The organism is Novosphingobium bradum (genome assembly GCF_042646485.1).
GTDB classification, from domain to species: domain Bacteria; phylum Pseudomonadota; class Alphaproteobacteria; order Sphingomonadales; family Sphingomonadaceae; genus Novosphingobium; species Novosphingobium bradum.
Genome location: NZ_JBHRTQ010000001.1, coordinates 198,193 through 253,668 on the forward strand (window position 1 = coordinate 198,193; position 55,476 = coordinate 253,668).

The 55,476-nt window shown below is 69.2% G+C and carries 53 protein-coding genes and 1 pseudogene (1 of these 54 only partly in view); 24 read left to right on the plus strand and 30 right to left on the minus strand.

The window, feature by feature from the left end; all coding sequences use genetic code 11:
* Positions 1-194 precede the first annotated feature (194 nt).
* The 3 genes from ACFOD9_RS00885 to ACFOD9_RS00895 are packed head-to-tail and all read left to right on the plus strand — an operon-like array spanning position 195 to position 3,603.
* Positions 195-1,760, plus strand: coding sequence for an acyl-CoA synthetase (locus ACFOD9_RS00885; protein WP_379508195.1), 1,566 nt, complete (start codon positions 195-197; stop codon positions 1,758-1,760).
* 19 nt (positions 1,761-1,779) lie between these two features.
* Positions 1,780-2,637, plus strand: coding sequence for a MaoC/PaaZ C-terminal domain-containing protein (locus tag ACFOD9_RS00890; protein ID WP_379508196.1), 858 nt, complete (start codon positions 1,780-1,782; stop codon positions 2,635-2,637).
* A 39-nt stretch (positions 2,638-2,676) separates the two neighbouring features.
* On the plus strand, positions 2,677-3,603 hold the full coding sequence (locus ACFOD9_RS00895; RefSeq protein ID WP_379508197.1) for an SDR family NAD(P)-dependent oxidoreductase: 927 nt from the start codon (positions 2,677-2,679) through the stop codon (positions 3,601-3,603).
* Between the two features lie 160 nt (positions 3,604-3,763).
* On the opposite strand, the gene ACFOD9_RS00900 is transcribed toward ACFOD9_RS00895, so the two are convergent.
* The 5 genes from ACFOD9_RS00900 to ACFOD9_RS00920 form a co-directional block, all read right to left on the minus strand.
* Positions 3,764-5,011 (minus strand): acyl-CoA dehydrogenase family protein, encoded by a 1,248-nt coding sequence (locus ACFOD9_RS00900; RefSeq protein WP_379508198.1) that lies wholly within the window; start codon positions 5,009-5,011, stop codon positions 3,764-3,766.
* 7 nt (positions 5,012-5,018) lie between these two features.
* On the minus strand, positions 5,019-6,161 hold the full coding sequence (locus ACFOD9_RS00905) for an acyl-CoA dehydrogenase family protein (protein ID WP_379508199.1): 1,143 nt from the start codon (positions 6,159-6,161) through the stop codon (positions 5,019-5,021).
* Between the two features lie 114 nt (positions 6,162-6,275).
* Positions 6,276-7,595 (minus strand): MFS transporter, encoded by a 1,320-nt coding sequence (locus tag ACFOD9_RS00910; RefSeq protein WP_379508200.1) that lies wholly within the window; start codon positions 7,593-7,595, stop codon positions 6,276-6,278.
* A gap of 76 nt (positions 7,596-7,671) precedes the next feature.
* Positions 7,672-8,454 carry an enoyl-CoA hydratase/isomerase family protein gene (locus ACFOD9_RS00915; RefSeq protein ID WP_379508201.1) on the minus strand — a complete coding sequence of 261 codons (783 nt, stop codon included), beginning with the start codon at positions 8,452-8,454 and terminating at the stop codon, positions 7,672-7,674.
* On the minus strand, positions 8,451-9,617 hold the full coding sequence (locus ACFOD9_RS00920) for an acyl-CoA dehydrogenase family protein (protein WP_379508202.1): 1,167 nt from the start codon (positions 9,615-9,617) through the stop codon (positions 8,451-8,453). Before ACFOD9_RS00920 ends, ACFOD9_RS00915 begins: the two co-directional genes overlap by 4 nt.
* Before the next feature lie 117 nt (positions 9,618-9,734).
* Between ACFOD9_RS00920 and ACFOD9_RS00925 the strand changes: the two genes are divergently transcribed.
* Genes ACFOD9_RS00925 through ACFOD9_RS00940 form a run of 4 tightly spaced genes read left to right on the plus strand, consistent with a single transcriptional unit; the run spans position 9,735 to position 13,586 of the window.
* Positions 9,735-10,487: an IclR family transcriptional regulator gene (locus tag ACFOD9_RS00925; RefSeq protein WP_379508203.1), complete on the plus strand. Its 753-nt coding sequence runs from the start codon at positions 9,735-9,737 to the stop codon at positions 10,485-10,487.
* Positions 10,484-11,710 (plus strand): CaiB/BaiF CoA transferase family protein, encoded by a 1,227-nt coding sequence (locus tag ACFOD9_RS00930; RefSeq protein ID WP_379508204.1) that lies wholly within the window; start codon positions 10,484-10,486, stop codon positions 11,708-11,710. The genes ACFOD9_RS00925 and ACFOD9_RS00930 overlap by 4 nt, the downstream gene beginning before the upstream one ends.
* Positions 11,707-12,459, plus strand: a complete 753-nt coding sequence (locus tag ACFOD9_RS00935; protein WP_379508205.1) for a thioesterase family protein — start codon at positions 11,707-11,709, stop codon at positions 12,457-12,459. Before ACFOD9_RS00930 ends, ACFOD9_RS00935 begins: the two co-directional genes overlap by 4 nt.
* Before the next feature lie 50 nt (positions 12,460-12,509).
* Positions 12,510-13,586 carry a zinc-binding dehydrogenase gene (locus ACFOD9_RS00940; RefSeq protein ID WP_379508206.1) on the plus strand — a complete coding sequence of 359 codons (1,077 nt, stop codon included), beginning with the start codon at positions 12,510-12,512 and terminating at the stop codon, positions 13,584-13,586.
* A 109-nt stretch (positions 13,587-13,695) separates the two neighbouring features.
* Here the strand turns inward: ACFOD9_RS00940 and ACFOD9_RS00945 are convergent, their stop codons facing one another.
* Positions 13,696-14,904: an amidohydrolase family protein gene (locus tag ACFOD9_RS00945; RefSeq protein WP_379508207.1), complete on the minus strand. Its 1,209-nt coding sequence runs from the start codon at positions 14,902-14,904 to the stop codon at positions 13,696-13,698.
* Between the two features lie 107 nt (positions 14,905-15,011).
* Entirely contained in the window at positions 15,012-16,055 is a 1,044-nt protein-coding gene (locus tag ACFOD9_RS00950; protein ID WP_379508208.1) for an AraC family transcriptional regulator, read from the minus strand.
* A 168-nt stretch (positions 16,056-16,223) separates the two neighbouring features.
* On the opposite strand from ACFOD9_RS00950, the gene ACFOD9_RS00955 reads away from it, so the two are divergent.
* Positions 16,224-17,981 (plus strand): class I adenylate-forming enzyme family protein, encoded by a 1,758-nt coding sequence (locus ACFOD9_RS00955; RefSeq protein ID WP_379508209.1) that lies wholly within the window; start codon positions 16,224-16,226, stop codon positions 17,979-17,981.
* Between the two features lie 26 nt (positions 17,982-18,007).
* The gene (locus tag ACFOD9_RS00960) at positions 18,008-19,117 is read left to right on the plus strand and encodes a hypothetical protein (protein WP_379508210.1); all 1,110 of its coding nucleotides are present in this window, start codon (positions 18,008-18,010) and stop codon (positions 19,115-19,117) included.
* 68 nt (positions 19,118-19,185) lie between these two features.
* Here the strand turns inward: ACFOD9_RS00960 and ACFOD9_RS00965 are convergent, their stop codons facing one another.
* The 5 genes from ACFOD9_RS00965 to ACFOD9_RS00985 all read right to left on the minus strand — a co-directional run bounded on the left by ACFOD9_RS00965 (position 19,186) and on the right by ACFOD9_RS00985 (position 23,164).
* Positions 19,186-19,947 (minus strand): tyrosine-protein phosphatase, encoded by a 762-nt coding sequence (locus tag ACFOD9_RS00965; protein ID WP_379508251.1) that lies wholly within the window; start codon positions 19,945-19,947, stop codon positions 19,186-19,188.
* Between the two features lie 28 nt (positions 19,948-19,975).
* Positions 19,976-20,779 carry an SDR family NAD(P)-dependent oxidoreductase gene (locus ACFOD9_RS00970; protein WP_379508211.1) on the minus strand — a complete coding sequence of 268 codons (804 nt, stop codon included), beginning with the start codon at positions 20,777-20,779 and terminating at the stop codon, positions 19,976-19,978.
* 136 nt (positions 20,780-20,915) lie between these two features.
* A complete protein-coding gene (locus ACFOD9_RS00975; protein ID WP_379508212.1) occupies positions 20,916-21,728 on the minus strand; it encodes an enoyl-CoA hydratase in 813 nt (270 codons plus the stop codon).
* Positions 21,728-22,564: an enoyl-CoA hydratase gene (locus ACFOD9_RS00980; RefSeq protein ID WP_379508213.1), complete on the minus strand. Its 837-nt coding sequence runs from the start codon at positions 22,562-22,564 to the stop codon at positions 21,728-21,730. Before ACFOD9_RS00980 ends, ACFOD9_RS00975 begins: the two co-directional genes overlap by 1 nt.
* A 108-nt stretch (positions 22,565-22,672) precedes the next feature.
* The gene (locus ACFOD9_RS00985) at positions 22,673-23,164 is read right to left on the minus strand and encodes a GbsR/MarR family transcriptional regulator (RefSeq protein WP_379508214.1); all 492 of its coding nucleotides are present in this window, start codon (positions 23,162-23,164) and stop codon (positions 22,673-22,675) included.
* 192 nt (positions 23,165-23,356) lie between these two features.
* On the opposite strand from ACFOD9_RS00985, the gene ACFOD9_RS00990 reads away from it, so the two are divergent.
* Both ACFOD9_RS00990 and ACFOD9_RS00995 read left to right on the plus strand, forming a co-directional pair.
* Positions 23,357-24,610, plus strand: coding sequence for an acyl-CoA dehydrogenase family protein (locus tag ACFOD9_RS00990; RefSeq protein WP_379508215.1), 1,254 nt, complete (start codon positions 23,357-23,359; stop codon positions 24,608-24,610).
* Positions 24,611-24,798: 188 nt separating this feature from the next.
* Positions 24,799-25,986 carry an amidohydrolase family protein gene (locus ACFOD9_RS00995; protein WP_379508216.1) on the plus strand — a complete coding sequence of 396 codons (1,188 nt, stop codon included), beginning with the start codon at positions 24,799-24,801 and terminating at the stop codon, positions 25,984-25,986.
* A 40-nt stretch (positions 25,987-26,026) separates the two neighbouring features.
* Here the strand turns inward: ACFOD9_RS00995 and ACFOD9_RS01000 are convergent, their stop codons facing one another.
* Together ACFOD9_RS01000 and ACFOD9_RS01005 are read right to left on the minus strand one after the other, a co-directional pair.
* Positions 26,027-26,671: a nitroreductase family protein gene (locus tag ACFOD9_RS01000; RefSeq protein ID WP_379508217.1), complete on the minus strand. Its 645-nt coding sequence runs from the start codon at positions 26,669-26,671 to the stop codon at positions 26,027-26,029.
* A gap of 141 nt (positions 26,672-26,812) precedes the next feature.
* On the minus strand, positions 26,813-28,945 hold the full coding sequence (locus tag ACFOD9_RS01005) for a molybdopterin-containing oxidoreductase family protein (protein WP_379508218.1): 2,133 nt from the start codon (positions 28,943-28,945) through the stop codon (positions 26,813-26,815).
* A 151-nt stretch (positions 28,946-29,096) separates the two neighbouring features.
* Between ACFOD9_RS01005 and ACFOD9_RS01010 the strand changes: the two genes are divergently transcribed.
* The 5 genes from ACFOD9_RS01010 (at position 29,097) to ACFOD9_RS01030 (ending at position 32,850) form a co-directional block, all read left to right on the plus strand.
* A complete protein-coding gene (locus ACFOD9_RS01010; RefSeq protein ID WP_379508219.1) occupies positions 29,097-29,843 on the plus strand; it encodes an SDR family NAD(P)-dependent oxidoreductase in 747 nt (248 codons plus the stop codon).
* A 47-nt stretch (positions 29,844-29,890) separates the two neighbouring features.
* Positions 29,891-30,316, plus strand: a complete 426-nt coding sequence (locus ACFOD9_RS01015) for a hypothetical protein (RefSeq protein ID WP_379508220.1) — start codon at positions 29,891-29,893, stop codon at positions 30,314-30,316.
* 44 nt (positions 30,317-30,360) lie between these two features.
* Positions 30,361-30,771, plus strand: a complete 411-nt coding sequence (locus ACFOD9_RS01020; RefSeq protein ID WP_379508221.1) for a nuclear transport factor 2 family protein — start codon at positions 30,361-30,363, stop codon at positions 30,769-30,771.
* Between the two features lie 192 nt (positions 30,772-30,963).
* Complete coding sequence (locus ACFOD9_RS01025; RefSeq protein ID WP_379508252.1) at positions 30,964-32,220, plus strand: cytochrome P450; 1,257 nt, start codon at positions 30,964-30,966, stop codon at positions 32,218-32,220.
* Positions 32,221-32,253: 33 nt separating this feature from the next.
* Positions 32,254-32,850, plus strand: coding sequence for a TetR/AcrR family transcriptional regulator (locus ACFOD9_RS01030; protein ID WP_379508222.1), 597 nt, complete (start codon positions 32,254-32,256; stop codon positions 32,848-32,850).
* A gap of 59 nt (positions 32,851-32,909) precedes the next feature.
* On the opposite strand, the gene ACFOD9_RS01035 is transcribed toward ACFOD9_RS01030, so the two are convergent.
* The 4 genes from ACFOD9_RS01035 to ACFOD9_RS01050 form a co-directional block, all read right to left on the minus strand.
* Complete coding sequence (locus tag ACFOD9_RS01035) at positions 32,910-34,004, minus strand: phosphotransferase (RefSeq protein ID WP_379508223.1); 1,095 nt, start codon at positions 34,002-34,004, stop codon at positions 32,910-32,912.
* 94 nt (positions 34,005-34,098) lie between these two features.
* On the minus strand, positions 34,099-35,097 hold the full coding sequence (locus ACFOD9_RS01040) for a zinc-binding dehydrogenase (RefSeq protein WP_379508224.1): 999 nt from the start codon (positions 35,095-35,097) through the stop codon (positions 34,099-34,101).
* 53 nt (positions 35,098-35,150) lie between these two features.
* The gene (locus ACFOD9_RS01045; RefSeq protein WP_379508225.1) at positions 35,151-35,939 is read right to left on the minus strand and encodes an NAD(P)-dependent oxidoreductase; all 789 of its coding nucleotides are present in this window, start codon (positions 35,937-35,939) and stop codon (positions 35,151-35,153) included.
* Positions 35,940-35,972: 33 nt separating this feature from the next.
* Complete coding sequence (locus tag ACFOD9_RS01050; RefSeq protein WP_379508226.1) at positions 35,973-37,022, minus strand: NAD(P)H-dependent amine dehydrogenase family protein; 1,050 nt, start codon at positions 37,020-37,022, stop codon at positions 35,973-35,975.
* 139 nt (positions 37,023-37,161) lie between these two features.
* Here ACFOD9_RS01050 and ACFOD9_RS01055 point away from each other — a divergent pair, with 139 nt between their 5' ends.
* On the plus strand, positions 37,162-37,560 hold the full coding sequence (locus ACFOD9_RS01055; RefSeq protein WP_379508227.1) for a nuclear transport factor 2 family protein: 399 nt from the start codon (positions 37,162-37,164) through the stop codon (positions 37,558-37,560).
* Positions 37,561-37,602: 42 nt separating this feature from the next.
* Positions 37,603-38,349, plus strand: a complete 747-nt coding sequence (locus ACFOD9_RS01060; RefSeq protein ID WP_379508228.1) for an SDR family NAD(P)-dependent oxidoreductase — start codon at positions 37,603-37,605, stop codon at positions 38,347-38,349.
* Positions 38,350-38,384: 35 nt separating this feature from the next.
* Here the strand turns inward: ACFOD9_RS01060 and ACFOD9_RS01065 are convergent, their stop codons facing one another.
* A complete protein-coding gene (locus ACFOD9_RS01065) occupies positions 38,385-39,053 on the minus strand; it encodes a TetR/AcrR family transcriptional regulator (protein ID WP_379508229.1) in 669 nt (222 codons plus the stop codon).
* Between the two features lie 96 nt (positions 39,054-39,149).
* On the opposite strand from ACFOD9_RS01065, the gene ACFOD9_RS01070 reads away from it, so the two are divergent.
* Positions 39,150-40,451: an acyl-CoA dehydrogenase family protein gene (locus ACFOD9_RS01070; protein WP_379508230.1), complete on the plus strand. Its 1,302-nt coding sequence runs from the start codon at positions 39,150-39,152 to the stop codon at positions 40,449-40,451.
* 170 nt (positions 40,452-40,621) lie between these two features.
* Here the strand turns inward: ACFOD9_RS01070 and ACFOD9_RS01075 are convergent, their stop codons facing one another.
* From ACFOD9_RS01075 to ACFOD9_RS01085, 3 genes are all read right to left on the minus strand, one after another.
* Positions 40,622-42,958: a 3-hydroxyacyl-CoA dehydrogenase/enoyl-CoA hydratase family protein gene (locus ACFOD9_RS01075; RefSeq protein WP_379508231.1), complete on the minus strand. Its 2,337-nt coding sequence runs from the start codon at positions 42,956-42,958 to the stop codon at positions 40,622-40,624.
* Positions 42,955-44,091 (minus strand): thiolase family protein, encoded by a 1,137-nt coding sequence (locus tag ACFOD9_RS01080; RefSeq protein ID WP_379508232.1) that lies wholly within the window; start codon positions 44,089-44,091, stop codon positions 42,955-42,957. Before ACFOD9_RS01080 ends, ACFOD9_RS01075 begins: the two co-directional genes overlap by 4 nt.
* Before the next feature lie 165 nt (positions 44,092-44,256).
* A complete protein-coding gene (locus tag ACFOD9_RS01085) occupies positions 44,257-44,577 on the minus strand; it encodes a hypothetical protein (protein ID WP_379508233.1) in 321 nt (106 codons plus the stop codon).
* Positions 44,578-44,806: 229 nt separating this feature from the next.
* On the opposite strand from ACFOD9_RS01085, the gene ACFOD9_RS01090 reads away from it, so the two are divergent.
* Entirely contained in the window at positions 44,807-45,274 is a 468-nt protein-coding gene (locus ACFOD9_RS01090) for a nuclear transport factor 2 family protein (RefSeq protein ID WP_379508234.1), read from the plus strand.
* Positions 45,275-45,380: 106 nt separating this feature from the next.
* Here the strand turns inward: ACFOD9_RS01090 and ACFOD9_RS01095 are convergent, their stop codons facing one another.
* The 5 genes from ACFOD9_RS01095 to ACFOD9_RS01115 form a co-directional block, all read right to left on the minus strand.
* Complete coding sequence (locus ACFOD9_RS01095; protein ID WP_379508235.1) at positions 45,381-46,160, minus strand: SDR family oxidoreductase; 780 nt, start codon at positions 46,158-46,160, stop codon at positions 45,381-45,383.
* 58 nt (positions 46,161-46,218) lie between these two features.
* Positions 46,219-47,178, minus strand: a complete 960-nt coding sequence (locus ACFOD9_RS01100; protein ID WP_379508236.1) for an NAD-dependent epimerase/dehydratase family protein — start codon at positions 47,176-47,178, stop codon at positions 46,219-46,221.
* A gap of 140 nt (positions 47,179-47,318) precedes the next feature.
* Positions 47,319-47,744, minus strand: a complete 426-nt coding sequence (locus ACFOD9_RS01105; RefSeq protein ID WP_379508237.1) for a lipocalin-like domain-containing protein — start codon at positions 47,742-47,744, stop codon at positions 47,319-47,321.
* 59 nt (positions 47,745-47,803) lie between these two features.
* Positions 47,804-48,715 (minus strand): hypothetical protein, encoded by a 912-nt coding sequence (locus tag ACFOD9_RS01110; protein WP_379508238.1) that lies wholly within the window; start codon positions 48,713-48,715, stop codon positions 47,804-47,806.
* Between the two features lie 155 nt (positions 48,716-48,870).
* Entirely contained in the window at positions 48,871-49,986 is a 1,116-nt protein-coding gene (locus tag ACFOD9_RS01115) for a CaiB/BaiF CoA transferase family protein (protein WP_379508239.1), read from the minus strand.
* A 149-nt stretch (positions 49,987-50,135) separates the two neighbouring features.
* Here ACFOD9_RS01115 and ACFOD9_RS01120 point away from each other — a divergent pair, with 149 nt between their 5' ends.
* Complete coding sequence (locus ACFOD9_RS01120) at positions 50,136-50,561, plus strand: hypothetical protein (RefSeq protein ID WP_379508240.1); 426 nt, start codon at positions 50,136-50,138, stop codon at positions 50,559-50,561.
* A 97-nt stretch (positions 50,562-50,658) separates the two neighbouring features.
* A pseudogene (locus tag ACFOD9_RS01125) lies at positions 50,659-50,948 on the plus strand (GIY-YIG nuclease family protein).
* Positions 50,949-51,010: 62 nt separating this feature from the next.
* On the opposite strand, the gene ACFOD9_RS01130 reads toward ACFOD9_RS01125, so the two are convergent.
* Together ACFOD9_RS01130 and ACFOD9_RS01135 are read right to left on the minus strand one after the other, a co-directional pair.
* The gene (locus tag ACFOD9_RS01130) at positions 51,011-51,514 is read right to left on the minus strand and encodes a nuclear transport factor 2 family protein (protein WP_379508241.1); all 504 of its coding nucleotides are present in this window, start codon (positions 51,512-51,514) and stop codon (positions 51,011-51,013) included.
* Positions 51,515-51,533: 19 nt separating this feature from the next.
* Positions 51,534-52,238: a TetR family transcriptional regulator gene (locus ACFOD9_RS01135; RefSeq protein ID WP_379508242.1), complete on the minus strand. Its 705-nt coding sequence runs from the start codon at positions 52,236-52,238 to the stop codon at positions 51,534-51,536.
* A 210-nt stretch (positions 52,239-52,448) separates the two neighbouring features.
* Here ACFOD9_RS01135 and ACFOD9_RS01140 point away from each other — a divergent pair, with 210 nt between their 5' ends.
* A complete protein-coding gene (locus ACFOD9_RS01140; protein WP_379508243.1) occupies positions 52,449-52,883 on the plus strand; it encodes a Zn-ribbon domain-containing OB-fold protein in 435 nt (144 codons plus the stop codon).
* On the plus strand, positions 52,880-54,013 hold the full coding sequence (locus ACFOD9_RS01145; protein ID WP_379508244.1) for a thiolase C-terminal domain-containing protein: 1,134 nt from the start codon (positions 52,880-52,882) through the stop codon (positions 54,011-54,013). Before ACFOD9_RS01140 ends, ACFOD9_RS01145 begins: the two co-directional genes overlap by 4 nt.
* A 32-nt stretch (positions 54,014-54,045) precedes the next feature.
* Here ACFOD9_RS01145 and ACFOD9_RS01150 read toward each other — a convergent pair whose 3' ends face one another.
* A protein-coding gene (locus ACFOD9_RS01150; RefSeq protein WP_379508245.1) for an acyclic terpene utilization AtuA family protein crosses the window boundary here: on the minus strand, positions 54,046-55,476 show its 3' portion. It continues 384 nt past the right edge of the window; the window shows 1,431 of its 1,815 coding nt (coding positions 385-1,815); its start codon lies beyond the right edge, outside the window — the gene reads right to left on this strand; it ends in the stop codon at positions 54,046-54,048.

Below are 55,476 nucleotides of genomic sequence, written 5' to 3' on the forward strand. Positions count from 1 at the left end.
CGCGGCCTTTTTCGTGCCCGGTGCCGGCGATATCCTGCAAGGTATCGCCGAGTTCAAATTTGATAGTGGATGCCCATCGGCGGGGCGGCTAGCCTTGCGCCCGCCCGGTTGGCCGGCGTCGGCACCCATGCGGCGCGCCAGCCACCTCGAAGGCGCCAGGATCAAGGCGCCGCGCGCGGGCAGGGAGGGCTTTCGTGTACCCCGGATACTTTGCCCAGGTTCAGCCCGACAAGCTCGCCGCGATCATGCCGAGCACCGGCGAGACGCTGACCTACCGCGAGCTGGACCAGCGCTCCAACCAGCTGGCCCGCCTGCTGCGCGCCCATGGCCTGGGCCTGGGCGATCACGTGGCGGCCTATCTCGAGAACAGCCTCGCCTGCTTCGAGGTCTACTGGGCCTGTATGCGTTCGGGCCTCTACCTCACCATGGTCAACCGCCACCTGCCCGCGGCGGAGGCGGCCTATATCGTCCAGGATTGCGGCGCGCGCGCGCTGATCGTCTCGGGCGCGCTCGAAGGCTCGGCCGATCTCGTGGCCCGCTCGCCGGGCTGCGGTGTCGCGCTGGCGGTGGGCGGCCCGGTGGCCGGCTGCGACGACTATCGCGCGCTCGTTTCCGCCCAGTCGCCCGAGCCGCTGGCCGACGAACGCACGGGCCTGCTCATGCTCTATTCCTCGGGCACCACCGGCAAGCCCAAGGGCATCCTGCGCCCCCTGCCCGAAGGCGCGCCGGGCCAGCCCTCGGTCCATCTCACCGCGCGGATGGAACGGATGGGCTTCGCGCCCGACACCGTGTTCCTGTCCACCGCGCCGCTCTATCACGCCGCCCCGCTCGGCTATGCCGCGACGACCCTGCAGGCCGGCGGCACGGTGGTGGTGATGGACCGCTTCGATGCCGAAACGGCGCTGCGGCTGATCGAGGAATACCGCGTCACCCACAGCCAGTGGGTGCCGACCATGTTCATCCGGATGCTCAAGCTGCCGGACGAGGTGCGCGCCCGCTATGACCTGTCGAGCCACCGCTATGCCATCCATGCCGCCGCGCCCTGCCCGATGGAGGTCAAGCGGCAGATGATCGCCTGGTGGGGGCCGATCGTGAACGAATACTATTCGGCCAGCGAAGGGATCGGCGCGGCGCTGATCAGCAGCGCGGAATGGCTGGAGCATCCCGGCTCGGTCGGCCAGGCGATGACCGGCCGGTTCCACATCTGCGCCGAGGACGGGCGTGAGCTGCCGCCGGGCGAGCCGGGCCTGATCTATGGCGAAGTGCCCCCGGGCACCGCCTTTGCCTATCACGGCGATGCCGAACGCACCCGGGGCGCCCACCATCCGGTGGAGGAGAACTGGCTCTCGGTGGGCGATGTCGGCTACCTCGATGCCGATGGCTATCTCTACCTCACCGATCGCAAGGCCTTCACCATCGTCTCGGGCGGGGTCAACATCTACCCCCAGCAGATCGAGGACGTGCTCGCGCTGCACCCGGCCATTGCCGACGTGGCGGTGATCGGGGTGCCCGATGCCGACATGGGCGAGGTGGTCAAGGCCGTGGTCGAACCGGCGCCGGGCCAGGTGCCGTCGCCGGAACTCGCGCAGGCCATCATGGACTTCGTGCGCGAGCGGCTGGGCCGCCAGCTCACCCCGCGTTCGGTCGATTTCGTCGACAGTCTCCCGAGGTTGCCCACCGGCAAGCTCTACAAGCAGAAGCTGCGCGAGCAGTACTGGGGCGCCGCCGCGCCGACCACCAGCCTCGCCGCCCGGCTCTGAATTCGCAAAAGGAAATCCCATGCCCTTCAAGTACGACGATCTCATCTCCAACCGGCTCGAGGACTGGAGCTACACCTACGGCGACAAGGACGTGCTGCTCTACAACCTGGGCATCGGCATGGGCCGGGCCGAGCGCGAGGAGGAGCTGCCCTTCGTGTTCGAGGAGCCGGAACTCAAGGTCGTCCCCAGCTTCGCCGCGCTGATCGCCCAGCAGGGCGCCCGGGTGATCGGCGGCGCCGGGATCACCGTCGCGCGCATCCTCCACGGCGAGGAACGCCTCGCGCTCTACCGCCCGCTGCCCTCTGCCGGCGAGGTGCGGCTCAACAGCTGGATCTCCGAGATCGTCGACAAGGGGCCGGAAAAGGGCGCCCTCATCACCGTGTCGTCCGAAGGCCGCATGGCCGGCGAGGACAGCGCGGCCTTCCGGGTCGATCACCTGATCTTCGCCCGCGCCGATGGCGGCTGCGGCGGCCCGGCCAAGTCCACCTTCGTGCCGCACCAGTTGCCCGAGCGCGAACCCGACATGGTGTATGAAGCCCGCACCCGCACCGACGACGCCCTGCTCTATCGCCTCAACGGCGATCGCAATCCGCTTCATGCCCACCCGGCGGCGGCGAAGCGCGGCGGGTTCGACCGGCCTATCCTCCACGGGATGTGCACCTACGGGATCAGCTGCCGCTCGGTGCTCGATGCGGTCTGCGGGCTTGATCCGACCCGGATGAAGAGCTTCGACGCGCGCTTCACCTCGCCGATTTTCCCCGGGGAAACTTTGCACACCGACATCTGGATCGATGGCGACATCGTTTCCTTCCGCAGCCGCGTCGCCGCGCGCGGGATCGTCGCGCTCAACAACGGGCGTTGCCAGATCGGCGCCTGATTCATCCCATTATCATCATTCGCACAACAGGAGGCCTTCATGGCAGAATCTGACAAGCCCGTCGCCATCGTTACCGGCGCCGCCCGCGGCATCGGCCGCTCCCACGCCCTCGCGCTGGCCCAGGCCGGCTATGCGGTGGTCGTCAACGACCTCGGCGGCGAAGGCAACGGCACCGGCGCCGACCTGACCCCGGCCGAGGAAGTGGTGGCCGAGATCAAGGCCATGGGCGGCACGGCGATCGTCGACGGCTCGGACGTGTCCAACTGGGAAGCGGCCGGCGGGATCGTCCGCAAGGCGATCGACACCTTCGGCCGGCTCGATGCGCTGGTGAACAATGCCGGCGTGCTGCGCGACCGGATGCTGGCCAACATGACCGAGGCGGACTGGGACATCGCGCTCAACGTCAACCTCAAGGGTTCGGCGGCGATGATGCACCATGCCGCGGCCTGGTGGCGCGATCGGTCGAAGGAAACCGGCGCTCCGGTCAACGCCGCGGTGGTCAACACCACTTCCGGTTCGAGTATGTATTACACCCCGGGCCAGACCAATTACAGCGCGGCCAAGGCCGGCGTCACCGCGCTGACCATCATCGCCTCGCGCGAGCTGGCGCGCTACGGCGTGCGGGTCAACGCCATCGCCCCGATCGCCGCCACCCGGCTGACCGCCGGCGTGATGCCGGCCGGCGGCGAGGAGCGCCTGAACCCGGCCAAGGTCTCGCCGCTGGTGGTCTACCTGCTCAGCCCCGAGGCCACGGTGACCGGCCGTGCCTTCCATGTCGGCGCCGATGGCTTCTTCGTCTACGATACCCCGCGTCCGCTGGCCGGGCGCAAGGCCGAAGGCGGCGACTGGACCACGGCCGACATCGCCCGGGTCATGCCCGCGGTGCTCGAAGGCCTGCCCGAACCCGCGACCTCGGCGGCCACGCTGGGCTTCATGAACACGGTCCCGGTCGAACAGCTGGGCTGACCCGAACGGGGCGGACTGACCTCCTCCCCCTTGCGGGGGAGGCTGGGTGGGGGCGTGCGGCGGCGCCGTGACGCGCGGCCTTCGGCCCCGCTCCCCCACCCCCCGGCCCCTCCCCGCCGGGGAGGGGAGCCGGGCGCGGCGTTCCGTCAAGCCGCCGCCTTCAGGGGCGGGGCTTGTTGGTGCGGACCTGGTTGAAGGGCACGTCGCGGCTGGGATCGGCTTCGCGCGGCAGGCCCAGGTGGCGCTCGGAGATCGAATTGAGCTGGGTTTCCAGCGTGCCGCCGCCGATCCGGTGAGTGGCGACGCGGGCCATGCCGACCGAGCGTTCCTCGTGCCCCGGGGTGTCGATCACGCCCAGCGGGCCGACCATGGCCGAAAGCAGGGCGCTGCGCCGGATGTTGCAGCGCGAGGTCATCAGGCTCGACAGCGCGCTGGCCGAAGGGGGCAGCGCCTTGTTGCGGACGCCCTGCGACACGCGCTTGACCGTGATCTTCTGGACCGCGTCGACCACGAAGGCCTCGCCCAGCAGTTGGCGGGCGGCGGGATCATCGAGCACCCCGGCCTCGCGGGCGAGGGTGACGTAATGGGACGACAGCGTGATCTCGGGGCTTTCGACCGCGAGGGCCACGCCTTCGTGCCACCCGCGCGACATTCCGCTGCGTTCGGCCTGGAGCTGGGTGGAGGCCACGGTCCACCCGCCGCCGACCGGGCCGAGCCGGTGCTTATCGGGCACCACGACATCGTCGAGGAATTCCTGGCAGAATTCGACCGTGCCGTTGAGCAGGGTGATCGGATTGATGTCCATGCCGGGCTGGCGCAGGTTCACCAGGAACATGGTGAGCCCGGCGTGCTTGGGCACGGCGGGATCGGTGCGGGCAAGGCAGATGCCATAGTCGGCATGGGTGGCGCCGGTGGTCCACACCTTGGACCCGGTGAGGCGCCATTCGTCGCCGTGCTGTTCCGCGCGGGTCAGGACGCCGGCCAGGTCGGAGCCGCCCGAGGGTTCGGACAGGAGCTGGCACCAGATGTGCTCGCCGCTGTACATTCCGCGCACGACCCACTGCTTCTGCTCTTCCGTGCCGTGGGCCAGCACCGTGGGAATGACCACGTTGAAGCCGATACCGAACTGCCAGGGCAGGCGGTAGGCGGTCGCTTCCTCGTAGAAGATGTCGGCATGGCGCTGCGACAGGCCGAGCCCGCCATATTCGCGCGGCAGGGTGATCGCGGCCAGGCCCGCATCCCACAGCGCGCGCTGGCTGCGCCGGTCGGTTGCCACGGTCTCGTCGTCCCAGACCATCTCGGTCTGGCCGGGGACGCGCGGGGGGAGCTGTTCGGCGAGAACGGCGCGGGCCTTCAGGCGGAAGGCCCGCTGCGCCTCGTCGTCGCGGACGGAGGTGTCCTGCGCCATGGTGGCCTTACAGCCCGGCGAGGCGGCAGAGCCGTTCGTGGTGGACCGGCGGCGCGCCCCACAGCGCCTCGTTGGAGACGGCGCGGCGCAGGTAGAAGTGGATGTCGTGCTCCCAGGTCATGCCGATGCCGCCGTGCAGTTGCAGGCAGTCGCGGATGATCTCGGTGCCCCAGCGGCCGCTCTGGCTCTTGGCGACCGAGACCGCGATCGCGGCATCGGCGGCGCCTTCATGGACCGCGCGGGCGGCGTGGGCGACGGCGGCCTTGGCGCCTTCGAGCTGGGTGGCATGATCGGCGACCCGGTGCTTGAGTGCCTGGAACGAGCCGATCGGCCGGCCGAAGGCCATGCGCTGCTTCATGTAATCGAGGGTGAATTCGAGCGCGCGGTCGGTCACGCCGACGGTTTCGGCGCTTTGCAGGACCAGGGCGAGCTGGAGCTGGCGCTCGACCATGGCGGCGGCTTCACCGGCCGTGCCGAGCAGGGCATCGGCGCCGAGGCGCACGCCGTCGAAGCGGACATCGGCCAGGCGACGGCCGAGATCGAGGGCGTTGCGCGGGGCCAGGGTGATCCCGGCGGTTCCGGCGGGGATGACGAACTGCGAGACGCCGGCCCCATTGTTGTTGGCGCCATCGACCGCGGTGACCAGCAGCAGGTCGGCATCGGCGGCATCCTGGACGAAGCCGGCGGTGCCATTCAGCACGAAGCCATCGCCATCGCGGGTGGCGATCACGCCGCCCGGTTCGATCCCGGCGCGCACGCCCGGGCCGGACAGGCACCAGGCGGCGACCGTTTCACCGGCGGCGAGGCCGGGGAGCAGCGCCTCGCGCTGGGCATCGCTGCCGGCCTGGGCGATGGCGAAGGCGGCAACGCAGGTGGGCAGCAGCGGGCCGGAAAAGACCACGCGGCCGGTTTCTTCCGCGATGATCGCGGCATCGAGCACGCCTTGCGCGCTTTCGGAAAAGCCGCCGAAGGCTTCGGGCACGAACAGCGCGACCCAGCCCTGCTCGGCACATTCGCGCCAGATGGCGCGATCGAGGCCCAACTTGTTGTCGGCGATCTTGCGAAGGGCGGTGACCGGCGAACGGTCTTCCAGAAACCGGCGGGTGGTGTCCTGCAGCATCCGCTGGTCGTCGGTGAGATCGATGTCCATGCTATCCTCGAAAGTGAATTCCGGCCCCGTCCGGGTGTTGGGGCGCGCCTACAACAGATTCCGCCGGGTGCCTAGCTGCCCCAAGGCGCCGGGGGCAAGCCCCGGCGGAGCGGGCTAGGCCGGGACAGGGCCGGAAAAGCCCGGTTCTTCGGCCTGGGCCAGGGGCTTGCGCCAGCGCGGCGGGGTGCCCAGCCGGATCAGCAGCAGCGCCGATATCGCGTTGCCGATCGTGCCGGCCACGATCACCGGGCTGTAGCTGCCGGCCAGGTCATAGGCGAGGCCCGAGAGCACCGGGCCGACCCCGGCGGCGAGCGAGACGAGGCCCGCCATCACCCCGAAGATCTTGCCGTAGTTTCGCAGGCCGCCATAGACCCCGGTGAGGTGGGCGCAGATCTGCAGCTTGGTGCCGCCGCCATAGCCGATGATCACCATCGAACCCACGATCAGCGCCGGCGTGCGGAACTGTTCGAGCAGGAAGACGAAGGCCAGCGCCGAGGTGGCCAGCGTGATCCCGCCGACGAGGCCGGCATCGAAGCGGTCGGTCAGCCAGCCGGTGACCAGCTTGCCGGCGATGGCCGCCAGCCCGCCAAGTCCGGCCAGCCAGGCCGCCGTGGCGCGATCGACGCCGACTTCGGTGAGGATCGGCACCTTGTGGACCAGCATGGCCGTGCTCAGGGTCATGGTGATGAGCGTGGCGAGGCCGATCCGCCACAGCGGCAGGCTGCGGACCGCCTGCGGGATGGACAGGCCATCGAGCGGGGCGGCGAGTTGGGCGGCGGGTGTCGCGGTTGCCGGGGTGGCGCCGCGCGCGGCGGCGGCCCTGGCCTTGCGGGTGCGATCGTGGGCGTCGAAGAACAGCAGCGCGACCAGCACCAGCACCGGCAGCGCCCAGACCAGGCCAAGCAGCAGGTAGGCCATGCGCCAGCCATGGGCGGCGATCAGGTAATGGGCCACGGGCGGGGCGACCGCCGAGGTGAACGAGGAGCCGGCCAGCGAGAGGGCCAGGGCCGAGCCGCGTGCCGCGGTGAAGGTGCCGGCGATGGCCGCCATCCACACTGTGGGACTGATCAGCAGGTTGGCGAGGCCGACCAGGCTCCACAGCAGGAACCATTCGCCCGACGAGCCGTGGGCCGTGCCCAGCAGGGCCAGCGAGGTGCCGGTGAGGACCACGCCGGGCAGGGCGATCCGCCGCGAGCCCCAGCGATCGACCAGCGCGCCGACCAGCGGGGAGAAGGGGACGACGAGCAGGCCGACCACGGTGATCCCCGCCGCGGCGAGGGTGCGGTTCCAGCCGAATTCGGCCTGGATCGGGGCGATGAACAGGCCCATCGAATTGACCGCGATGCTGGGGAGGGAAACCCCGGCGAAAGCGGCCAGGACCAGCGGCCAGTGCGCCCGCCATTCCGCGGCTCGTGCCGAACCAGCCTGCTGCATCCTTCTCTCCCGCTTGCCGGCGCTTCGCGCGCCTGGCTGGTGATCCCGCCCGGCGCCCGCGCGCCGGGGCGGTTCGTCAGCGGCCGGTGAACCGGCCGGGCCGCCGTTCGGCCACCGAGCGTACGCCCTCGGCGAAATCCTCGGTCTTGTTGAGCTGGCTCTGGATGGCGAATTCCATCGCCGTGCGTTCGCGGATTTCCGCGCCCAGATCGCCGCGCAGGGTCTTGCGGATCGCCATGATCGCCAACGGCCCGCCTTCGGCGATCTCGGTGGCAAGGGCGAGTGCGGCGGCACGCAGCTGGTCGGCGGGCACGCAGTCATCGGCCAGGCCCCAGGCCACGGCCTCGTCGCCCTTGATCCGCCGCCCGGTGAGCATCATCAGCGCCGCCTTCTGGTCGCCGATCAGCCTGGGCAGCATCATCGAGATGCCGAAGCCCGGGTGGAAGGCGAGCTTGACGAAGTTGGCGACGAAGCGCGCCTCGGGGCTGACCACGCGGAAATCGGCGGCCAGCACCAGCCCCAGCCCGGCGCCGACCGCGGCGCCCTGGACGGCGGCCACGATCGGCTTCTTCGTGGAATAGATGCGGATCGCCTCGCCATAGAGCGCGGGAATGCCGAGCGAATCCACCGCCGGCCCGTCGCTTTTCGCGGCGAAATCGGCGCCGGCGCAGAAGCTCTTGCCTTCGGCCTGGAGAACGATGGCGCGCACCTGGGGATCGGCGTCGGCCTCGTCGAAGGCATCGGCCAGATCGCGCATGAACTCGACCGAGACGAAATTGTGGGGCGCCCGGTCGATCGTGACAACCGCCACGTTGCCGGCCATCGCCACCCCGACATGATCGCCATAGGCCGCCTTCATGCGCGGGTGCCGAGCAGGTTGCGGGCGATCACCCACTTGTGGATTTCCGTGGCGCCATCGTAGATCCGCGCGTTACGCAGCTTCTGGGCCATCAGCTGGAGCGGCATTTCCTTGGTCATGCCCATGGCGCCGAAGGCCTGCATCACCCGGTCGACCGTTTCGTAGGCCATTTCGCTGGCATACCACTTGATCATCGAGATCTCGTTGCGGACGTCCATGCCCTGATCGAGCTTCCACGCGCAGTGGTAGGTCATCAGGCGGGCGGCCTGGATCTTGGTGGCGGCTTCCGAAATCCAGAACTGGATCGCCTGGCGTTCCGACAGGGGCTTGCCGAAGGTGGTGCGCTGGGGCGCATAGTCGATCAGCATATCGAGCGCGCGCTGGGCCATGCCCACCGACCAGGCCGCGATCTCGCAGCGGCGGGTGCCCAGGCGCGTCTGCATCGGCGCGAAGCCCTGGCCTTCCTTGCCGAGCAGCTTCCAGCCTTCGACCCGGCAATCTTCCAGCACGACCTCATAGGTGGTGTTGCCGGCGATCATCGGGATCTTGCGAAGGACGTTGTAGCCCGGCGTGCCCTTGTCGACCAGGAAGGCCGAGATGCCGCCGCGCGCGCCCTTGGCCGGATCGGTGACCGCCATGACGATGGTGAAATCGGCATCCGGCGCCTTGCTGATCCAGATCTTGCGGCCGTTGAGCACCCAATCGTCGCCATCGCGGACGGCGCGGGTCTTCATCGCGGCGGGATCGGAGCCGGCGCCCGGCTCGGAAATGCCCATGGCCGAGACGGTCTTGCCCGCGACATAGGGGGCCAGGTAGGCCTCGCGCTGCCGCTCGGTCACGGTCTGCATCATCATCCGCAGGTTCGGGCTGTCGGGCGGGAGGATGTACTGGACGACCGAGTGGCCGAGCGCTTCCTGCACGCCGACCATGGCCACGGCCGGCAGATCGAGCCCGCCGACATCTTCGGGCGCATCGAGGCCGTAGAGGCCCAGTTCCTTGGCGCGTTCATTGAGGCGCAGCAGATCGGCCTCGGGCAGGCCCGCCGGGCCGCCGCTGGCTTCGCGCGCGAGCACGATCGGTTCGAGCGGAACCAGCTCGTCCTTGACGAAGCGTTCGACCAGTTCCTTGAGCATCCGGTGCTCGTCGCTGAGCGCGAAATCCATGGCGCAATCCCCAAGACCATTGACCAAAGCCCGTGGGTTAGCCCACTGAGGGTTTCATGCCTATATGTGAATTTTCTTTTCACATATGTGGGCCGCGATGGTGAACCTGGAGTGGGCGTGAGCGAAGGCGTCAAATCGGCGGTGCGAACCCTGGCGATTCTCGACGCCTTTGATCGTGAGCGCCGTCCGCTGGCGCTCAAGGACATCACCGAGATGCTGGGCTATCCCGCATCGAGCGCCAGCGCCATAGTCAAGTCCTTGGTGGACCTGGGTTATCTGGCCTACGACCGGGCCGGGCGGACCTATCTGCCGACCATGCGGGTGGCCCTGCTCGGGCGGTGGGCCGAGGAGGCCTGGTTCGGCAAGGTCCACTTCGCCCACCCGATGGAAGCCCTGCACGAGCAGACCGGCGAGGCGGTGATTCTCGCCGCGCAGAGCGACCTGCACGCGCAGTATCTCCACATCGTCTATTCCGACGAGCCGCTGCAGTTCCGCGCCGAGCCGGGGCTCAAGCGTTCGCTGGTGCGCTCGGGCGTGGGCTGGGCCTTGCTCGCCGCCCAGCCTGACGCCGAGATCCTGCGCCTGCGCGAGCGGATCGATGCCTACGGGATCGACCGGATCGGCGAGGCCGAGCTGATGGACCGCATCCACGAAACCCGCGCGCTCGGTTATGCCTTTTCCCGGCACACCATGTCCGAGGGGGTGGGCCTGATCGCCATGACCCTGCCCCAGGCGCCCTTCGGCCGCCCGCTGGCGCTGGCCGTGGCCGGCTATGTTTCGCGCCTGGAGCGCAACGAATCCGCGATCGTCGCCCAGTTGCGGCGCACGATCGCCCTTTTGTCCGAATCCATCGATGGAGAATGCCCATGACCACACCGGCAACGAATCGACCGGCCACGATTGACTCCCGCCCGACCGGCCCGCTGGCCGGCATCCGCATCCTTGACATGACCAGCGTGGTGAATGGCGCCTATGCCACCTCGCTGCTGGCCGACCAGGGGGCCGAGGTGATCAAGGTGGAAGATCCGGCGCGCGCGGGCGCGGCCGGCGGCGACGTGATGCGCCAGACCGGCATCCAGCCCGAGGGCGTGGAGAACATGGGCGTGATCTTCCTGGGCATCAATCGCAACAAGCGCTCGGTGGTGCTCAACCTGCGTAACCCCGACGATCTCGCCGCGCTCAAGCGGCTGATCGCCACCTGCGATGCCTTCGTCGCCTCGGTGCGCTACGAAGGGCTGAAGCGGCTGGGCCTGTCCTACGAGGACGTGCGCGAGCTGAAGCCCGATATCGTCTATGCCCATGCCGCCGGCTTCGGCGCGGAAGGTCCCTATGCCGGCGATCCGGCTTATGACGACCTGATCCAGGCCGCCACGGGCCTGGCCGACGTGCTGCCGCGCACCAACCCCGGCATGGAGCCGCACCTGTTGCCCACGCTGGCCGCCGACAAGGTCTCGGGCCTGTTCATGTCGCAGGCGCTCACTGCCGCCCTGCTGCACCGCGCCCGCACCGGCGAGGGGCAGTTCGTGGAGGTGCCGATGTTCGAATGCATCACCGCCTTCACCATGGTCGAGCATCTCTACAACCACACCTACGATCCGCCGACCGGCGACTATGGCTATCCGCGCGTGATCAATCCCTACCGCAAGCCGTTCAAGACCAGGGACGGCTACATCGGCCTGCTGCCCTACAACGACACCCAGTGGCGCCAGTTCTTCGAGACCGCCGGCTATGGCCCCGAATTCGCCGAGGACCCGCGCTTCGCCGACTTTGCCGCGCGCAACCAGAACATCCAGGAGCTCTATGCCCTGGTCGAGAAGGCCGCGGCGACCAAGACCACGCAGGAATGGCTCGACCTGCTGCGCCCGATGTCGATCCCGGTGATGAAGATGAACCGGCTGGAAGACCTGGAAAGCGATCCGCACCTTGCCGCGGTGGGGATGTTCCGGCGCTACGAGCATCCGGACGTGGGCGGCTACAATATGCTCAAGCCGCCGGTGAAGTTCTCGCGCACGCCGGCCAACATCTACCGCCACGCGCCCGGCCTTGGCGAACACAACGCCGAGGTCCTGGCCGAAGCGGAGCCGGCCGAATGAGCGAGCGGCCCAGCGCCTTCTACAGCCGCGACGGGGAGCGGTTCGTCCCCACCGGGCTGGGGGTCAGCCCGTGGAATCCCAAGGCCCAGCTTGGCGTGGCCCTGGCGGGCCTGGTCGGGCAGACCATCGATGCCGTGCCCACGATCACCCCGATGATCACCGCGCGCCTGACGATCGACATCCTCGGCGCGATCCCGCTGGAGCCGCTGACGACCGAGGTGCGGGTGCTGCGCGAGGGCAAGCGGATGCAGACGCTGGAAGTGCGCCTGCTGACCGGCGACAAGCCGGTGGTCCACGCCACCACGCTGCGCCTGCGCCAGGGCAGCTCGCCCGAGGCGCCGCCGCCGCTGGCCCATTCGCTGCCCGGCGCGGGCGCCGATGTCGATCCGCAGCCGTGGTTCGATTCGGTGCGGCTGGTGGGCGACTACCACACCCCCGGACCCGGCTCGACCTGGACCCGGTTCACCGCCGAGGTGATCGCGGGCGAGCCGCTTTCCCCGATGGCGCGCATGGCGATGATCGCCGACTATTCGGCCGGCACCGCGCCGCTGCTGCCGCTGCGCGAGTGGACCCTCGCCAACCTTGATATCGCGGTCTACATGACTCGCGAGCCGGTGGGCGACTGGCTGCTGGTCGAGGCCGAAAGCGAAGGCACCGGGACCGGGATCGGCATCAGCCGGGGCCGGATCGGCGATGAGCGGGGGATGTTCGGCACCTCGTTGCAGACGGTCTTTCTCGACCGGCGCTGAACCAGGCCGGCCGGGATCGGAAGTCCGGCCCGGAACACGGGAGAGCGAGGATGAAGGCAGTTGTCCGGCGGGGCGCCGCGCTGATCGAGGCCGATTGCGCCGATCCGGTGCCGGGCATGGGGCAGGTGCTGGTCGCCACCCATGCCTGCGGGATCTGCGGCTCGGACCTCCACGCGCTCAAGGGGCTGGACGAATCGGTCAAGCGCAGTGGCAACGCCAGCAGCGGCACGATCGACCCCAGCCGCGACATGATCATGGGCCACGAGTTCTGCGGCGAGATCCTTGATCACGGGCCGGGCTGCACCCATGGGCTGAAGGCGGGCACGCGGGTGGTTTCGGTGCCCTATGCCTATGGCCCGAACGGGCAGGAGCTGGTGGGCTTTTCCAACCGCTTTCCCGGCGGCTTCGGCGAGAAGATGCTGCTGACCGAGCGGACCCTGCTGGAAGTGCCCAACGGGCTTTCCTCCGAGCACGCCGCGCTCACCGAGCCGATGGCCGTGGGCGCCCATGCCGCGGGCAAGGCCGATCCGGCGACGCGCCCGGTGGCGCTGGTGATCGGCTGCGGGCCGGTGGGGCTGGCGGTGATCGCCTCGCTCAAGGCGCGCGGGATCGGGCCGGTGATCGCGGCCGACTATTCCGCCGCGCGGCGCGAGCTGGCGGCGCGGGTGGGGGCCGACGTGGTGGTCGATCCGGGCACGTCTTCGCCGCATGACCTGTGGGATCGGTTCGACGTTCCCGCCACCCTGGCTGCGGCCACCGAGGCGGAACTGGCCGGGCGCGACACGCGCCGCGCGGTGATCTTCGAATGCGTGGGCGCCAAGGGGCTGATCCAGGGGATTATCGAGCAGGCGCCACCCCATTCGCAACTGGTGCTGGTGGGCACCTGCGCCCACCCCGACACGATCGTGCCGGTGATGGCGCTTCGCAAGCAGCTGCGGTTCGATTTCGTCTATGCCTATACGCCGGACGAATTTGCCGAAACGCTGCACCGGATCGCGGAAGGGCAGATCGATGTCGCGCCCTTCGTGAGCAAGGTGGTGGGCCGTTCGGACCTGGCCGCCGCCTTTGACGAGCTGGCCTCGCCGGGCGCCCTGGTCAAGATCCTGGTCGATCCGCGCCGGGCCTGATCCGGGCCTGATCCGGGCCTGATCCGGGCCTGATCCGGTCTGGGCCTGAGCCACGAAAAAGGGGCGCCGGATCGAATCCGGCGCCCCCTTTGCCTGCCCTGGCGGCAGATCAGCTGGCGGCGGGCGCCTGGCTGAGATCCATGCGGTAGAGCTTTTCCGCGTTCTGGCCGAAGATCTTCGCGGCCGACTGCGGATCGAGCTGTTCCAGCGTGGTCTGGTGGTAGCCGATCGGATCGGGATAGAGGCAGGTCGGGTGCGGCCAGTCGGTCATGAACAAGACGTTCTCGGCGCCGACCCGGCGGACCGCATCGAGGGTGCCTTCGCGCTCGGCCCAGTAGCACACGTAGAAGTGCTTGCGGAACGTGTCGAAGATCGACGCCTCGCGGCCGCCCATGTTCTCGTCCCAGTGGAACTGGAGGTTTTCGAGCATATAGGGCACCCAGCCCAGGCCGCTTTCCACCGAGGTGAACTTGAGTCCGGGGTGGCGCTTGAAGATGTCGGACACCAGCAGGTTGAGCATGGTGATCATGTTCGGCGCGAACAGCATGGCGCCGCTGACCGCATACTTTTCATAGCCGGTGTGGCTCGGCCAGACGTCGGACACTTCCCAGCCATCGGCGCCCTGCGAGAAGCCGACATGGAAGTTGACCGGCAGGCCGCGATCCTCGCACAGCTCCCACAGCGGCGCCCAGTAGTCGGTGGCGAGATCGGGCAGGCCGTGGTGCTGCGGGTTGGCGTGGATGTTGATCCCGCGCAGGCCCATGTCGGAGGCGCGCACCGCTTCGGCCACGGCCTTCTTCACGTCCCACCACGGCAGCATGGCCATCGGGTAGACGCGGTTCTTCGAGATGGCCTGCATCTCGGCCATGGCGTCGTTCTGGATCTGGATCGACATCTCGCGCAGCACTTCATCGACCTGGAGCGCCTTGCCGCCGCCGAAGCCGAGCAGGTTGGTATAGGCGACCTGGGCGGCGATGCCCTCGCGGTCGAGATAGGCGACGCGTTCGTGCACGTCGTAGGCGCCGGGGGTGACGTCTTCGAGCGGGTGGTCGAAGAATTCGAGGCCCGGCAGCTTCGAGCCATCCTTCATGATCGAGGAATAGCCATAGTTCTTGGCCAGCTCGTAATCGCCCATCATCCAGCGCATCACGCCATCGACGACCTTGCGCTGGGGCATCCGGTCCTTGAAGGCGGCCGGCGCGCGCGAGGTCCACAGGTCGGGCCATTCGGTGATGTGGGTGTCGGCATCGACGACCTTGACGCCCTTGAGCAGTTCGCGGGCGGTCTTGCGTTCCTTGAGTTTGACTACGTTTTCCATCGTCCTGCTCCCAGGGTTTGTTGCCATTGGGGGCATGATCGCTCCGCCCGGCCCGGCGCGCCAGTCCAGAATCGGACAACAACGATCAGCGAAACCTGCCAGCGGGCCTATTCGGCATCGTCCCTGGCCTCGCCTTTGCCCTTGGTCTCGCCCAGCACCTGCGAGCGCAGTTCGCGCGGGCTGATCCCCTGGCTGAGGCGCAGCGCGCGCGACAGGGCATTCGGTTCGGCGAAGCCGGCGGCGATCGAGGCCTCGGACTGGGTCACCTGCCGGTCGACCAGCATATGCCGGGCAATCTCCATCCGCACCTCGGCCTTGAGCGCGCGAAAGCCGATGCCTTCCTCGCGCAGCCGCCGCCGCACGGTCTGGCTGCTGACCCCGAATTCGGTGGCCAGTTCCTCGATGGTGAGCGGCGGGTTGCCCTTGGCCATTTCCACGTGGAGGAGGTTGCGGACCAGTTGCTGCCAGGTGCGGCTGACCAGCCCGGGCTTGCCGAAATAGCCGGGGGTGGAGGGCTTCAGCCGGTCCCCCTCGCCGGGGAGGCGGATGATCCGCCGATCAAGCAGGGCGCGGGCGAAGACCAGCCGCCCGGCATCGGACTGGAAGATGCAGTTGCTGCCGAACATGGCGGCATAGTCGGTATAGTCGGCCTCCAGCGGGTGGGCGAATTCGGTGCGTTCCAGCCAGATCTCCGAGCCGATCAGCCATTGCATCAGCTTGTGCCACGAGATCATCGTCCAGTCCGACAGGATCAGGCCGGGATCGCGCGGGCTGGCGGCCTCGCGGAAGGTGATCACGGCGCGCTCGCCCTCTTCCGCGAGATCGAAGGCGATCGCCCTGGTGGCCATCCGCATGAAGCGCAGGCCCATGGTGATCGCCTCGCGCAGGGTCGCGCAGCGGGTGCCCAGCTCGATCAAGAAATTGGAGGCGCCCGGCGCGCAGGGGCCGGCGCCAAGTCCCATGTATTCGTCGTCGGCAAGCTGGCGCAGGTGATCGATGAAATCCAGCACCGTGCGGTTGGTCCACTGGTCGAGCGGGGCCAGGAAGGCGCCCGTGGCCTTGGCCGCGTCGTCAGCCTGGACCGCCCCGGCCACCCCGACTGCTGCGCGCAGCCTGGGCACGAGCCGGGCCAGCAACGGATCGATCGTCATGTGTTCGCTCCACTCCCCCAGGCGGTTCTGCGCGGTTTGCCCTGCCCTGTCAGCATTTTTTGCGCGCAGGCCGGCGGCGATACATCGTCCCGGCGAACAAGCGGGGCGGATTGCTTGCCGCGGGCCGCGCGCCCTGTAGCATCCGGCGCGGGGCAAGAGGAGTGGCCGGTGCACGTCTACCAGAGCAGTTTTCCCGTTCCAGCCGCGCTGGTCGCCCCGGGAACGCCCTACGAGATGGAGATCCGGCGCTTTCGCGGGCACGAGCAGATCATGTTCCGCCACGCGCCCACCACGCTCAACGCGCTGCTGGGCGAGGCCATCGCCAGCCACCGCGCCATGCCCGACGAGCGGATGACCGAGCTGGACGGCGCGGTGACCACCTTTGCCCGGTTCGAGGCCCAGGCCGCCGCGCTGTGCGCCAGCCTGCGCGGCAGGCTGGGCATCGGCCCCGGCGATCATGTCGCCGTGGTCATGGCCAACCGGGCGGAATGGATGATCGCCTTCTTCGCGGTGCTGGCGGCCGGCGGGGTGCCGGTGCTGGTCAACAGCCGCGGCGCGGGCGAGGAGATGCGCCGGGCGATGGACCTGGTGGGCTGCGCCGCCGCGATCTGCGACGGCGAACGGCTTGCGCGGCTGGGCGAGGCGGGCGGGGTGCCCTGTCCGGTGGTCCTGCTCGATGGCACGGCGCAAGGCGCGCTGGATTTTGCCGCGGCGGCCGCGCCCGTGGCCGGGCTGCGGCTCGACTTCGCCCCGCGCCAGCCGGAAGATGCGGCGCTGGTCATGTTCTCGTCGGGCACCACGGGCTTTCCCAAGGGGGTGGTCCACAGCCAGGGCGGCATGGCCCATTCGCTGACCCTGGGGTTCCTGGCGAACGAGGCCTTCGATGCGCTCTATGAAAGCCAGTTCGGGCAGAGCCCCTATGCCGGCCTTGCCACCGACCGGCCGGCCAACGTGCTGTCCAGCCCGCTGTTCCACGTGGCCGGGGTGCTGCCCTATCTTCGCAGCATCGTGAAAGGCCTGCCCACGATCCTGGTGTCGAAGTGGAACGTCGACCAGGTGTTCGACATCCTCGAGCGCGAGGACGTGGTGCGGCTCGGGCTGGTGCCGACCATGGTGTTCGACCTGCTGGCCTCGCCGCGCTCGGCCAGCGGGGTGCTGGGCAAGCTGCGGTTCTTCGCCAGCGGCACGGCGGCGCTTTCGCCCGCCGTGGCCGCCGCCCTGCGCGCGGCCCTGCCCAATTGCCTGATGCTCAACACCTATGGCCAGAGCGAGACGATGGAGCGCGCGGCCTCGTTCGGCGGGCTGGAGTTCGAGCGCAACCTCGGCGCGGTGGGCCGGGTCATGCCCACCCTCGCCATCCGCATCCTGACCGATGCGGGCGAGGATGCCGCGCCGGGCGAGCGGGGCGAGATCGCGGTCTATGGCGCCAGCACGATGAACGGCTACATCAACGATCCCGCCGCCACCGCCGCCACGATCCGCGACGGCTGGGTGCTGAGCGGGGATATCGGCTATTTCGATCCCGCCGGCCTGCTCCACGTGGTCGACCGCAAGAAGAACATGGTCATTTCCGGCGGCGAGAACATCTATTGCGCCGAGGTGGAGCGGGTGCTGGCCGATCATCCGCAAGTGGCCGAGGCGATCGCCTTTGGCGAACCCGATGCGCGGCTGGGCGAGAAACTGGTCGCGGTCTGCGTGGTCAGGCCTGGCGCGACGGTTGATGAGCAGGCGCTCAAGGACCATTGCCGGGCGCACCTGGCGATCTACAAGGTGCCCCGCGCGATCGGCTTCACCCATGCGCCCCTGCCGCGCAATGCCACCGGCAAGGTCGCCAAGGGCGTGTTCCTGGAAGGCTGGCGCGGCGGGGCCGGGCGGGCAGGGCAACCACAAGATCAACCACAAGATCAACCGATGCAGGGGAGCTGAGCATGGCGTGGCGCTGGATATGTCTGATGGTTCTGGGGCTGGCCGCGATGCCGGCCAGTGCGGCAACGGCCCCGGTGGGCACGAGCGGCGCGGCCACGGTTGAGGCCTGCGGCGAGAGCCTGCCCGCGCCCGGCAAGCCGGCCGGGCCGGTCAAGGCGCTGTGCGGGTTCAACCTGCCCGAGGACATGGCCATGACCCCGGACGGGCGCCACGTGCTGGTGGGCGATCTCGGCATGGTGCTCACCCCCACCGGCGTGAAGATGCCTGACCGGCCGACCGACATCGCCGTGCTCGATACCACCACCGACAAGGTCGGCAAGCTGGTGCGGACCTTCGACAAGGGGCCGAACTGGGGCGATCCGGCCTGTCCGGCGCGGGGGCCGGATGACAAGTTCCTGGTCATCGGGCTGAGCGTGGGCCAGCGCGCGCACGGCGTGGTGCAACTGCTCGTGGTCAACCCGATGGGCGGCGAGCACGTCGAATTCTACGAGCTGCAGCGCGCGGGCGGCGGCGGGCTGAGCGCGGCCTGGCGCGGCTGCGTGATGGCTCCGGCCGATGGCACGGTCGATGCGGTCAGCCCCATGCCGGACGGCGGCTTCGTCGCCTCGGTGATCTGCGCCAAGAGCCTGGGCGGCACCGCGCCGTGCACCCGGGCCGGGCTCGCCGGCGGCAACACCGGCTGGCTGCTGGCCTGGTCGCCGGGCGGCGCGGTGCGGCGCCTGGCCAATTCCGACGCGGCGCTCAACAATGGGCTGGTGGCCTCGGCCGATGGCCGCGAGGTCTACATGGTGGCGACCGGGACCAATGCCCTGCGGGTCTATTCGCTGCGCCAGCAGCGCTACGTGCGCGACATTGCGCTGGGCTTCCGGGCCGACAATGCCCACCCCGGCCCGGGCGGCACGGTGCTGACCGGGGGGACCATCGCCGGCAACCTGTGCCTCGGGCTGCGGGCCAAGGGCTGCGTCAACCAGTCGCGCGTGGCCTCGGTCAACCCGCGCAGCGGGCGGGTGACGATCCTGTTCTCGGCCGGCGACGGGCTGCTTTCGGGGACGACCGCCGGGCTGATCGCCGGGCGCAGCCTCTATGTTTCGTCGCTGTCCGATCCGTTCCTGCTGAAGGCGCGGCTGCGGCGGTGATGGCCCAGCCCGCCGGGATTATTGGCTTGCCGTGATTTGCGAGCCAGATGGTTCCATCTGGCTCGCAATCACTCCAGCAGGTGCGCCCGCACCCGGGCCAGCGCCGCGTCGCCGATGTCGAGCCGCCGGGCGAGGTAGCCGCCGATCCCGCCGTAGCGGTCATCCAGCACGGCAAAGGCGGTTTCAAGATAGGCTGGCTCGGCCGCGAGCATCGGGTCCCACACGGTCGGATCGGCCTTGGGGCTGGGCTTGCGCGCCCAGCGGATGCGGGTCTTGTCGAAGGCGTTGGTCAGGAGATAATCGTCGAGGATCGCGGCGCGCGGCGTGCCCAGGGCTTCGAGCAGCAGGGCCGTGGCCACTCCGGTGCGATCCTTGCCCGCCGTGCAATGATAGAGCAGCGGGGTTTCCTGTTCGGCGAGGCTGCGGAAGATCGTGGCGAAGGAGGCCGCGTGGGTTTCGAGAAAGCCCTGGTAGAGGCTGACCATGTAGGCGCGCACATTGGCCGGGCTGTCGAAACTGAAGCGCGCCCGGGCGCTGGCGAGATCACCGGCCTCGGCGGCGGTTGCCTGGAAGCGGTAGTCCCGGCAGCGCAGATCGAGCCAGGGGGCGGGGACCAGTTCGCGCTCCTGCGCGCCGCGCAGGTCCACCACCGTGGTCAGGCCCAGGTCGGCGAGCGAGCGGTGGTGGGCCGGATCGTCGACCGCCGGGATCGCCGCGCGGTAGACCATGCCCCGCCGCAGGCGCCTGGCGCCGCCCTCGGCGGGCAGCCCGCCGAGATCGCGCAGGTTGGCGGCCTGGCCGAGATCGACCGGCTGCGGGCCGGCTCCCATGGTCACCACGCGCCTTCGCCCGCCGTGCCTAGAGGGCGCTGCTGTAGCCGCCGTCGACCGGGTAGACCTGGCCGGTGGTCCACGAGCTGGCGTCCGAGCAGAGCAGCAGGGCGGTGCCGGCGATATCCTCGGGCAGGCCGGTGCGGCGGATGGTGTAATGGGTCATCTGCGCCTTGTAGCGATCGGAGGCGAGATAGGCTTCGAGCTGTTCCGGGTTCATCGGCGGGCGCATCGAGGAGATGGCGATCGAATTGGCGGTGATGCCGAAACGCGCCGTATCGGCCGCGATCCCGCGCATCAGCCCCGCCGCCGCCGCCTTGGCCGCCGCATAGGCCGCCTGGCGCCCTTCGATGGTGCGCCCGGCATCCGACACGATGGTCAGGATGCGGCCATAGCGCTGTTCGACCATGGCCGGCAGGACCGCGTGCGAGCAGTTCATCACGCCGAAGGTGTTGACGTGGAAGAAGCGGCTCCATTCGGCCGGATCGGTTTCCCAGAACAGCGGCATTTCGCGCGGGAACCCGTCAGGCCCGCCATTGCCGGCATTGTTGACCAGGATCGAGATGGTGCCCAGTTCCGCCGTGGCGGCGGCCACGCCCGCGCGCACCTGTTCAAGGTCGCCGACATCGCCGACCATCGGCATGGCCCTGACGCCAAGCGCGCGGATTTCCTCGGCCACGGCCTCGGCGCGGTCGGCGTAGAAATCGTTCACCACCACGCCGCCGGCGCCGCTGCCGGCCAGCGCGAGGGCGATCCCCCGGCCAACGCCCTGGCCCGCGCCCGTGACCATGGCCACCCGGCCCTTGAGGTTGAACAGATCAGCCGAATTCATGCGCGTGTCCTCGTGATGGTGCCCTGCCCGGGCCGTGGTATGCCGGAGCCTGTGGCATGGCCGGCGCGGCGCCACCAGAGGGGCCGCGCCGCGCATCGCCGAGGCGATGCGCGGCGCGCCGGTTGATCCGGTCGGCTCAGTAGCCGCGGAAGTTGGGGCTGCGCTTTTCCATGAAGGCGCGGCCGGCTTCCTTGCCATCGTGGCTGAGGCTCGCCCGCGCGTTGGACAGGCCTTCCTGGGCCATCGTGTCCTCAAGGCTGGCGGTTTCGGCCAGGTTGAGGTTGCGCTTGATCCCGGCATAGGCCAGCCCCGGCCCCCGCGCGAACTTGAGCGCGAGCGCGCGCACTTCTTCGTCCAGCGCATCGTCGGGCACGACCCGGCTGGCCAGGCCCATGGCCAGCGCGCGCTCGGCCGGGATCTTTTCATCGAGCAGCAGCAGCTCGCGGGCGCGGGCCGGGCCAACCAGCTTGGTGAGGAAATAGGCGCCGCCCGGATCGCCGCAGCGCCCGGCGCTGGCGAACGCGGTCTTGAACACCGCGGTTTCCGACGCGATCCGCAGGTCGCAGGCCGCCGCCAGCAGCAGGCCGCTGCCGGCCGCCGGCCCGCGCACGGCGGCGATGGTCGGCTTGGGCATCCGGTGCAGCAGGACCGGGATCTGGGCATCCTCGATCAGGCGGGCGGCAAGCTGTTCCGGCTCCCAGAAGATCGGGTCGTTCATCCACCTGGCGGTGATCGGATCAGGCTCGCCGCCGCCGCCCGACAGGTCGGCCCCGGCGCAGAAGCCCCGGCCCGCGCCGGCCAGGACCACCGCCTTGACGCCCGGATCGCGGGTGCAATCGACCAGCGCCTTGTGGAGGTCGGCGATCAGCGCCTGCGTCAGCGTGTTGAGCCGCTCGGGCCGGTTGAGGGTGAGGGTGCGAACGCCCTCCTCGTCGGTGATCAGCAGCATCAGGCCTTGTCCGCCTTCTGGCTTGCCGCCTTGATCGCGTTGTGATCGACGAGGATCATCGACCCGCTTTGGGCATAGGCCGAGGCATGGCCCATCTGGTGGATGTCGAACACCGACTGGATCGCGGCATACTGGCCGATGATGTCCATCGTGTGGTTGACCGCGCGCTTGGCCATGGCCAGCGCATGGGGGTGCATTTTGGCGATCTGGAGCGCCATGGCACGGGCCTCGGCATCAAGATCGGCGAGCGGGACCACCTTGTTGACCATGCCGCGCTTCTCGGCTTCCAGCGCGCTCACCGGCTGGGCGGTGAACAGCATTTCCTTGGCCTTGCGCGGCCCCAGTTCCCAGGTGTGGCCGTGGTATTCCACGCCGCCGATGCCCATCATCACCACCGGATCGGAAAAGCGCGCATTGTCGGCGGCGATGATGATGTCGCAGGGCCAGACCAGCAGCAGGCCGCCGGCGATGCAGGCGCCCTGGACCGCCGCGATCGACGGCTTGGGAATGTCGCGCCAGCGCCGCGAGAAGCCGAGGTAGTGCTTGGCCTCCCACTTGTAGAGTTCGAGCAGGCCGGTTTCCTTGATGCAGCCGCCGACCTTGGCCAGTTCGGGGGTGCGGGTCTCGGGCGAGCCGGAGGTATCGTGGCCGGCGGAGAAGTGCTTGCCTTCGCCGCGCAGCAGGATGACGCGCACGTTATCGTCGGCGGCGGCATCTTCCCAGGCCTGGTTGAGTTCTTCCAGCAGCGGCTGGTGCTGCGCGTTGGCGCGATCGGGGCGGTTGAGCGTGATCGTGGCGACGCCGTCGGCGACATCGTAGAGAATGTATTCGGGCACCTTCAAATCTCCTGTCTCTCCCGCGAGGGGGGGCGGTTGCTTGTTCCGATTCCGGATCGCCCGGGCCGCGCGGCGCGATGGCCGGCCGGCGCCCGGGTCAGGCCCGGGTCAATCTTGCGCGGCGACGCTGTTCCCGGCGGCTTGCCGTTCATGATGCTCGTAGGCTTCGGCCACCATCTGCTCAAGGCCGATGCAGAAGCCGCCGATCCGCTCCAGCCGGTCGCGCGCCGGACCCTGCGCCACGGCATCGGCCGAATCGCGCAGCAGCCGGCCGACCGCGCCCATCGCGCGCATCTGGTCAAGCTGGCAGGGGGCCATGTCGTGCGAGCGGGTGAAGTAGATGCGCTTGCTGCCGCGTTCGGAGAAGCGGCGGATATTGCCCGATTGCTCAAGGAAGCGCGCGGCGTTCCAGGCGCCGGCCTTGCTCATGTCGAGATCGGCGGCGATGTCTTCGAGGCTTACCGGATCGTCGCACAGCAGGAGATAGGCATAGAGCCGCCCCGCCGTGGCCGGAACGCGCCATGGCGCGAGCAGCGAGGCGAGCTGGTCGATGAACTCGCGCGTGGCGACGTGACCTTCGGGGCGGTTCACAATATTCACTGTGCTGTGTATATAGAGAACTTCGTTATCAGGCAACGTGTCCGTTCCGCGATGGAGCGCCGGCATCGCCCGCGTGCTGCCCGATCGGGCTTGCGGGAAACGGCGATACGATCCATTGGCCCGCTACAGGGGGCCAATCCGTGGAGCGGCCCGGGACAGCAAGGCCGCAAGGGCAAAGGAAGGAAGCAGCGCATGGCGCAGATCGGCACCGAGGACCGCGATACGGCAGAAGAGCGCGCGTTCCGCCTCAAGGCCCGCGAACACCTCAAGGCCCACCTGCCGCCGCGCGTGGCCGACGAGCCGCACATGGACTGGGAAGACAAGGCGCTTGTCGCGCGTGATCGCCAGATCCAGCGCGCGCTGTGGGACGGTGGCCTGGCCGGGATCATGCTGCCCACCGAATATGGCGGGCAGGGGCTGTCGCGCCGCCATTCCGACATCTTCTACGAGGAGGCGCAGCCCTACCGGCTCGCCTGGCACTTCGGCAATGCCTTCAACATCGTCCTGCCGGTGCTGCTGGCCCACGGCACCGAGGACCTGAAGAAGACCTACATCCCCGCCATGCTGCGCGGCGACCATATCTGGTGCCAGCTGCTGTCCGAGCCTTCGGGCGGTTCCGACCTTGCCGGCGTGATCATGCGGGCCGAGCATAAGGACGGCAAATGGGTGCTTAATGGCTCGAAGGTGTGGACCACCGGCGGGATGGACTGCGACATGGGGATGTGCCTCGCGCGGACCGACTGGACCGTGCCCAAGCATTCCGGCCTCACCATGTTCGTGGTCGACATGAAGGCGCCTGGCGTCACCATCACCCCGCTCAAGCTGATCGATGGCGGGCAGGATTTCTGCCAGGAATTCTTCGATGACGTGGCCGTCGCCGACGATCACGTGATCGGCAAGGTCAACGACGGCTGGCACGTTGCCGGCACCCAGCTGGCCTCCGAGCGCGCCGGCATGGCGCGCGGCTGGCACGAAGGCGTGGCCGCCGCGGTCGAGGTCAACGAGATCGGGCTGGACCCGTCCTATGCCGCGCTCGCCCGCGAGCTCGGCGTGGCCGAGGATCCCCGCGCCCGCCAGCTGATCGGCGAGGCCTATGTGATCGACGCGGTCTACAAGCTGACCACGCGCCGGGTGGGCAACGGCATCATGTCGCGCGCCCTGCCGCCCACGGCCGGCGCGGTGTCGAGCCTGATGGCCGCGCGGGTCAATGCCCGCCGCTGCGCGCTGATGTCGGAACTGGCCGGGCCGGCGGGCGTCGCGGTCGAGCAGGGGTCCGATCCGCGGATCGGGATGCTGCGCGTGACCACCCATCGCATCGGCGGCGGGACCACCGAGATGCAGCTCAACTCGGTGTCGGAACGCTATCTCGGCCTGCCGCGCGAGGCCGATGTCAGCCGCGACCTGCCGTTCAACCAGCTGCGCCACAACGCCGCGCGGCCCGGCTGAACGAACACGGCCCCGGCCCGGGCGGCCTGAACCCGCCGCCGGGGCTGGAGGCAGATGGCCCAATGGCCGCTTGATCCCGGGCGGCGAAAGGCCGATCCTTGCACGCGAGGGCGATTCCGGCCGGGCCATGGGTCCGGGCAGCAGGCGCGAGTCCTGCGCGGATCGTCCGTGTCCGAGGAGATTCAGCCATGCCGTCCGTCAACTTCCCGGTCTACGACGCCGACCACCACCTCTATGAGCCGCGCGAGGCTTTCGAGCGCTACCTGCCGGAGCGGTTCAAGCGCGATTTCTACTTCGTGGAGAAGGACGGGCACACCAAGCTCGTGATCAACGGGATGCTCTCGGAATACATCCCGGTGCCGACCTTCGACGTGGTGGCAGCGCCCGGCGCCTGGGAAACCTGGTTCCGCTCGGAGAACACCGAAGGCCTTTCGCGCAAGCAGATGCAGGGCAAGGCGATCCGTCCGCCGCAGACCTGGCGTTCGGGCGAGGGGCGCATCGCCATGCTCGATGAGCAGGGCTTGCAGGGCGCGCTGGTGTTCCCGACCCTGGCCTCGGTGATCGAGGAGCGGATCGGCGCGCGCGGCGACGTTTCGGCCGCGCTGTTCCACTCGCTCAACCAGTGGACCGCCGACGAATGGGGCTTCGCCCGCGAGGAGCGCCTGTTCTCGGTGCCGTTCATCAGCCTGACCAATGTCGACCAGGCCGTGGCCGAGCTGGACTTCGTGCTCCGGAACGACGCGCGCTGCGTCAACATCCGCCCGGCGCCCGTGCCCGACATCCGCGGCAGCCGCTCCTTCGGCTATCCCGAATACGATCCGTTCTGGGCGCGGGTGGAAGAGGCCGGGATCTTCGTGACCATGCACGGCTCGGACAGCGGCTATGACAAGATCACCAACTGGTGGAAGGGCAGCCAGGCCGAGTTCCTGCCGTTCGAGCGCGACAGCTTCGGCGCGGTGGTCGATCTCATCGGCCGGGCGATCTCGGATTCGCTCTCGGCGCTGATCTGCCACGGCGTGTTCGAGCGCTTCCCCAGGCTCAAGGTCGTCTCGGTGGAGAACGGGGCGGAGTGGCTGGAGCCGCTGTTCCACCGCCTCAAGAAGGGCTACGGCCAGATGCCCAAGGCCTTCCACAAGCACCCGATCGACCAGTTCCACGAGAACATCTACGTCGCCCCGTTCTACGAGGACGACATGACCGCGCTGAAGGAGCTGATCCCGGTGGAGCGCATCCTGTTCGGCAGCGACTATCCGCACCCCGAGGGCGTGGCCAACCCGCTCGACTACATGAACGACTTCCCCGGCTATACCGACGACGAGCTGGAGAAGGTGTTCTCCTCCAACCTCAGGAAGCTGCTCGACGGCAAGGCCGCCTGACGACCTGGCCCCGGCACCGCGGGGTGCCGGGGCCATGGCTTCATCGGGCGGTGAAGCCGTTGTAGTCGAGCACCTCAGCCAGGGGTTCGCGCCAGGCCGGCTTGAAATCGGTGCCCTGGGTATAGGCGATCGGGAACAGGCCGACCTGGGTATAGCTCTCGAACGGGATGCCGAGGATCTCGGCGATCTCGCGCTCGCGCCCGAGGCTGACCGTGGTCCAGGCCGAACCCAGCCCGCGTTCGCGCAGCGCGAGGAAGAAGCTCCACACCGCCTGGACGATCGAACCCCACATCACCGCCTGCTGCATCGGCGTCTTGCCCTCGGCGCGGCCCGGCATCAGCGGGATCAGCAGGGCGGGCATATGGTCGATCTTCTCGACCAGGGCGCGGACCGAATCGTGGACCAGGTCGAACCGCTCGACATTGTCGGGGATCGGCTCGCTGCGCGCCGACAAGGGCTGGTCGAACATGGCCTTGTACTGGGCGCCGATCGCGGCGACCTTGGCCGGATCATCGACCACGATCCACCGCCACAGGTTGCGGTTGCCGCCATTGGGCGCCTGGAGCGCGAGGTTGAGGCACTCCTCGATCACCGCGCGTTCGACCGGGCGCGAGATGTCGAGCCGCTTGCGGACCGAACGGGTGGTGGAGAGCAACTGGTCGGCGGTCAGACCCAGCTTGGGCATCTGCGGTATCCTCTGCGATTATGGTTGGGGGTGTTTCGGGCCCGCGCCGCGCCGGTGTCCATGGCCAGGGGCCGGCGCCGGCGAATTCCGCCCGGGCGATGTCAGGCATTGGAGCCGGGCATCGCGGGCCGGGGCGGGGCGTCAGGCGGCGGCGACCGGGGCCGCCAGCGGTTCGATCCGCACCGTGATCCCGTTCATGTGCGCCATGTTGCTGATCGGCTCGAAGCTGCCCGGCCCGGTCGGCACCAGGCGGTTGACGTTGGCCCCGGCGGGCAGGTCGGCCCCCTTCAGGCCCGGCGCGCCGGCGTGGCCGAAGCCGTGGCTCATGGCGACGACCCCGGGGCGCAGGCTCTCATCGAGCCGCACCTCGGCCTCGACCATGCCGTTGGCGTTGGAAACCCGCGCCGGCGCGCCTTCGGCCAGGCCCAGCCGCGCGGCATCCTCGGGATGGATGTGCAGCGGGTTGAGCGCGTTGCGGCCCCGCCCGCCGGTCCGCAGGTTGGTCATCCATGAATTGTGCATCCGCGCCGTCCGCAGCGTGATCAGCTTGAGCGCCTGCGGATCCTCGGCCGCCAGCTCGGCGAAGATCGCCTCGCAGCGCACCAGGGCATCGGCGAACTGCGCCGGGCAGCAATCGACCCGGCCATCGGCATGGCCCATCATCTCGGCATAGAACCGGCCGGGATCGGCCTGGGGGAGCAGGACGGTCTGCGAGGGGCTGGCGCGCAGTTCGTCGCGGGTGATCCCGGCGCGGCCGAGGGCCAGCTCGATCGGCCCGTCATCGCCCGACTGGTCCTCGTCGAGGACATTGGCGAGGCCCACCTCCTGCATGATCCGCGCGACGATCCACCAGTCATGCCGGCGATCGTGGAGCGGCGCGGTGACCGCCTCGGCGAGCTGGATATAGGGCACCGGCTGCTGGTTGAACCCGAAGTGGTTGAGATCCTCGCGTTCGAGCCAGTCGGTCGCGGGGAGCACATAGTCGGCCAGCTCGGCCGTGGCATTGCGGAACAGGTCGATCACCACGATCAGTTCGAGATTGGCGAAGATCTCGCGCAGCCGCGCCTCGCCGCCCACCGAGAGCAGCGGATTGCCGGCCACCACGACCAGCGCGCGGACCGGCGCGGTCTCGCAGGCCATCAGGTCGGGCATGAGATTGCCGGCCAGTTGCCCGAAGATCCGCCGCACCCGGCCCACCGGCGTATCGACCCAGGTCTGGGCCTCGGACGGGGCCGCCATGACCGGCTTTGGCCCCTTGGCGCAATAGTTGCCGCCCTCGCGCCCGAGGTTGCCGGTCACGAAGCTGAGCATATTGGCCAGCCAGTAGGCCAGCGTGCCCTGCCGCCCCTGGTTGACTCCGGTGGCGACATGGACCGCGGCGCGCGGGGCCGCGCGGAAGCCGCGCGCCAGCTCGCGGATGTCGTCCGCCGCGATGCCGACCACCTCGGCCACCCGCTCGGCCGGGTATTGCGCCACGAAGGCGCGCAACTGCTCGACATTGCGGCCATGGGCGGCGATCACCGCTTCATCGAAGCCACCGGCGCGGTCGATCTCGTGGATCATCGCGGCGAGCAGGTAGACGTCGGTATCGGGCTTGATCTGGACCAGTTCGCCCGTGGTCGGGCTGACCGATTCGACCCGGCGCGGATTGATGAACTTCACCGTTCCCCCGCGCCCCACGATGTCCTGCAGCACCTGCATCGGCCAGTGCACCGAAACCAGCGTCCAGTGCGAGACCTTGGGGTTCGCGCCGATGCACAGCAGATAGTCGGTGTGGGCGAAATCGGGGATGGTCCACTGGCCGCTGCCATAGATGGCATAGAGCGCGGCGGCCTTGTTGGTCATGTCCTGGCTGGCCGAGCCGAACACGTTGCGCGTGCCCAGCCGCGCCGGGAACGAGACGGCAACCGGCAGGGCGCGGGTGTTGAACGACTTGGGATTGCCCTGGTAGCTGGCGATCGCATCCGGCCCATGGGCTTCGCGGATCGCGCGCAGGCGGGCGCCGATATCGGCCAGCGCCTCGTCCCAGCCCACCGCCTCGAACCGGCCTTCCGGCTCGCTGCGCGGATTGGTGCGCCGCAGGACCTGGTTTACCCGATCGGGGTGGGTGTGGATTTCGGCGTAGGACAGCCCCTTGTGGCAGGCATAGCCGCGCGAGACCGGGTGTTCGCGGTCCGGCACCAGCCGGGCGATCGCGCCATCATCCCCGATTTCGGCGATCATCGGGCAATTGGGTTCGCAGATCCGGCAGAACGTGTGCTTCTGGACGGTCACCGGTCTCTCCCTTGCGGTTTTGCCGACAGGTAGCACGCGCCGCGCCGCCGCGCCATCGCGCGGTCCCGCGCAGGCCGCAATTGCCTGCCGGGCGATGGTCGTTATAAGCGCCCTGCATAGACCGGGCACTGGCCCTCCAGCGGAGATTTCGATGACGAACGGCGATCTGAGCGGCAAGGTGGCAATCGTTACCGGGGCCGGCGGCGGCATTGGCTCGGTCACGGCCGAACGCCTCGCCCGGGCGGGGGCGAAGGTGCTGCTGACCGATATCAATCCGCAGGCGCTGGACGCGGCCACTTCGCGCCTTGCCGCCGAAGGGCTGGCGGTGCGCCAGTTCGTCGCCGACGTGGCGCAGGAAAGCGATGTTGCCGCCCTGGTGGCCGACGTGATCGGCGCCTGGGGGCAGATCGACGTGGTCCACAACAATGCCGCGATCGTCGACTATCAGGACCGCAGCATTCTCGATCTCTCGGTCGAGGTGTGGGACCGCACGATCGCGATCAACAGCCGCGGGCCGATGCTGCTGTGCAAGCACGTGCTGCCGCACATGATCGCGCGCGGCCAGGGCGGCTCGATCATCAACGCCACCTCCCACGCCTCGGAAAACGGCCAGGCCGAGGCGATGGTCGCCTATGGCTCGTCGAAGGGCGCGCTCAATTCGCTGACCTATTATGTCGCCACGCAGATGGCGCCGCACCGCATCCGCTGCAACGGAATCATGCTGGGCGTGGTGGCCACCGAAGGCCTGCGCCAGCTGCTCGGCGACGAGCGCATGGACTGGCTGTCCGCCAATGCCCAGCTGGGCCGCACCTTCGGCCCGGCCGACGTGGCGCCGATCGTCCACTTCCTGGCTTCCGACGAAGCCGAACTGATCACCGGCAAGATTTTCCGGGTCTGATCGGGCTTGTCCCGGCCCAGCTCTCTTACGCAGAAAGGATTGTTTCCATGTTGAAGCCCCTGACCACGATGCTCATCGGTTCCGTGCAATATACGATCAGCGACACCGAGAAGGATGTTGTCGATGCGATCTACGTGTCGCAGGGCAGCATGGCCGCCAAGCCGGGCAAGATCTGCCGGGGCCGCGCGGTGGGCGATACCTCGAACGGGTTCGCCGGCTCCTATGTCATCCAGTATTTCGATGCCTTCGATGAACTGGCCGGCACCTACAACTGGCACATCGAGGCCGTGGGCGATGCCTACCGCCTGACCTGGCGCACCCACCCCGACGACAGCCGCCTCTCGTCCACCCCGGACGAGCTGCTCTACGAAGGCATCGGCTTCCCCAACAGCGACCGGTCGATCTGCGTGGCCTACTGGTTCACCCAGGGGCTGTCGGAACGGATGATGGCCAGGATGGCCGCCCAGGGTTGATCCCGGCGCGCTGAACACAACGGGTTTTGAGGAAGGATCACACGATGGCCGTTTCCCTGGATGACTGGATCGCGGTGCAGGACCTGCTGGGTCGCTATTGCTGGTATTTCGATGAGGGCATGGGGCCGGAATGGGCCTCGCTCTACACCGAGGACGGCATTTTCGAGGGCACCCGCCCCGAGCCGACGGTCGGCCATGCGGCACTGGCCCAGGCGCCGGTCGGCTCGGCCGCGCACTTCAAGGGCCGCATCCGCCACCAGTTCGGCAATGTCCACTTCGAGGAGCAGACCGACCCCAACCGGCTGGTCGCCAAGTTCTACAACCAGGTGTCCACCTGGGGCATGGACAACGGCAATCAGCTGCTGATGCTGGCGATCTGCACCGCCCAGCTCGTGCGCGAAGGCGCCGGCGCACCCTGGCGCATCGCGCGCAACACGATTCGCGTGCTCAAGTGACGGGCCGCGTGCTCAAGTGACGGGCCGCGTGCCGAAGTGAATGAACCGCGCCGGCGGGGGAAGTGCCTCCGCCGGCCGGGAAAATGCCGTTTCGCCAAACAGTGTTTGCCAAACAATGTTAGAATGCGTTTGCGGTGCCCTGGTAACGCAACGACGGCGCAAGCCCGGCAAGGAGAGTGTCCAGTGACCGTGATGTCCAGCCCGCGCGAAGAGGTGGCCAGCGCCATCCGGGATATTCCGATCGAGCAGCTCAGCCCGGCGCGCGACGCGATGTTCGCGGCCGATACGATCTACCCCGTGTTCGATCGCCTGCGCGCCGAGGATCCCGTTCATTTCGTCGACGATCCGGTCTATGGCCCGTTCTGGTCGATCACCCGCCATGACGATATCGTCGCGGTCGAATCCAATTACGAGGCCTTCTCCTCGGCCAAGGGCACGGCCCTGCTGTCGATCGAATCGCAGGCCAATGCCACCAACCTGGCCCATCGCCACTTCATGGAAATGGACCCGCCCGAGCACGGCCTCCAGCGGCGCACCATTCTGCCGGTCGTCGCCCCGTCGAACCTCGTCCGCCTGAAGCCGCTGATCCGCGAGCGCGCGGCCCAGATCCTCGATTCCCTCCCGATCGGCGAGGAGTTCGACTGGGTCGATCTCGTCTCGAAGGAGCTGACCTCGATGATGCTGGCGACCCTGCTGGACTTTCCGCAGGAAGACCGCCGCAAGCTGACCTTCTGGTCCGACGTGCTGACCAATGCCCCCGGCTTCGGCCCGGTGACCAGCTGGGAGCAGAAGCGGACCGAAATCCAGAAGTTCCACGCCGCGATCCTCGAACTGCGCGAGCTTCGCCGCCAGTCGCCGCCCTCGTTCGACCTGGTGTCGATGCTGGTCCATGGTGAACACACCAAGGATGTGGATGTCGACCAGTACATCATGAACATGAGCCTGCTGCTGATCGGCGGCAATGATACCACCCGCAACACGATCTCCGGCTCTCTCAACGCGCTCAACCTGTTCCCCGAGGAATTCCGCAAGCTGCGGGCCAACCCGGCGCTGATCCCCTCGATGGTGGCCGAATCGATCCGCTGGCAGACCCCGATCGCCCACATGATCCGCACCGCCACGCGCGATACCGAGCTGCGCGGCAAGCTGATCCGCGCCGGCGAGCGCGTGGTGCTGTGGTACGTCTCGGCCAACCGCGACGACCTGGTGATCCCCGATCCCTATTCCTACGTGATCGACCGCGAGAACCCGCGGCCCTACCTCGCCTTCGGCTATGGCATCCACCGCTGCCTCGGCAATGGCCTGGCCACCTTGCAGCTGACCATCATCTGGGAGGAAATCCTCAAGCGCTTCCCGGAAATCCGGGTCACCGGCACCCCGCGCCGCACCCATTCGGTGCGCTTCCGCGGGTTCGAATCGCTGCCGGTCACGATCCCGGCGCGGATCTGATCCGGCGCGCGGTCGATCCGGCGGGGGGCGGGCATGACAGCGGGAGACCGGGCGCCTGAAGGTCGGACGGGGCGGGGCGCCCTGTCCACCCGGCTGATCCGCGAGGCCCGGGCCATGCTGCGCGAGCAGGGCCACCCGCAGTTCAACCTGCGCGAACTGGCCGCCCGGGCGGGGATCACCGCCGGGGCCATGTACTATCACTTCGAGAGCAAGACCGAGCTGCTCGCGGCGCTCGCCGCGGTGGGTTTCCGCGACCTGTCGCACCGGCTGGAGAGCGCGGCCCTGGCCGTTCCGGTCAGCGAGCGGCTGCGGGTCTGGGCGCGCGAATATGCCCGCTTCGCCCAGGCCGAGCCGGCGCTGATGACCCTGATGTTCCTGCCCGAGATCGGCCATGCCGAGGATGTCGTCGCCGCGCGGCAGGGCATGGTGGACCAGCTGCGCCGGGTGGTGGAGGAGATGCTCACCGTCTACCACCGCGACCGCGCCCGGCTGGGCGAGGTCACCTTGGCGATCTGGGCCGCGGCCCACGGCGGCGCCGCGCTGGACTTGGCCACCAGCGCCACCGCGCCGATGATCGAGGAGGTGATCAACGGCCTCGAAGCGGTGTTCAACCCGACCTACGAAAGCTGAAGACAGGCCGTTGCAAGGGCATCGCAACGCCCGTGCAACGGCCCCGCAATGCCCGTGCCTCAGGCCAGCAGGGCCAGGCCGTCGTTGTCGATGCAGTGGTCCGCCGCGCAGGCGGCCATCAGCAGGAACATCTCGTCGCCGCGCGCGGTCTGCTTGACCCGCATGGCCGAGACGATGGCGATGAACAGCATCCGCAGGCCGCCGCTGGCATAGTCGGCGCGCAGTTCGGCCTCGGCATAGTCGGTCACGCCGCCGGCCCGCAGTTCCGCGTGGTAGCGCGCAAGCATTTCGGCTTCGTGTTCGCGGCGGACTTCGGCGGGGAGCGCGCCGGCGAGGAAATAGCCCAGGTCCACCGCCGCCGCGCCGAACCCGATCGATTGCCAATCGAGCACGGTGATCGGGTGGCCGCCGGCCTCGGAGGCGAACATGATGTTGTCGGGGCGGAAATCGCCGTGGATCAGGCAGCGCGGCCGGTTGGAATTGGCGCGGTAGGCGGCGAGGTTGTCGGTCAGCACGGTGCCGGCCTCGATCACCTTGGGGCCGATCCGCCCGGCGTAGCGCTGCTGGAAGCCGCGCCAGAAATCGCGGATCCCCTCTTCCGAGAGCGGAGAGGGCGGCGCCTTGCGGGAATTCACCAGCCAGGCGGTGTCGAGCAGGGTCTCGTCGCCCCAGTGCGAGGCGTGGAGGCGGGCGGCCTGATCGACCACCAGCATGGCCTGGTCGATGGTGACGCCGGCAAGCTGGTCACCCTGGCGGGCGGGGGCAAGGTCTTCGAGGAGGAGGACATATTCGCCGCTGTCCTCGTCCACTTCGGCATAGAAGCACTGCGGCACCGCGATCCGCGCGGAAGCGGCGAGCTGCTGGTAGAAGCGCACCTCGCGCAGGTAGTTGCCGCCGTTGCGGCCCGAGGCGAAGCTGGTGGGATCGGCGGCGGGAAACTTGCCGACCAGCGAGGCCGGCGCGCCGGGGCAGGGGCGGGCATGGGTCAGCGTGAAGCGGATCGAATCGCCGATCTGCCCGGTGCCCACCGGCTTCGCGGCCACCGCCGCGATCTCGGCATCGAAGCCGGCGGCCTGGAGGGCGCGGGTGAACCACGCGGGATCAAGCTGGTCGGGACGGCGGATATCGGGCGCCAGGGCGTTCATCTTGGTCATGCCTTTGCCGATGTCAGACCTGCCCGCCGGGTGCAAGGCCCGAACGGCGCGCGGGCCGGCCGATATCGCCGTGCCGGTCGATCCGGCCCGCCGCTCAGCTTCGGGCCGGATCGACCGCAAGCACCAGCCGGCCCACCAGATCGCCGGCGGCGAGGCGGCGCATTCCTTCATCGAGCCGGTCGAACGGCAGTTCCTCGATCGGCAGGGTGATCGCCCCTTGCGCGATCAGCGCGAGGCAGGCCTCCAGATCCTTGCGGCTGCCGCCCGCCGAGCCTTTCAGCGTGACCTGCCGGTTGACCAGGACATCGGTGGAGATCGTGGCCCGGGTGGCGCCAAGGCCGATCAGGATCGCCCGCCGCCCGCCTTGCGCCGCCACGTTCACCGCGGCTGCGGTGGTTTCCCCGAAGCCGGCGAAATCGAACACCACGTCGGGCTTGAACGCGGCCAGGTCCATCGCCTCGGCATGGACCGAGGTGGCGCCCAGCCGCGCGGCCTGATCGCGCGCGCGGGCGCTGATGTCGGCGCCGTGGACCGTGGCCCCGGCATGGCGCGCGATCTGCACCGCGCTCAGCCCGAGGCCGCCCAGGCCGATGATCCCCACGGTTGTCCCCTCGCGCACCTGGCCTTCGCAGATCACCGCGTGCCAGGCCGTGGTCACCGCGTCGGTGGCGACCGCGCCATGGGCGAAGCCGACCCCATCGGGCAGGCGCACCAGTTCGCGCACCTCGGCGATGCAGCGCTGCTCGAACCCGCCGTTGCGCGACAGGCCCGGCGCGATCCAGTTGCCGCTCACCCCCTCGCCATGGGCGATCAGGGCGATGACCACCCGATCACCCACGGCAAAGCCTTCGACGCCGGGGCCAAGCTCGCGGATCACGCCGGCGACCTCATGGCCCAGCACGATCGGGCGCTGCTTGATCCAGCCGGCGCCCGGCCCCTCGATGATGCCGATGTCGGAATGGCACAGGCCCGCGCGGACCACGTCGATCGCCACCTCGCCCGGGCCGGGCACCGGTTCGGCCACCTCGACCAGTTCGAGCGGCCGGCCGGTCTCGGTGAATATCCAACCCTTGTTGCCCATGGTCTGGTTCATTCCTCGATGGCGGCCAGCGGCCCGGAAGCGGATAAGGTCAGGCCCGAATTAGGTCAGGATGGCCGGAAATAGGCCTCGGTGGCGGCAAAGGCGCTGGTATCGAGCCCGGTGTCGCGGGCGCTGGCCATGGCCGCGGCCACGTCCTTTTCCATGTAGCCGCGCGTGGCGGTGAGCAGGCGGTCAACCGACATATGCTGGAGCAGGGCCGAGGCATAGGAGCCGCCGCTGCAATCCTGGAGGATGCGGGCGCTGCGCGCGACGTCCAGCCCCTGGGCCTCGACCATCCGCATCGCCTCGACCGCGTTCTGGACATTGGCCGCGAACAGCAGGTTGTTGACCAGCTTGAGCATCTGGCCGTGGCCGAGCGGGCCGACATGGTGGAGCTTGTCGGCATAGAGATCGATCAGCGGGCGGGCCTTGGCGATCGCGGCATCCTCGCCGCCGATCATCAGGGCCAGGGTGCCGGCGATGACATTGGCCGGGCCGCCGCTGAAGGTGGCGTCGATCACCGCGACCCCGGCCGGCGCGCGCTCGCCCAGTTCGCGGGCCAGCGCCGGCGAGCCGGTGGTGTGGATGACCACGACCGAGCCGGGCTTCATCGCCGCCAGCGCGCCGCCATCCAGCAGCACTTCGCGCAATTGCGCGTCCTTGAACACGCACAGGCCCAGCAGATCGCAGCCGCCCGCGATCTCGGCATAGGACTGGCTGACCGCCGCGCCGGCGGCAGTGATCGCCTCCAGCCCCTGCCCGCGCCCGTAGACGGTGACCGCATGGCCGGCCTTCAGCGCCTGTTTCGCCATTTCGGTGCCGATGCTGCCCAGGCCAACCCAACCGATATTCATGTGTTTCTCCGCAAGTTCGGGGCAACAGCCCCATCAGCGCACGACGCGCTTGCTCCAGTAGCGCGGCAGGTCGAGCGGGCCAAGCAGGCCGGGCCGCGCGGCGCACAGCGCGGGGACCGCGTTGAGCACCGGCATGGCGGCCAGCAGGCTGCCATCCTGGCCATAACTCAGTTCAACCGAGAAATCGGGATTGCCCTCGATGTCGATGCGATAGGCCAGCCGGGCCTCGCCATGCGGGCGCTTCCACTTGAGCTTTGACCAATCGCGCGAGACGCAATCGACGTGTTCGACCACGACGAAGGGCCGGCCCTTGCTGAGCGCCTGGTATTCGAAGTGGACGAAGGCCGCCGTGCCCGCCTTCACCGTGCCGAAGCCGCATTCGATATCGTAGTCGAGCGCCTGGCGTTCGTAGATGATGCGGGTTTCCTCGATCTCGGTGTCGAGCACCTCGGCCAGCTGGTGGAGCGTTGGCCCCCATTGCACCTCGATGAAGCCGCCCTTGACGAACAGGGGCTCGAAATCGAGCGGCTGGCCGAAGCCGAAATATTCGCGCATCACGTATTCGGCCGAATATTCGCCGAAATAGCCGAGTTCCGCCACGCGCAGGCATTCGATCTGGTCCGCCGCGGCCAGGGCGGCGATGGCGAGGTCGGTCGTCGCCCAGCCCGGATCGATGCCGGTGAAGAAGCAGCTGCTCTGGCCGGTGGCGCAGGCGTCCTCGATCAGCTTGCGCTGGTGGGGCGGGGTCGTGGCCGGGTGGGCGAGGCTGAAGCCGGAAAAGGTGACGACATTGGTGCCGCGTTCAAGGAAGGGCACCAGGTCCATCACCGCCTCGTCCTCGCGGCCGATGGCATTGCCGAAATAGATCAGGCAATCGGCCTTCAGGTCATGCAGTTCGGCCCAGTCGTTGGTGGTGATCACCCCGGCGGGCGCCAGGCCGATGAGTTCGCCCGAATCCCGGCCCGCCTTGTCGGGCGTGCTGACATAGTGGCCGACCAGTTCCAGTTCGGGATTGCGAAGGATCCCGCGCAGGGCGTGCCGGCCGACATTGCCGGTGCCGCAATGGATGACCCGATAGACCATGACCGCTCTCTCCCTCGCGCTTCTTGCCGGATGCGCCTTGCGCTGTTGTAGGCAAGCGGTCCAACACCTCAATTGAAAAGTGAAGCGGGTTCGCGGATGATGCGGGCCAATGATGTGAGCTGGCGGGGAGGGGGATGCGATGGCGGCACGGACTTTGGCGGGGCGGCTGGTCAGCGCCTTCGGGGATCCCGAGGCCATGGCGCGCTTCTATGCCCCCGAGGTGCGCTGGCACATGGAGAGCAAGGGCCAGTGGCCCGATCCGATCGCCGGCAAGGAGGCGGTGATCGCCTTCAACCGCGATGTCTGGACGATCTTCTACGAGCCGGATTGCACGGTCGAGATCCTCGACGAGGTGGAGGATGAGGCGGGCAGCGCGGTGCGCTTTGCCTATCGGGCCTTCGCCAAGGTGCCGAACCAGCCTTACGAGAACGAATATTCGGTGTTCGTCCGCAAGGGGCCGCAGGGCATCACCGACGTGTTCGAGCGGTTCGACACCACGGTGGTCGCCCAGTTCTATGCCGGGGTGCGCCGGGGCTGATCCGGCGCAAAGATATTGCAATTCAAGCAGATGGAGATGGGAATGGATTTCGGACTGGCCGGCAGGGTCGTGCTGATCACCGGGGGAACGCGCGGGCTGGGCCTGGCCATGGCGCGCGGCTTCGCGGGCGAGGGGGCAAGGGTCATCGTCTCCAGCCGCAAGGCCGAGGCCTGTGAGGCGGTGGCCGCCGAACTGCGCGGCCTGGGCGTGGAGGCGGCGGGCATTCCCGCCAATGTCAGCCACTGGGACCAGTGCGACCGCCTGGCAGCGGAGGCCTGGGACCGCTTTGGCCGGATCGACGTGCTGATCAACAATGCCGGGCTGTCGCCGCTGGCGCCGTCGTCGGTCGAAACCAGCGAGGCCTTGTTCGACAAGGTCGTGGCGGTCAACTACAAGGGGCCGTTCCGCCTCACCAGCCTGATCGGGGCGAAGATGGTGGCGGCCGGCGGCGGTTCGATCATCAACATTTCCAGCACCGGCGCGCTCAACCCCCAGCCCAATTCGATCCCCTATTCCGGGGCCAAGGCGGCGCTCAACGCGGCCTCGGTGGCCTTTGCCCGCGAATATGGGCCGAGCGTGCGGGTCAACGTGATCTCGCCCGGCGGCTTCCTGACCGATGTGGCCGCCGAATCCGACTGGAAGGACAATCCCGAGATCACCCGCCGCATCGCGCTCAAGCGGTTTGGCGAGGCCGGCGAAATCGTCGCCGCCGCGCTCTACCTGGCCAGCGACGTATCGAGCTACACCTCGGGCGCGAACCTGCGGATCGATGGCGGCGGCGGGGGCTGAGTCCGGCTCCCGACCCTGCCGCCAATGGCCCGGCGTCAGGCCGCGAAGGCGGAGCGCAGGGTGGCCAGCGCGGTCTGGTGAAGGGTCTCGATCCGGGTGGCCGGATCGACCATCAGTTGCATCGCCAGGCCGACCACGATCGTGGCGACCAGCAGGGCGCCGCCTTCGGGATCGATCCCGGGGCGGATTTCGCCCGCGGCCTGGCCCGCGGCGATCTGCTCGGCCAGCCAGTCAAGCTTGCGGCGGTGGGTCTGGGCGAAGAGGGCGTGGTGCGGATCGGTTTCGGCCAGGTTCGCGGCGAGCAAGGTGAAATAGGCGCGGGCGCGCGTGGTGCGGGCGGCGGCGAAGGCCGCGTCGATGTAGCCGAGCAGGGCGGGCAGCCCCGACAGGCCGATCAGGCGGCGGTTGAACACCTCCACGGCGGACTGGTCGTCCAGATCATGGAGCACCGCCTCGATCAGCCCCTGCTTGGAACCGAAGTGGGCCGAGGCCAGCCCCCGGCTGTAGCCGGCGCGCGCGCCGATCGTTTCGAAGGTGGCGGCCGCGACGCCGCTTTCGCCGATGATCTCGATGGCCGCCGCGATGGTCGAGCGGATCGACTGGTCGCGCCGTTCGGCCTGGGTGCGGCGGCCGGCCGGGCGCCTGGCCGGGGCCGCGCCCGGGCCATTGCGGTCATCAGCGGTCTTGGGCGCGGAAACGGGCATTGCAGGTCCTTGCTGGCGGGGCCACCATAGGCTATTCGACCATAATTAGCCGGTCAACAAATTAGTTGCGCGACGGCGCGGCCGGGAGGAGGGACCATGTGGGATTTCGAGACGGACGCCGCCTATCAGGCCGACCTCGACTGGGCGGATCGCCTCGTGCGCGAGGAGATCGAGCCGCTGCCGATGATCATCCCCCACATCTTCGATCTTGCCGATCCGGTCCGCAACGCCATCGTCAGGCCGCTTCAGCGCAAAGTCAAGGCGCGCGGCCTGTGGGCGACCCACCTTGGCCCGGAACTGGGCGGCAAGGGCCATGGCCAGGTCAAGCTGGCCCTGCTCAACGAGGTGCTGGGCCGCGCCCGCTATGCGCCGATGGTGTTCGGCTGCGCCGCGCCCGATACCGGCAATGCCGAGATCCTCGCCCACTACGGCACGGCCGAGCACAAGGAAAAGTGGCTCCAGCCGCTGCTTGATGGCGAGATCCAGTCGTGCTTCTCGATGACCGAGCCGCAGGGCGGATCGGATCCCAAGGAGTTCACCTGCAAGGCCTGGCGCGAAGGCGATGACTGGGTGATCGAGGGGGAGAAGTGGTTCTCGTCCAACGCGCGCTACGCCGCCTTCCTCATCGCCATGGTGGTCACCGATCCGGAAGGCCCGCCCCATGCCCGCCACACCATGCTGATCGTCCCGGCCGATGCGCCCGGGCTGGAGATCATCCGCAACGTGGGCTTCGGCGGCTGGGGCGAAAAGCTCGACAGCGGGGCCGAGCACGCCCATGTGCGCTACAACAGGGTGCGGGTGCCGGTCGCCAATCAGCTCGGGCCGCGCGGCGCGGCCTTTGCCGTAGCCCAGACGCGGCTTGGCGGGGGGCGCATCCACCATGCCATGCGGACCGTCGGCATGGCCCGCGCCGCGCTCGACATGATGAAGGAGCGCCTGGTCAGCCGCCGCACCCAGGGCCAGCAACTGGCCCGCAAGCAGATGATGCAGGAGGTGATCGCCGATAGCTGGATCGAGCTGGAGCAGTTCCGCCTGCTGCTGCTCCAGGTGGCGTGGAAGATCGACAAGCTCAATGATTACAACAAGGTGCGCGGCGATATCGCGGCGGTGAAGGTGGCGATGACCGGCGTGCTCAAGCGCATGGCCGACCGGGCGATCCAGGTCCACGGCTCGTTCGGCCTGTCGGACCAGGCGCCCTTCGTCCATATGCTGCTCAACGCCTACCAGCTCGGCCTCGCCGATGGCCCGACCGAGGTCCACAAGGTCGCGCTCGCGCGTGAACTGCTCAAGGACGTGGCGCCGTGCGAAACGGTGTTCCCCAGCTATGCCCGCTCGGTCCGCGAGGCCGCCGCGCGCGAAAAGCACGCCGAGGTGCTGAAGGCCCACGGCCGCTGGTAACCCCCCTTGCTCCCCTCCCCGTCGGGGAGGGGATGGGGGAGGGGGAGCGAGGCAAAGCCTCGCGTCTACGGTGGGCGTTCAAGTTGGGCATCCGCGCTGGCGTCGAACCCCCACCCCAACCCCTCCCCACGGGAAGGGGCTTCATGGGGCTGATCAGGGCAGGCGTGGTATCAGTTTCGCAGCGGCTTGCCGGTTTCCAGCATGGCCTTGATCCGCGCCTGGGTGCGTTCGTCGTGGAGCAGGGCGAGGAAGGCCTCGCGTTCCAGCGCCAGCAGGTCCGCCTCGGTGAGCGGGTCGGCCATGTCGGCCTCGCCGCCGGTGAGGACATGGGCGAGGTGGCCGGCCACCACCGCATCGTATTCGGTCGCCAGCCCCTGGGCGCGAAAGCCGTGCACGGCCAGGTCCAGCGCGGCGCGCCCCGTGGGGCCGGGCAGGTGGAATTCGGGCGGGGCGGGCGGCGCATAGCCATCGACCAGCGCGAGCGCGCGGGCCTTGGCATCGGCCAGCAGGCGGTCGCGGTTCATGGTCACGCCGTCGCTGGCGCGCAAAAAGCCCAGCTCGCGCGCCTCGGCGGCGGACTTGGACACCGTGGCGACCGAGACGACCTCGAACACTTTCGCCACCGCCGGCATCGGCCCGCCCGGAAGGCCCGGCATCTTGCGCCAGCGCTCCAGCATCTCGCCGCAGCCGCCCCAGCCGGGAACCAGGCCCACCCCGCATTCGACCAGGCCGACATAGCTTTCGGCATGGGCCTGGATCGCATCGGCATGAAGCAGGATCTCGCAGCCGCCGCCCAGCGCCATGCCGGCCGGCGCGCCGACCACCGGGAAGGGCGCATATTTCAGTGCCTTGTAGGCCTGCTGGCCGCCCGCCATCAGCTTCTCGATTTCCGGCCAGGCGTTCATCGCCAGGGCGAACAGGGCAAGGCCAAGGTTGGCCCCGGCGGAGAAATTGGCGCCCTCGTTGTAGATCACCAGCGCCTTGTAGCGTTCCTGCACCAGCGCGATCGCCTGGCCGATGAGCGCCATGACCTCGCCATCGAGCGCGTTCATCTTGCCGGTGAATTCCAGCGCCACCACCCCGTCGCCCACATCCCACAGCGCGGCCGAGGCGTTTTCGAGCAGGGGTTTGGCGGCAAGCCGCAGGTCTTCCAGCAGCAGCACGCCGTCCGGGCGCACCAGATCGCTGTATTGCCCGTCGAAACCCAGCACCTGGCGCCGGCCCTTGTCCACCCGGTGGAAAGCCCGCTCGCCCGCCAGATCCAGCAGCGGCGGGACCGGCGAGCCTTCGGCCCGCAGCCGCGCCGCCAGCTTGTCCGCGCCCAGCCTGTCGATCAGCTCGAACGGGCCGAAGCGCCAGTTGTAGCCCAGCTTCATCGCATCATCGATGGCGGTGATGTCGGCCGCGATCTCGGGCGCAAGGCTGGCGGCATAGGAAAGGGTCGGCCCCAGCACCGCCCAGGCATAGGCGCCCACCTTGCCCGGCGCGGCGATCAGCGCGGCAAGGTCGCCCTTGCCGGCCGGGCCTTCGGGCGGCGGCGCCTTCACTGCCGGGCGGTATTCCCCGGTGACCAGATCGATCGCTTCCTTGCGCCCGGCTTCGCGGTTGAGCCGGTAGAACCCGCCCTTGCCCTTGCGGCCCGTAAGGCCGGCGGCGAGCATGGCCTCGATCCGGGGATGGCTGCGGGCCACGGCCTGGTAGGCATCGCCGGCCGGCAGGCTCGCGGTCAGGCTCTGGCGCACGTGGGGCATGAGATCGAGGCCGACCAGATCAAGCAGGCCGAAGATCCCCGTGCCCGGAACGCCCATCGGCTTGCCGGCAATGGCATCGGCCTCCTCCACGGTGAGGCCAAGGTCAAAGGCGGCGTTGACCGCGCTTTCCAGCCACAGGGTGCCGATGCGGTTGGCGATGAAGCCGGGCGTATCGCGCGCCGGCACGATCCGCTTGCCCAGTGCGCGGTCGGCGAAGTCGGTGATCCGGGTGACCATCGCCGGATCGCTGTCCGGCCCGCCAACCACTTCGAGCAGGCGCATATAGCGCGGCGGGTTGAAGAAATGGGTGATGAGGAAATGGCGGCGGAATGCGTCCGAGCGGCCCTCGATCAGGCTGGCCAGCGGAATGGTCGAGGTGTTGGAGGAAACCGCCGCATGGGGGGCGCGGCAAGCCTCGACCTTTGCATAGAGCGCCTGCTTGAGATCGAGCCGTTCGACGATGGCTTCCACGATCCAGTCGCACTCGGCGATCCGGGGCAGGTCATCCTCGATATTGCCCGGCTCCACCAGCCGCGCCGCGCCCTTGCCCATGAAGGGGGCGGGATCGGCCTTGAGAATGGTATCCACCGCCGCGCGGGCGACGCCGCTGCGGTCGGCCGGATCGCGCACGATGTCGAGCAGCAGCACCGGGATGCCGGCATTGGCCACTTGCGCCGCGATCCCTGCGCCCATCACGCCGGCGCCGATCACGCAGACCTTTCGCACCTGCGGGCGCCCTTGCGGAGCCTCGCTCACGCGACCGCCTCCAGCACCGTGGCGATGCCCTGCCCGCCACCGATGCACTGGGTGGCCAGCGCAAAGCGCCCGCCGGTGCGGGCAAGCAGGGCGGCGGCCTTGCCGGTGATCCGCGCGCCGGTGGCGCCCAGCGGATGGCCCAGCGCGATCGCCCCGCCATCGATGTTCACTCGCGCAGGGTCCAGCCCAAGATCGCGGATGCAGGCGAGCGACTGGCTGGCGAAAGCCTCGTTCAGTTCGATCACGTCCAACTGGTCCACCGTGATCCCGGCGCGGGCCAGCGCCTTGCGGCTGGCTTCCACCGGGCCGATCCCCATGATTTCCGGCTTGCACCCGGCAATCGCCACGGACCGCACCCGGGCAAGGATCGCCAGCCCGGCGGCGCGGGCATGGTCTTCGTCCACCACCAGCACGGCGGCGGCGCCATCGGTCAGCGGCGAGGAGGTGCCCGCCGTCACCGTGCCGGACGCGCTGAAGGCCGGCTTCAGCCCGGCCAGCGCCTCGGCGGTGGTGCCGGGGCGGGGCGTGCCGTCCTTGTCGACCACGCCGGCTTTCGTGGTGATCGGCACGATTTCCGCGTCGAAATGCCCGGCAGCCAGCGCGGCGGCGGTGCGGCGCTGGCTTTCCAGCGCGAAGGCATCCTGCGCCGCGCGATCGATCCCATACAGCGCGGCGACGTTTTCCGCCGTTTCGCCCATGCCCATGTAGGCGGCGCTGCTGGCGGCCAGCGCCGGGTTTGGCAGGGGGTTGAAGCCGGGCATCGGCACCCGGCTCATCGATTCCACGCCCGCGCAGAGGAAGGCCTTGCCCGCCCCCAGCGCGATCTGCCCGGCGGCATAGTGAACCCCGCTCATCGAGGAGCCGCAGAAGCGGTTGATCGTCATGCCGCCCACGGCCAGCGGCAATTGCGCGATGAGGCCGACGATGCGGGCAATGTTGAAGCCCTGTTCGCCTTCGGGAAAGGCGCAGCCGGCGATCAGGTCCTCGATGTCGTCGGGGGCCACGCCGCTGCGCGCCACCAGCGCGCGCACGACCTGGGCCGCCAGCTCATCGGGCCGCACCCGGGCGAGCGCGCCCTTGCCGGCAAGGTGGAACGGGGACCGGGCGAAACCGGCGATGACGGCCTGGGCCATGGTGCGCTCTCCAGCGGGGCCAGCTTGCGCCGGCATGGCGACTCGGCCCCCTTTGGTCGAGTGTGTCGCAGTCCGCGCGCAGGGGCCAGCCTGTGTGCCGCGCTGGCTGTCGGCGGTGGCGGGGCGCCTGTCCGGCCAGGCGGCCGGCCGGCGCCCCGCGCGGCCTCATTCGGTGACTTCGGGGGTGATCGCCTCGAAGATCACCATGTTCGCTTCGGCCATGGCATCGGAAATCACCATCTCGCCGGCGGCGGCGCGGCGGCTCAGCTCGGTGAACAGGGCGGTGATGTCGTTGGTCTCGACATTGTAGAGCGCAAGGTAGGGGTTGGTCTGGTCCTGCCCGGCGGCGGCCTTGTAGCGGCGGGCCGAGGTGATTCCGGGGATCTTCAGCACGTCGCCCAGGTGCACGTTGGTGTACCAGTCGTTGTATTCGTCCTCGCGGCCGGCGACGGGCTTCGAATAGACGACTAGGGAATAGGCGGTCATCGGTCTCTCCTTGGATGGTTTGTGTTCTGGGGGTGGTTTCTGTTCAGGCGTGGTCGTTCGGGCCGTCCGGTTTCCGGGTAGAGCATCACCGCAAGGGGCTGCCAATGGCCCGCCCGCCGCGCTGCCGCCGGGATCGCGGGGGCGTTGGCGGGCCATGCTGTCACAAGTCCGGATAGCCAGCAATCACTTCTTGGGATAGACCTGCGCGCGAGGTGAGGAGAAGCACGCGATGGACGACCTGCAACGGCTGGTGGCAATCGAGCACATTCGCCGGGCCAAGACCCGCTACTGGAACGGCATGGACTTCCGCGATCCGGCCCTGCTCCGCAGCGCCTTCGCCGATGGGCCGGTGGTGCTGGACTATCGCGGCCGTCCCGATGGCCCGATCGAGGGCAACCATTTCACCCGCGCGGAAGATTGCGTGGAATGGCTGGCGCGGGTGCTCGCGCCCTATGCCAGTTCGCACCAGGGCCATTCGGTGGAAGTGGATTTCCTGTCGGACGACGAGGCGCTGGCCACCTGGTCGTTCTCCGACAACTTCTGGTTCAAGGGCGAGGACGAGGCGCTGATCCTGCCCTCGCTGGGCCGCGAATACCATTCGTGGGGCCACTATTTCGACCGCTATGTGCGCGTGCCCCAAGGCGGCTGGGTGATCGCGGCCACCCGCTTCCAGCCGATCCACATCGATCGGCCATAGCCCCGGCGCCGCGCGGTTCCCCCACCCCCAACCCCTCCCCGGCGGGGAGGGGAGAACCGGCGCTGCCCGCTCCCCATGGGGGGAGGGGCGCTTCAGCGCCTGTCCGTCAGGGCATCCATTCGCCGCCGTTGATATCCAGCGCCGCGCCCGAGACGGCGGCGGCCATGTCGGTGCACAGGAACACCACGGCCTTGGCGCAATCGCGGTCATCGGGGATCGTGCCGAGCGAGATGTTGGCGGCGATCGGATCGGCGATGTCGGCGAAGGTCTTGCCCTGCTCGCTGGCGATGTGGCCAAGGTAGGCGCGGACCGGCGGGCCGTCCATCCAGCCCATCCGCGCGGTGTTGACCCGGATGTTGTACTTGCCCAGTTCCAGCGCCATGTGCTTGGTCGCCGCTTCCAGCCCGCCCTTGGCCGAGGCATAGGCCGCCTGCATCGGCAGCGGCTTCTTGTGCGCCATCGACGAGACGTTGACGATATAGCCGCCGCCGGCCTTCTTCATGCCGGGAACAGAGGCCCGGGCCATCCGCAGCGAGCCGAACATGGTGATGTTGTGGCACTTGTGCCATTCCTCCCAGTTCGCCTCCTCGAACGGGGCGAAGGGCAGGGTCAGCGCGGCGTTGTTGACCAGCGCGTCGATCTTCCCCCACTTGTCGACCACCGCCCGGGCGAAGGCCTGGCAGTCTTCCTCCGAGGAAATGTCGCAGCGCTGGGTCATCACCTCGTGGCCGGCATCGCGCAGTTCCTTTTCGGACTGCTCGAGGAACGAGACCGTGCGGCAGCTCATGGCCACCCTGGCGCCCAGTTCGGCGGCGACCCGGGCCACTTCGATGCCCAGGCCCGCTCCGATGCCGGAAACGATGACAACCTTGTCCTTCAGCAACATTGGCACGCTCTCCTTGATGCCGGCGCGCGGCTTGGCCGCCGCGATCGCCGGTCGTTCCTCATGATGTCTTGCGGACCGCCATCCCGCTGAAATCCCCCGCGCCGGGATCGTCCTCGGCCGCGACGCGATCGTAGATCGCGCGGAATTCGGCCCAGAAATCGATGCGCGAGGGGCCGGTGACCGATTGGCGCAGCGTGGGATCGGCGGCATTGGCCACCGGCGCGCCGGGCACCGAATGGACCTGGACCGTGGCGCTCTTGCCCGACCATTCGTTGGTGGCCTTGACCCAGTCCTGCACGGCCATGTGCTCGTCGCCGCCCCAGTTGACGATGAAGGCCGGGTTGGAGGCGGCGGCGAGCAGCGGCTCAAGCTGCCACTGCATATCCGCGATATGGATCGGGCTTTGCATATTGCGCTCGTGCGGGGCCATGATCGGGTGGCCGCCCAGGACCGAGCGGATCACGCCTTCGGGATAGCTGCGCGGGGTGCCCATCACGCTGTTGAGCCGGGTGATCACCACCTTCATGTCAAACGCCCGCGCGCAGAACCGCGCCACCGCTTCCACCCCCGCCTTGGAATAGGGGCTGGTCGGCGCGAAGGCATAGGAGCTGGCGCCCACCGGATCGCTCTCGGCAAACAGGTGCGCGGGATCGGGATTGGGCGTGTAGACCGGCATCCCCGAGACGACCATGGTCGCCTTGGCGCGGCAGGTGTGCTGCATCAGGAGGCCCACGCCTTCGATGTTGTTGCGGATAGCCTCCTGCAACTGGTCCAGCCCGGCGCGCATCCAACTGGCGTGGATCACATAGTCGAAATCCTGCGGCAGGGCGCAGAAATCGCCCGAACCCACGTCGATCCGCACGGTCTTGATCCCGGCCTCCTCCTGGGCCTGGCGCCTGGCCGGATCGGTGAAGCGGGCCGCGCCCCACACTTCGTTGTGCGGAGTCAGATAGCGGGCGAGCGAACCGCCGACCGAGCCGGTGGCCCCGGTGACCAGAATCTTCGCGCCGGAAATCATGCCTCGCTCTCCCTGCCGCTGTTCGGACCCTGCCGCCGATCGAATCGCCAGAACGGATCGTGGCCCCCGCCTCTGCCCGGAATTGACAGGATGCTACCAACTTTGCGGCAAGGTCAAGCGCCGGCCGGCGCGCGCGCGGCTCAGGTTCGCGGCGCAACCCGCTGCCACACCAGCGACATCGCCCGACCGATGGGGATCGCCGGCGGGGTGCGGATTTCCAGCCGGTCGCCGTCAAGCGTGAGGTGGCGGACATAGTCCAGCCCCATGCCCGCCGCGCTGGAGCTGACATCGACATGGTGGGTCACCGTGTCGCCATCGAGCGTGAAGAACCCGCCATAGGCAACGAAGTTTCCGGCCTGGGCCAGCCGCTCGGCGTCGGTCGCCCCCGGCGGCGGCGCGGCCTGGTCGGTATGGGCGATCAGCGCGGCCATCCGGCCATCGGGCATATAGTGGATATAGCCGTTGGGCTCAGGCCCGAAGCCCTGCTCGTCGCTGTCGCGCCCGTCCTTCTGGACCACCGCCGAAACCAGCTTCCACGAACCCAGCAGCCTGGCCCGATCGATCATCCATCCCACTCCCGGCTTGTCCTGTTGCCGGCCGATTGCAGGACCGCGCGGCGCGATTGTCAATGGCGCCGCAGCATGACCTCGGGCGGGGCGAGCCGGGGCGCCGTGCCGGCCGGGCCGACCACCCGCCCGATCAGCGCCCCGCGCCGCCGCCCGGCCGTATCGAGCCGGAACGCGCCGCCCCCCACCTCGTCCGGCCCCACCACAAAGCGCAGCCGGCCATCGCCATCGGGGCGGACTCGGCGATCGTCGGCGCCGGGGGTCCGCAGGTGTTCGAGCCAGTGGCTGCAGGCGTGGACCGACCAGTAGCCGGTGATCCCGCGCGGCATGGCGATCTCCAGATGCTCGCCGGGGGCAAGATCGAAGGTGCCGAGGAAATACTGGGTATCGGCATCGCCCAGCACCTTTTCGGCCAGCTCCGGCGGGGGCAGGGCCAGCGCGTTGCGCGCCGGGGCCATGGCCGCCACCCAGCCCAGGTATTCGCGCACCTGCGCGAGGAACATCCGCGCAGCCCCAGCCAGCATGGCCGCGCCGTCGCCCATGGGCAGGCCGGTGGGGGTGGAAGCGGACGCGGGCGGGGGCGCGCCATCCAGCAGCAGCCGGGCGGGCGCGGCGCGCGGATCGCGGTGGAGCACGCGGATCAGGAGGGACCGCGCCTCGGGCGGCAGGGCCATCGCCTCCGGCCCCCGCGCCTCAGGCCCAAGCTCCAGCGCGAAGGCGCCGTCCGGCCCGCAGCGGGCGGCATCGAAGGCGGTGTAATCGAGCAGGATCGGCGCGCCGGCCGCATCGGGCCGGTAGATCCCCAGGCCCACCCGCTCCGAGCCACGAAGCTCGCCGGTCAGGCGATAGCAGCGGGCGGGATCAAGCGCGGCGCTGAAGATCCGGTAATCGGGATTGGGACCGCCGCAGGCGGGCAGGGCGCGGCGCAGGCCGCCCTCCTCCAGCAGGTGGGGCAGGGCGGCCGCGGCCATGGCCGCGGCCAGCAGCCGGGCGAGATAGGCCTCGCCCTCGGCCGCCAGCGCCGCGTCGGGAGCCTCTGCGCGCAGCAGGGCGCGCGCCTCCTCCCGCGCGGCGTCCAGCGCTGCCCAAGGCCCGCCCGGATCGGACGCGACTGGATCGGCCCTGGTCAGAGCAGGCCCGCCTGTTCCAGCCCGGCGATCTCCTCGGCGGAAAAGCCCGCCTCGGCCAGCACCGCGGCGGTATCCTCGCCCACGGCATGGGGCGCTTCGCCGCGCGTGCCGGTGGACTGGCCCCCGGCGGTGATCCGCACCGGGTTGCCGGGCACCGGGGTTCCGGCGCAATCGGCGATGGTCCCGCGCGCCACGACCTGCGGATCGCTCAGCAATTGCGCGGCGTGGTTGACCATGGTCACCGCCGCGCCGCCCGGCGCCAGCATGGCCACCCAGTCCGCCGCCGGGCGCGTGGCGAAGACGCCGCCGATCGTGGCGATGATCGCCCCGGCCTCGTCGCCCCAGCGGTAGAGCTTGTCCTTCAGTTCGGGCAGGCCCAGCCCGTCGCACAGCGCCGCCCAGGTGCGCGGCTCGGAACAGGCGATGGCCACTTCGCGCCCGTCGGCGCAAGCATAGCGGTGCCGGTCAGGCGTGGCGGCGATGATATAGGGCTTTTCGGCCAGGGCATTGACCCCGCCGGTCAGCACCCAGGTTGCCGCTTCCGAAAGGGCGATGTCGATGAAGGCGCCCTCGCCGGTGCGCGCGCGTTCGAGCAGCGCGCCCTGCACGCCGATCACTGCGGCCATCGCGCCATAGGGCACGGCCATCTGGATGCCGGGGTGGAAGGCGGGATCGGCGTTCATCTGGGTGAGCAGGCCCGAGTGGGCAAGGTAGGAGATATCGTGCCCGGAATGATCGGCGTTCGGCCCGGTCTGCCCGAAGCCGGTGATCGCGCACCAGATGATCCTGGGATTGACCGCCTTGGCCTGGGCATAGCCGAAGCCGCGCTGTTCCATCGAACCGGGCTTGGCATTCTCGATCACCACGTCGGCCGAGGCGGCCAGGCGCAGCAGGACCGCGTTGGCCGCGGGGTTCCGCAGGTCCAGCGCGATCGAGCGCTTGGCCCGGCTCATCGGCAACTGGCCAAGCACCAGGCTGGGCTTGCCCTTCTGGGCCGGGCTTTCGACGCGGATCACCTCGGCGCCAAGATCGGCCAGCAGGACCGTGCAGATCGCGCCGGGCGGGAACGCCGTGAAATCGAGCACTTTCAGGCCCGCGAGCGGTTGCAGCATATCATGTCCTCATTGTCGTGTGTCGCGGCGCTGATGGCATCGCGGCGGAGCCACGACAAGCACGCGATCCCAAGGCATCGTCGCGGCGGTTTGACCCTGCCGGATGCGGGGCATACCCTCTGCGCCGACAGCATGACCGGGAGAGCATCATGCCCAGGATCGAACCCATTCCGATGGACCGGCTGAGCGAGGAAAGCCGCGCCGCCTATGAAGCGGGCGCGAAAGCCGGAGCCTTCACCGATCCGATCCCCTACCAGATCCTGGCCTATGCCCACCACGCCGCGCCGCCCGCCGATGGCGACCGGCACCCCAATTATCCCGCCAGCCTGCTCCCCGGCAGCCTGCTTGAACGGCTCCACGCCGATCACCACGGCATCGACGATGATTTCTACCGCCGCCTCGCGGCGCAATTCACCACGGCCGAAATCATCGAACTGGGCCAGATCTGCGGCTCCACCATGGGAATGCACCGCTTCCTCCACACCCTGCGCTTCTACAGCGACGAGCCCCCGGTGATCCCCTACGATCCGGCGCAAGTCGGCGTGACCCGCGCCCAGCGCGAGGCCGCCGGCTGAGGGCCACGCGCCCCGGCAAATTCCGGCCGCCGTTCTCGCCTGATCGTCATGCCAGCGAAGGCTGGCATCTGGTGCCGCCAGGTGTAACGGTGCAGCCATGCACAAGGGCGGCTGGACCTACATTCTGACCAACAAGCCCGCGGGCGTCCTGTACATCGGCGTGACGAGCGATCTCGCCGCGCGAATGATGCAGCACCGCGCCGGCACCGGGTCGGCGTTCTGCCGCAAATACGGCATCAAGCGCCTCGTCCTTGCCGAACCGCACGCGACCATCGCAGAAGCCATTGCCCGCGAGAAAGCGGTCAAGGCGTGGCAGCGGGAATGAAAATCCGGCTGATCGAACAGGCCGATCCCGGCTGGGACGATCTGTTCGAACGCCTCGCATGACCGAGAGAGATGCCAGCCTGCGCTGGCATGACGGAGCTGGGGGTAACGGCCAAACCGCCCGCTTAAACCGCCCGCCCATCGTTCGGCGTGAACTCGTTCCACACGCGCACCACCTTGCGCCGCGCGATCAGCCAGCCTTCGGGGGTGCGGCGGCACAGGTCGCGGTATTGCACGCCGAGCGTCATCTGTTCGCCGGCCACGCCGGCGGCGTGCTTGTGGACCGCGATGGCATAGGACCAGCAGGTGGCCGTATCGCCATCGATCACCACGTGCTGGTTGGTCACGTTGTGCTGGGTCGCGGCATAGGCCGCCGCGCCGCCATGAACCTTGGGCAGGTATTCGTCGATCGGAAACGATCCCACGCTGCCATCGGCCACGGCATCGTCGGTGAACACGCTGCGGCACAGGTCATAGTCGCGCAGGTCCACCCCCAGGGCATAGACCTTGACCAGCTGGCTCACCGCATACCTGTCGGCCAGTTCGGCGGGCGAGGGGCTGGGGATCGGGCCGGCCCAGGCGCCGCGATTGCTGTCTTCAAGATGGCTGGCGTCCAGCTGGCTGGTCATGGTGGTCATCCTCTCGTTCTCATGGGTGCGCGGCCTTGCGGGCATCGAGCCGCAGGGCCATGCCTTCGATGATCGCGCGCAGTTGCGCGGCATGGGCCTCGTCGCTGACCCCGCGGGTGTTCTGGTGTTCCAGCGCGGCGCTGAGCAGCGGATAGTCGGCCGGGACCGGGGTGGGCACGTCGGGGGCGACGCCCGCCCGGCGCATCTGCCGCTCCAGCACCACGCAGCCGCGATTGTAGAGCGAAAGGATGGTGATGTTCTGCAAGGCCTCGGCCGGGGTGAACCCGGCCGCGACCATCCTTGCCAGCCCCGCCTCGGCGCCGGGCCAGAAATAGGCGAGGGCATCCTCGCCGGCGCGCGCGCCGCGCATGAACAGGAGGTCGCAGGCCAGGTCGTCGGCGCGCATGGCCTCGCGCAGCCGGGTGAAAGTCTCGAACAGGCTGTCCTGCCACGTCCCCTCGGCGGCGGGCACGATCAGGGGGTGGAACGAGCGCGCCGCATCCACGGTCAGCGCGGCGATCAGGGCATCCTTGTTGCGGAAGTACCAGTAGATGCTGGTCACCCCGATCCCCAGGTGCGCGGCCAGGCGCGGCATCGACAGCGCGTCCAGCCCGATCTCCTGGGCCAGCGCCTTGGCCCCGGCCAGGATCTGCTCGGCGCTGATCGAGCCGCGCTCGGCCCGCGTGCGCCCCGGCCTTTGGGCAAGCTGTTGCCTGGTCACCATGCGAAGAACGGTTCCTGATTAACGCCGCGGCGATGGTGTCGGCCCCTGCCGGTTCGCCCGGTTGACGGGTCTGCCGAATGGCATATCGTAAGTCAATCGAGAAGGCCTTGGCGAGAAGGCCTTGGCGAGACGCAGGCTGGCGCAACCGGAGGGCAGGATGAACGCAGCGCGATCGGTTCGGCACCTGGGCGGCAGCGGGCGGCCCGCGCGATGAATGCCCCGGCTCCCCTTCGCGCCGAACCGCGGCCCACGCCCGAAACCGCGCCCTTCTGGGATCACGCCGCGCAAGGCGAGCTGTGGCTGCCGCGCTGCCGCGATACCGGGCGGTTCTTCTTCCCGCCGCGCGCCTTCTCGCCCTTCACCGGCGGGCCGATCGACTGGGAGCAGGCCAGCGGTCGGGCCACCCTGGCCTCGTTCCTGGTGGTCCACCAGCCCGCCCCGGGCTTTGCCGAGGAGGTGCCCTATGTCGTCGCCCTTGCCCGGCTCGAGGAAGGCCCGCACCTGATGACCAACCTGCCCGGCGCCCCGGCCGATCCGCAGGTGCTCCGCGCCGCCATCGGCGCCCCGCTGGAGCTGACCTTCGAGCAGCGCGGCGACCATGCCCTGCCGCAGTTCCGGCTGGTGGATGCGGGGGCGGCGGCATGAGCGATGTGGTCATCGTCGGCGCCTCGGAAACCCGGCGGCTAGGGGTCATCCCCGACCAGTCGGCCATGGGCCTGGCCTGCGAGGCGGCGCTGCTGGCGCTCGCCGATGCGGGCCTCACCCTCGCCGATGTCGATGGCGTGGCCAGCACCCAGCCGATCGTCGATCTCGCCTTCACCCTCGGCCTGCGCCCGCGCTGGATCGATGGCACGGTGGTCGGCGGCACCTCCAACCTCGTCCACATCCGCCACGCCATGGCCGCGATCGAGAGCGGGCGGGCCGATGTCGTGCTGATCACCCACGGCGAAAGCGGGCGCTCGGGCATCGGCGGCGCCTTTTACGGGCGCGAGCCGCACAGCCTGATGGGCCAGTTCGAGCTGCCCTGGGGCGTGCTGATGCCGGCCACCCGCTTCACCCTGCCGGTCATGGCCTATCTCCACCGTTATGGCCTGGGCGAGGCCGACCTGGCCGAAGTGCCGGTCGCCCAGTCGCACTGGGCGGCGCGCAATCCGCGCGCGGCGCGCCAGAAGATCCTCACCGTGGACGACGTGCTGGCCTCGCCGCTGATCGCCTGGCCGTTCCACCGCCTCGAAACCTGCCTTCGCAGCGATGGCGGCGGCGCGCTGGTGCTGACCTCGGCCGAACGCGCCGCCGACATGAACCTCGCCGCCCGCCCGGTGCGGATCGCCGGGGCGGGGGAGGCCTGCGAGACGCCCGGCACCCCCTTCATGGAGGACCTCACCTCCAGCCGCGCCTTCCGCGATGCTTCCGCCGCCGCCATGGCCGAGGCGGGGATGAGCCACGGCGATATCGACCACCTGATGATCTACGACGCCTTCGCCCATGTCCCGCTCTACGGGCTGGAGGACATGGGCTTCGTCGAACGCGGCGGCGCGGCCGAATTCATCCGCGGCGGCGCCACCCGCCCGGGCGGTGCCTTGCCGATGAACACCAACGGCGGCGGCCTGCTCTATGCCCATAGCGGGATGTACGGAATGTATGCCCTGCAGGAAGCGGTGCGCCAGATGCAGGGCCGCGCCGCCGCCCAGGTCGACGGCGCCCGCACCAGCCTCGTGCTGGGGGTCGGCGGAATGTTCGCCGCCGCCGGGGCGGTGGTTTTCCAGGCCGGCTGAACCGGAGCGTTTCCCCGGGGAAACGGCGCCGCTCAGCCCGGCGCCCGGGCGCGCAGCTGGCGGGCCAGCGCCTCGGGCACCGGCACCGGGAAGTCCAGCAATTGCTGGCCCATGCCCTTGGCCGCGAGGTCCATCCTGAGGTTGGTGCCGGTGGAGCCGCGCATGGTTTCGGCCAGCACGAAGTTCAGCGCGTTGAGGCCGGGCGCGTCATGGCGGATGACCTCGCGGCGGGCGGGATCGTCGAATTCGTGGGCCATCCACTCGGCCATGGCCCCGGCGGTCAGCGCGGCGCGGATATGGGGGAGATAGTCGGCCTCGCGGGCGATCACCGCCAGGTTGAACAGGTTGCCCTTGTCGCCGCTGCGAACCCAGGCGAGGTCCACCAGCGATACCTGCGCCGGGCCGCCGCCGGGGCGCTCGTCCACCGCCGGGCGCGGCGGCTCGGGGGCGGGGGGCACGGTCGCCGCCTCGGGCGCCAGCACGATGGTCTCGCCGTCCACGGTCACCTGCGGGGCCAGCCGGTCGCGCGGGAGGAGGAAGCAGAACAACAGGTGGCTGGGCGAAATCGCCGGGGCGAGCGGGCTGAACAGGGTGCCGGCGCTGCCGTTGAGGCAGATCGCCGCGCATTCGGTGGCAAACAGGCGGGCGGCGCGCGCATCGCGGGTGCGGTAGACCAGCCGCGCCAGCGCCTCGGCCGCTTGCGCGTTGCCGCCGGGCGCATGGGGGGTCAGCTCGCCCGCGCCGAACAGTTCGCTATGGGTCGCCATCGGCTCGGGCAGGCCCAGTTCGGCCACCAGCCGGGCGGTGCGCGCGAAGATCGCCCCGGCCATGCGCCGCGCCTTGTCCGCCGCGCGCGTGCCGATCACCGGGAGCAGGCCCACCGCCTTCCACCCCTCGTCGGAAATGGCACAGACCTTGTAGCACCCCGAAGGCGCCCGCCCGCGCGCGCCGCGCACCGCCACCCGGTCGGGGCCAATCTGACTGAGGGTGACGCCGGAAAAGTCGCAGATCACATCGGGCACGGCATAGGCGGCCGGATCGCTCACCTCATAGAGCGCCTGTTCGGCGACCGTGCCAATGCTGGCCGCCCCGCCGGTGTCTTCGGGCTTGGTCACCACGAAGGAGCCATCGGCGCGGCATTCGGCCACGGCGAAGCCGATATCGTCAAGCCCGGGCAGGTCGAGCCAGTCGGTGAAGGTGCCGCCGGTGGCCTGGGCGCCGCATTCGAGCAGGTGGCCAGCGAGCGTGCCCGAGGCCAGCCGGTCCAGATCGCCGCGCTGCCAGCCGAATTCGTGGATCAGCGGGCCAAGGGTAAGCGCGCTGTCCACCACCCGCCCGGTCAGGACGATCTGCGCCCCCCGGTCCAGCGCCTCGGCGATCGGGAAGGCGCCGAAATAGGCGTTGGCGGCAATAACTTGGTCGGGCCACGGCGCGCCGCTGAACATATCGCAATGGCCCTCAAG

Coding starts and splice junctions, on each gene's coding strand:
- ACFOD9_RS00890 (WP_379508196.1), top strand. CDS start 1,780: ATGCCCTTCAAGTACGACGATCTCATCTCCAACCGGCTCGAGGACTGG.
- ACFOD9_RS01030 (WP_379508222.1), top strand. CDS start 32,254: ATGACAGCGGGAGACCGGGCGCCTGAAGGTCGGACGGGGCGGGGCGCC.
- ACFOD9_RS01100 (WP_379508236.1), bottom strand. CDS start 47,178: ATGATTTCCGGCGCGAAGATTCTGGTCACCGGGGCCACCGGCTCGGTC.
- ACFOD9_RS01055 (WP_379508227.1), top strand. CDS start 37,162: ATGGCGGCACGGACTTTGGCGGGGCGGCTGGTCAGCGCCTTCGGGGAT.
- ACFOD9_RS00995 (WP_379508216.1), top strand. CDS start 24,799: ATGCCGTCCGTCAACTTCCCGGTCTACGACGCCGACCACCACCTCTAT.
- ACFOD9_RS01090 (WP_379508234.1), top strand. CDS start 44,807: ATGGACGACCTGCAACGGCTGGTGGCAATCGAGCACATTCGCCGGGCC.
- ACFOD9_RS01060 (WP_379508228.1), top strand. CDS start 37,603: ATGGATTTCGGACTGGCCGGCAGGGTCGTGCTGATCACCGGGGGAACG.
- ACFOD9_RS00960 (WP_379508210.1), top strand. CDS start 18,008: ATGGTTCTGGGGCTGGCCGCGATGCCGGCCAGTGCGGCAACGGCCCCG.
- ACFOD9_RS00900 (WP_379508198.1), bottom strand. CDS start 5,011: ATGGCGCAGGACACCTCCGTCCGCGACGACGAGGCGCAGCGGGCCTTC.
- ACFOD9_RS01045 (WP_379508225.1), bottom strand. CDS start 35,939: ATGAATATCGGTTGGGTTGGCCTGGGCAGCATCGGCACCGAAATGGCG.
- ACFOD9_RS00990 (WP_379508215.1), top strand. CDS start 23,357: ATGGCGCAGATCGGCACCGAGGACCGCGATACGGCAGAAGAGCGCGCG.
- ACFOD9_RS00970 (WP_379508211.1), bottom strand. CDS start 20,779: ATGAATTCGGCTGATCTGTTCAACCTCAAGGGCCGGGTGGCCATGGTC.
- ACFOD9_RS01040 (WP_379508224.1), bottom strand. CDS start 35,097: ATGAACCAGACCATGGGCAACAAGGGTTGGATATTCACCGAGACCGGC.
- ACFOD9_RS01085 (WP_379508233.1), bottom strand. CDS start 44,577: ATGACCGCCTATTCCCTAGTCGTCTATTCGAAGCCCGTCGCCGGCCGC.
- ACFOD9_RS01070 (WP_379508230.1), top strand. CDS start 39,150: ATGTGGGATTTCGAGACGGACGCCGCCTATCAGGCCGACCTCGACTGG.
- ACFOD9_RS00945 (WP_379508207.1), bottom strand. CDS start 14,904: ATGGAAAACGTAGTCAAACTCAAGGAACGCAAGACCGCCCGCGAACTG.
- ACFOD9_RS00895 (WP_379508197.1), top strand. CDS start 2,677: ATGGCAGAATCTGACAAGCCCGTCGCCATCGTTACCGGCGCCGCCCGC.
- ACFOD9_RS01025 (WP_379508252.1), top strand. CDS start 30,964: ATGTCCAGCCCGCGCGAAGAGGTGGCCAGCGCCATCCGGGATATTCCG.
- ACFOD9_RS00910 (WP_379508200.1), bottom strand. CDS start 7,595: ATGCAGCAGGCTGGTTCGGCACGAGCCGCGGAATGGCGGGCGCACTGG.
- ACFOD9_RS01000 (WP_379508217.1), bottom strand. CDS start 26,671: ATGCCCAAGCTGGGTCTGACCGCCGACCAGTTGCTCTCCACCACCCGT.
- ACFOD9_RS01015 (WP_379508220.1), top strand. CDS start 29,891: ATGTTGAAGCCCCTGACCACGATGCTCATCGGTTCCGTGCAATATACG.
- ACFOD9_RS01130 (WP_379508241.1), bottom strand. CDS start 51,514: ATGACCAGCCAGCTGGACGCCAGCCATCTTGAAGACAGCAATCGCGGC.
- ACFOD9_RS00950 (WP_379508208.1), bottom strand. CDS start 16,055: ATGACGATCGATCCGTTGCTGGCCCGGCTCGTGCCCAGGCTGCGCGCA.
- ACFOD9_RS01145 (WP_379508244.1), top strand. CDS start 52,880: ATGAGCGATGTGGTCATCGTCGGCGCCTCGGAAACCCGGCGGCTAGGG.
- ACFOD9_RS01135 (WP_379508242.1), bottom strand. CDS start 52,238: ATGGTGACCAGGCAACAGCTTGCCCAAAGGCCGGGGCGCACGCGGGCC.
- ACFOD9_RS01010 (WP_379508219.1), top strand. CDS start 29,097: ATGACGAACGGCGATCTGAGCGGCAAGGTGGCAATCGTTACCGGGGCC.
- ACFOD9_RS01105 (WP_379508237.1), bottom strand. CDS start 47,744: ATGATCGATCGGGCCAGGCTGCTGGGTTCGTGGAAGCTGGTTTCGGCG.
- ACFOD9_RS00940 (WP_379508206.1), top strand. CDS start 12,510: ATGAAGGCAGTTGTCCGGCGGGGCGCCGCGCTGATCGAGGCCGATTGC.
- ACFOD9_RS01140 (WP_379508243.1), top strand. CDS start 52,449: ATGAATGCCCCGGCTCCCCTTCGCGCCGAACCGCGGCCCACGCCCGAA.
- ACFOD9_RS01065 (WP_379508229.1), bottom strand. CDS start 39,053: ATGCCCGTTTCCGCGCCCAAGACCGCTGATGACCGCAATGGCCCGGGC.
- ACFOD9_RS00905 (WP_379508199.1), bottom strand. CDS start 6,161: ATGGACATCGATCTCACCGACGACCAGCGGATGCTGCAGGACACCACC.
- ACFOD9_RS01120 (WP_379508240.1), top strand. CDS start 50,136: ATGCCCAGGATCGAACCCATTCCGATGGACCGGCTGAGCGAGGAAAGC.
- ACFOD9_RS01115 (WP_379508239.1), bottom strand. CDS start 49,986: ATGCTGCAACCGCTCGCGGGCCTGAAAGTGCTCGATTTCACGGCGTTC.
- ACFOD9_RS01035 (WP_379508223.1), bottom strand. CDS start 34,004: ATGACCAAGATGAACGCCCTGGCGCCCGATATCCGCCGTCCCGACCAG.
- ACFOD9_RS00930 (WP_379508204.1), top strand. CDS start 10,484: ATGACCACACCGGCAACGAATCGACCGGCCACGATTGACTCCCGCCCG.
- ACFOD9_RS00965 (WP_379508251.1), bottom strand. CDS start 19,947: ATGGGAGCCGGCCCGCAGCCGGTCGATCTCGGCCAGGCCGCCAACCTG.
- ACFOD9_RS01095 (WP_379508235.1), bottom strand. CDS start 46,160: ATGTTGCTGAAGGACAAGGTTGTCATCGTTTCCGGCATCGGAGCGGGC.
- ACFOD9_RS01020 (WP_379508221.1), top strand. CDS start 30,361: ATGGCCGTTTCCCTGGATGACTGGATCGCGGTGCAGGACCTGCTGGGT.
- ACFOD9_RS01050 (WP_379508226.1), bottom strand. CDS start 37,022: ATGGTCTATCGGGTCATCCATTGCGGCACCGGCAATGTCGGCCGGCAC.
- ACFOD9_RS00920 (WP_379508202.1), bottom strand. CDS start 9,617: ATGGATTTCGCGCTCAGCGACGAGCACCGGATGCTCAAGGAACTGGTC.
- ACFOD9_RS00935 (WP_379508205.1), top strand. CDS start 11,707: ATGAGCGAGCGGCCCAGCGCCTTCTACAGCCGCGACGGGGAGCGGTTC.
- ACFOD9_RS01110 (WP_379508238.1), bottom strand. CDS start 48,715: ATGGCCGCGGCCGCCCTGCCCCACCTGCTGGAGGAGGGCGGCCTGCGC.
- ACFOD9_RS00915 (WP_379508201.1), bottom strand. CDS start 8,454: ATGAAGGCGGCCTATGGCGATCATGTCGGGGTGGCGATGGCCGGCAAC.
- ACFOD9_RS01080 (WP_379508232.1), bottom strand. CDS start 44,091: ATGGCCCAGGCCGTCATCGCCGGTTTCGCCCGGTCCCCGTTCCACCTT.
- ACFOD9_RS00975 (WP_379508212.1), bottom strand. CDS start 21,728: ATGCTGCTGATCACCGACGAGGAGGGCGTTCGCACCCTCACCCTCAAC.